52 protein-coding genes, 1 other RNA gene and 1 pseudogene (2 of these 54 running past the window's edge) are annotated in these 56,167 nt (G+C 62.8%); 28 read left to right on the forward strand and 26 right to left on the reverse strand.

From position 1 onward, the window contains the following. The 7 genes from BMX04_RS03975 to BMX04_RS04000 all read right to left on the reverse strand — a co-directional run. Positions 1 to 382: the start of a branched-chain amino acid ABC transporter permease gene (locus BMX04_RS03975; protein WP_074785105.1), read on the reverse strand. It extends 917 nt beyond the left edge of the window; the window shows 382 of its 1,299 coding nt (coding positions 1–382); its start codon is at positions 380 to 382; the stop codon falls past the left edge of the window. Further along, a complete protein-coding gene (locus BMX04_RS03980; RefSeq protein ID WP_074785106.1) occupies positions 379 to 1,389 on the reverse strand; it encodes a branched-chain amino acid ABC transporter permease in 1,011 nt (336 codons plus the stop codon). Before BMX04_RS03980 ends, BMX04_RS03975 begins: the two co-directional genes overlap by 4 nt. Further along, positions 1,390 to 2,097: an ABC transporter ATP-binding protein gene (locus tag BMX04_RS03985; RefSeq protein WP_074785107.1), complete on the reverse strand. Its 708-nt coding sequence runs from the start codon at positions 2,095 to 2,097 to the stop codon at positions 1,390 to 1,392. It abuts the gene before it with no gap. Beyond that, entirely contained in the window at positions 2,094 to 2,876 is a 783-nt protein-coding gene (locus BMX04_RS03990) for an ABC transporter ATP-binding protein (RefSeq protein ID WP_074785108.1), read from the reverse strand. Before BMX04_RS03990 ends, BMX04_RS03985 begins: the two co-directional genes overlap by 4 nt. A 94-nt stretch (positions 2,877 to 2,970) precedes the next feature. After that, on the reverse strand, positions 2,971 to 4,143 hold the full coding sequence (locus tag BMX04_RS03995) for an ABC transporter substrate-binding protein (protein WP_420876397.1): 1,173 nt from the start codon (positions 4,141 to 4,143) through the stop codon (positions 2,971 to 2,973). 734 nt (positions 4,144 to 4,877) lie between these two features. Further along, positions 4,878 to 5,018 carry a hypothetical protein gene (locus tag BMX04_RS19330; protein ID WP_175477321.1) on the reverse strand — a complete coding sequence of 47 codons (141 nt, stop codon included), beginning with the start codon at positions 5,016 to 5,018 and terminating at the stop codon, positions 4,878 to 4,880. Between the two features lie 5 nt (positions 5,019 to 5,023). After that, positions 5,024 to 5,425: a helix-turn-helix domain-containing protein gene (locus tag BMX04_RS04000; RefSeq protein ID WP_074785110.1), complete on the reverse strand. Its 402-nt coding sequence runs from the start codon at positions 5,423 to 5,425 to the stop codon at positions 5,024 to 5,026. Between the two features lie 172 nt (positions 5,426 to 5,597). On the opposite strand from BMX04_RS04000, the gene BMX04_RS04005 reads away from it, so the two are divergent. The 5 genes from BMX04_RS04005 (at position 5,598) to BMX04_RS04025 (ending at position 10,192) form a co-directional block, all read left to right on the forward strand. After that, complete coding sequence (locus tag BMX04_RS04005) at positions 5,598 to 6,146, forward strand: DUF6512 family protein (protein WP_074785111.1); 549 nt, start codon at positions 5,598 to 5,600, stop codon at positions 6,144 to 6,146. A gap of 314 nt (positions 6,147 to 6,460) precedes the next feature. Further along, complete coding sequence (locus BMX04_RS04010; protein ID WP_074785214.1) at positions 6,461 to 6,871, forward strand: thermonuclease family protein; 411 nt, start codon at positions 6,461 to 6,463, stop codon at positions 6,869 to 6,871. Positions 6,872 to 7,449: 578 nt separating this feature from the next. Then, positions 7,450 to 7,803 carry a CidA/LrgA family protein gene (locus BMX04_RS04015; RefSeq protein WP_074785112.1) on the forward strand — a complete coding sequence of 118 codons (354 nt, stop codon included), beginning with the start codon at positions 7,450 to 7,452 and terminating at the stop codon, positions 7,801 to 7,803. After that, positions 7,800 to 8,516 carry an LrgB family protein gene (locus BMX04_RS04020; RefSeq protein ID WP_074785113.1) on the forward strand — a complete coding sequence of 239 codons (717 nt, stop codon included), beginning with the start codon at positions 7,800 to 7,802 and terminating at the stop codon, positions 8,514 to 8,516. The genes BMX04_RS04015 and BMX04_RS04020 overlap by 4 nt, the downstream gene beginning before the upstream one ends. Positions 8,517 to 8,626: 110 nt before the next feature. Beyond that, positions 8,627 to 10,192, forward strand: coding sequence for a Na/Pi cotransporter family protein (locus tag BMX04_RS04025; protein ID WP_074785114.1), 1,566 nt, complete (start codon positions 8,627 to 8,629; stop codon positions 10,190 to 10,192). Between the two features lie 124 nt (positions 10,193 to 10,316). Here BMX04_RS04025 and BMX04_RS04030 read toward each other — a convergent pair whose 3' ends face one another. From BMX04_RS04030 to BMX04_RS04060, 7 genes are all read right to left on the reverse strand, one after another. Then, positions 10,317 to 11,975 carry a Na/Pi cotransporter family protein gene (locus tag BMX04_RS04030; RefSeq protein ID WP_074785115.1) on the reverse strand — a complete coding sequence of 553 codons (1,659 nt, stop codon included), beginning with the start codon at positions 11,973 to 11,975 and terminating at the stop codon, positions 10,317 to 10,319. A 45-nt stretch (positions 11,976 to 12,020) separates the two neighbouring features. After that, positions 12,021 to 12,818, reverse strand: coding sequence for a phosphodiesterase (locus BMX04_RS04035; RefSeq protein ID WP_074785215.1), 798 nt, complete (start codon positions 12,816 to 12,818; stop codon positions 12,021 to 12,023). A 2-nt stretch (positions 12,819 to 12,820) separates the two neighbouring features. Continuing rightward, positions 12,821 to 13,630 carry a carbohydrate ABC transporter permease gene (locus BMX04_RS04040; protein WP_074785116.1) on the reverse strand — a complete coding sequence of 270 codons (810 nt, stop codon included), beginning with the start codon at positions 13,628 to 13,630 and terminating at the stop codon, positions 12,821 to 12,823. Then, positions 13,627 to 14,520 carry a carbohydrate ABC transporter permease gene (locus tag BMX04_RS04045; RefSeq protein ID WP_074785117.1) on the reverse strand — a complete coding sequence of 298 codons (894 nt, stop codon included), beginning with the start codon at positions 14,518 to 14,520 and terminating at the stop codon, positions 13,627 to 13,629. The genes BMX04_RS04040 and BMX04_RS04045 overlap by 4 nt, the downstream gene beginning before the upstream one ends. A gap of 76 nt (positions 14,521 to 14,596) precedes the next feature. Further along, positions 14,597 to 15,853, reverse strand: coding sequence for an ABC transporter substrate-binding protein (locus BMX04_RS04050; protein ID WP_074785118.1), 1,257 nt, complete (start codon positions 15,851 to 15,853; stop codon positions 14,597 to 14,599). 42 nt (positions 15,854 to 15,895) lie between these two features. Further along, positions 15,896 to 16,930: an ABC transporter ATP-binding protein gene (locus BMX04_RS04055; RefSeq protein ID WP_074785119.1), complete on the reverse strand. Its 1,035-nt coding sequence runs from the start codon at positions 16,928 to 16,930 to the stop codon at positions 15,896 to 15,898. Beyond that, a complete protein-coding gene (locus BMX04_RS04060) occupies positions 16,930 to 17,706 on the reverse strand; it encodes a DeoR/GlpR family DNA-binding transcription regulator (protein WP_074785120.1) in 777 nt (258 codons plus the stop codon). Before BMX04_RS04060 ends, BMX04_RS04055 begins: the two co-directional genes overlap by 1 nt. A 305-nt stretch (positions 17,707 to 18,011) precedes the next feature. Between BMX04_RS04060 and BMX04_RS04065 the strand changes: the two genes are divergently transcribed. The 4 genes from BMX04_RS04065 (at position 18,012) to BMX04_RS04080 (ending at position 24,291) form a co-directional block, all read left to right on the forward strand. Then, complete coding sequence (locus tag BMX04_RS04065; RefSeq protein ID WP_074785121.1) at positions 18,012 to 18,896, forward strand: HAD-IIA family hydrolase; 885 nt, start codon at positions 18,012 to 18,014, stop codon at positions 18,894 to 18,896. 147 nt (positions 18,897 to 19,043) lie between these two features. After that, positions 19,044 to 19,463: a hypothetical protein gene (locus BMX04_RS04070; protein ID WP_074785122.1), complete on the forward strand. Its 420-nt coding sequence runs from the start codon at positions 19,044 to 19,046 to the stop codon at positions 19,461 to 19,463. Between the two features lie 136 nt (positions 19,464 to 19,599). Beyond that, the gene (locus BMX04_RS04075; RefSeq protein ID WP_074785123.1) at positions 19,600 to 20,844 is read left to right on the forward strand and encodes a metallophosphoesterase family protein; all 1,245 of its coding nucleotides are present in this window, start codon (positions 19,600 to 19,602) and stop codon (positions 20,842 to 20,844) included. Between the two features lie 3 nt (positions 20,845 to 20,847). Further along, on the forward strand, positions 20,848 to 24,291 hold the full coding sequence (locus tag BMX04_RS04080) for an AAA family ATPase (protein WP_074785124.1): 3,444 nt from the start codon (positions 20,848 to 20,850) through the stop codon (positions 24,289 to 24,291). 177 nt (positions 24,292 to 24,468) lie between these two features. Here the strand turns inward: BMX04_RS04080 and BMX04_RS19620 are convergent, their stop codons facing one another. From BMX04_RS19620 to BMX04_RS19835, 4 genes and pseudogenes are all read right to left on the reverse strand, one after another. Next, a complete protein-coding gene (locus BMX04_RS19620) occupies positions 24,469 to 25,359 on the reverse strand; it encodes a site-specific integrase (protein ID WP_074785125.1) in 891 nt (296 codons plus the stop codon). A 274-nt stretch (positions 25,360 to 25,633) separates the two neighbouring features. After that, positions 25,634 to 26,032 carry a DUF6538 domain-containing protein gene (locus BMX04_RS19625; protein ID WP_074785126.1) on the reverse strand — a complete coding sequence of 133 codons (399 nt, stop codon included), beginning with the start codon at positions 26,030 to 26,032 and terminating at the stop codon, positions 25,634 to 25,636. A 98-nt stretch (positions 26,033 to 26,130) separates the two neighbouring features. Next, positions 26,131 to 26,227, reverse strand: an RNA gene (ffs, locus tag BMX04_RS04095) — signal recognition particle sRNA small type. A gap of 247 nt (positions 26,228 to 26,474) precedes the next feature. Beyond that, positions 26,475 to 28,109, reverse strand: a pseudogene (locus BMX04_RS19835) (bifunctional 2',3'-cyclic-nucleotide 2'-phosphodiesterase/3'-nucleotidase); the annotation flags it as partial. A gap of 316 nt (positions 28,110 to 28,425) precedes the next feature. On the opposite strand from BMX04_RS19835, the gene nudC reads away from it, so the two are divergent. Then, on the forward strand, positions 28,426 to 29,397 hold the full coding sequence (gene nudC / locus BMX04_RS04105; RefSeq protein ID WP_074785127.1) for an NAD(+) diphosphatase: 972 nt from the start codon (positions 28,426 to 28,428) through the stop codon (positions 29,395 to 29,397). Between the two features lie 54 nt (positions 29,398 to 29,451). After that, positions 29,452 to 29,919, forward strand: a complete 468-nt coding sequence (locus BMX04_RS04110) for an SRPBCC family protein (RefSeq protein WP_074785128.1) — start codon at positions 29,452 to 29,454, stop codon at positions 29,917 to 29,919. 16 nt (positions 29,920 to 29,935) lie between these two features. On the opposite strand, the gene BMX04_RS04115 is transcribed toward BMX04_RS04110, so the two are convergent. Then, positions 29,936 to 30,631 carry a GntR family transcriptional regulator gene (locus BMX04_RS04115; protein ID WP_074785129.1) on the reverse strand — a complete coding sequence of 232 codons (696 nt, stop codon included), beginning with the start codon at positions 30,629 to 30,631 and terminating at the stop codon, positions 29,936 to 29,938. A 152-nt stretch (positions 30,632 to 30,783) separates the two neighbouring features. Here BMX04_RS04115 and BMX04_RS04120 point away from each other — a divergent pair, with 152 nt between their 5' ends. Further along, positions 30,784 to 32,214 carry an NCS1 family nucleobase:cation symporter-1 gene (locus tag BMX04_RS04120; RefSeq protein WP_074785130.1) on the forward strand — a complete coding sequence of 477 codons (1,431 nt, stop codon included), beginning with the start codon at positions 30,784 to 30,786 and terminating at the stop codon, positions 32,212 to 32,214. Positions 32,215 to 32,271: 57 nt separating this feature from the next. Here the strand turns inward: BMX04_RS04120 and BMX04_RS04125 are convergent, their stop codons facing one another. Next, on the reverse strand, positions 32,272 to 33,114 hold the full coding sequence (locus BMX04_RS04125; RefSeq protein WP_074785131.1) for a prephenate dehydratase: 843 nt from the start codon (positions 33,112 to 33,114) through the stop codon (positions 32,272 to 32,274). Between the two features lie 119 nt (positions 33,115 to 33,233). Between BMX04_RS04125 and BMX04_RS04130 the strand changes: the two genes are divergently transcribed. From BMX04_RS04130 to BMX04_RS04150, 5 genes are all read left to right on the forward strand, one after another. Continuing rightward, positions 33,234 to 34,331 carry a c-type cytochrome gene (locus BMX04_RS04130; RefSeq protein WP_074785132.1) on the forward strand — a complete coding sequence of 366 codons (1,098 nt, stop codon included), beginning with the start codon at positions 33,234 to 33,236 and terminating at the stop codon, positions 34,329 to 34,331. 259 nt (positions 34,332 to 34,590) lie between these two features. Further along, the gene (locus BMX04_RS04135; RefSeq protein WP_244888475.1) at positions 34,591 to 36,432 is read left to right on the forward strand and encodes an extracellular solute-binding protein; all 1,842 of its coding nucleotides are present in this window, start codon (positions 34,591 to 34,593) and stop codon (positions 36,430 to 36,432) included. 18 nt (positions 36,433 to 36,450) lie between these two features. Beyond that, positions 36,451 to 37,545 carry a microcin C ABC transporter permease YejB gene (locus BMX04_RS04140; RefSeq protein ID WP_074785134.1) on the forward strand — a complete coding sequence of 365 codons (1,095 nt, stop codon included), beginning with the start codon at positions 36,451 to 36,453 and terminating at the stop codon, positions 37,543 to 37,545. 7 nt (positions 37,546 to 37,552) lie between these two features. Next, the gene (locus tag BMX04_RS04145; RefSeq protein WP_175477325.1) at positions 37,553 to 38,659 is read left to right on the forward strand and encodes an ABC transporter permease; all 1,107 of its coding nucleotides are present in this window, start codon (positions 37,553 to 37,555) and stop codon (positions 38,657 to 38,659) included. After that, entirely contained in the window at positions 38,656 to 40,260 is a 1,605-nt protein-coding gene (locus BMX04_RS04150) for an ABC transporter ATP-binding protein (RefSeq protein ID WP_074785136.1), read from the forward strand. Before BMX04_RS04145 ends, BMX04_RS04150 begins: the two co-directional genes overlap by 4 nt. Here the strand turns inward: BMX04_RS04150 and hemN are convergent. After that, on the reverse strand, positions 40,257 to 41,612 hold the full coding sequence (gene hemN / locus BMX04_RS04155) for an oxygen-independent coproporphyrinogen III oxidase (RefSeq protein ID WP_074785137.1): 1,356 nt from the start codon (positions 41,610 to 41,612) through the stop codon (positions 40,257 to 40,259). The two genes, BMX04_RS04150 and hemN, sit on opposite strands and share 4 nt — an antisense overlap. 72 nt (positions 41,613 to 41,684) lie before the next feature. On the opposite strand from hemN, the gene fnrL reads away from it, so the two are divergent. Together fnrL and BMX04_RS04165 are read left to right on the forward strand one after the other, a co-directional pair. Further along, positions 41,685 to 42,431, forward strand: a complete 747-nt coding sequence (fnrL, locus tag BMX04_RS04160; RefSeq protein ID WP_074785138.1) for a transcriptional regulator FnrL — start codon at positions 41,685 to 41,687, stop codon at positions 42,429 to 42,431. Beyond that, positions 42,424 to 43,344, forward strand: a complete 921-nt coding sequence (locus tag BMX04_RS04165) for a PhzF family phenazine biosynthesis protein (RefSeq protein WP_244888470.1) — start codon at positions 42,424 to 42,426, stop codon at positions 43,342 to 43,344. Before fnrL ends, BMX04_RS04165 begins: the two co-directional genes overlap by 8 nt. A 13-nt stretch (positions 43,345 to 43,357) precedes the next feature. Here the strand turns inward: BMX04_RS04165 and BMX04_RS04170 are convergent, their stop codons facing one another. Then, entirely contained in the window at positions 43,358 to 44,197 is an 840-nt protein-coding gene (locus tag BMX04_RS04170) for a universal stress protein (RefSeq protein WP_074785140.1), read from the reverse strand. A 201-nt stretch (positions 44,198 to 44,398) separates the two neighbouring features. Here BMX04_RS04170 and ccoN point away from each other — a divergent pair, with 201 nt between their 5' ends. From ccoN to ccoP, 4 genes are read left to right on the forward strand one after another with little or no spacing between them, the layout of a single operon-like run. Further along, positions 44,399 to 46,003, forward strand: a complete 1,605-nt coding sequence (ccoN, locus tag BMX04_RS04175; protein ID WP_050661380.1) for a cytochrome-c oxidase, cbb3-type subunit I — start codon at positions 44,399 to 44,401, stop codon at positions 46,001 to 46,003. 14 nt (positions 46,004 to 46,017) lie between these two features. Beyond that, complete coding sequence (gene ccoO / locus BMX04_RS04180) at positions 46,018 to 46,743, forward strand: cytochrome-c oxidase, cbb3-type subunit II (RefSeq protein ID WP_074785141.1); 726 nt, start codon at positions 46,018 to 46,020, stop codon at positions 46,741 to 46,743. A 12-nt stretch (positions 46,744 to 46,755) separates the two neighbouring features. Next, complete coding sequence (locus BMX04_RS04185; protein ID WP_050661382.1) at positions 46,756 to 46,950, forward strand: CcoQ/FixQ family Cbb3-type cytochrome c oxidase assembly chaperone; 195 nt, start codon at positions 46,756 to 46,758, stop codon at positions 46,948 to 46,950. 3 nt (positions 46,951 to 46,953) lie between these two features. After that, the gene (gene ccoP, locus BMX04_RS04190) at positions 46,954 to 47,817 is read left to right on the forward strand and encodes a cytochrome-c oxidase, cbb3-type subunit III (protein ID WP_050661383.1); all 864 of its coding nucleotides are present in this window, start codon (positions 46,954 to 46,956) and stop codon (positions 47,815 to 47,817) included. Between the two features lie 154 nt (positions 47,818 to 47,971). Here ccoP and BMX04_RS19335 read toward each other — a convergent pair whose 3' ends face one another. Next, entirely contained in the window at positions 47,972 to 48,139 is a 168-nt protein-coding gene (locus BMX04_RS19335; RefSeq protein WP_160316345.1) for a hypothetical protein, read from the reverse strand. A gap of 102 nt (positions 48,140 to 48,241) precedes the next feature. On the opposite strand from BMX04_RS19335, the gene BMX04_RS04195 reads away from it, so the two are divergent. From BMX04_RS04195 to ccoS, 5 genes are all read left to right on the forward strand, one after another. After that, the gene (locus BMX04_RS04195; protein WP_074785142.1) at positions 48,242 to 49,129 is read left to right on the forward strand and encodes a LysR family transcriptional regulator; all 888 of its coding nucleotides are present in this window, start codon (positions 48,242 to 48,244) and stop codon (positions 49,127 to 49,129) included. 96 nt (positions 49,130 to 49,225) lie between these two features. Then, on the forward strand, positions 49,226 to 50,662 hold the full coding sequence (gene ccoG, locus BMX04_RS04200) for a cytochrome c oxidase accessory protein CcoG (protein WP_050661385.1): 1,437 nt from the start codon (positions 49,226 to 49,228) through the stop codon (positions 50,660 to 50,662). Then, positions 50,662 to 51,117, forward strand: coding sequence for a FixH family protein (locus BMX04_RS04205; RefSeq protein ID WP_175477322.1), 456 nt, complete (start codon positions 50,662 to 50,664; stop codon positions 51,115 to 51,117). Before ccoG ends, BMX04_RS04205 begins: the two co-directional genes overlap by 1 nt. Before the next feature lie 3 nt (positions 51,118 to 51,120). Continuing rightward, on the forward strand, positions 51,121 to 53,304 hold the full coding sequence (locus BMX04_RS04210) for a heavy metal translocating P-type ATPase (protein WP_074785143.1): 2,184 nt from the start codon (positions 51,121 to 51,123) through the stop codon (positions 53,302 to 53,304). 3 nt (positions 53,305 to 53,307) lie between these two features. Beyond that, positions 53,308 to 53,466 carry a cbb3-type cytochrome oxidase assembly protein CcoS gene (gene ccoS, locus BMX04_RS04215; protein WP_037241323.1) on the forward strand — a complete coding sequence of 53 codons (159 nt, stop codon included), beginning with the start codon at positions 53,308 to 53,310 and terminating at the stop codon, positions 53,464 to 53,466. A 63-nt stretch (positions 53,467 to 53,529) separates the two neighbouring features. Here the strand turns inward: ccoS and BMX04_RS04220 are convergent, their stop codons facing one another. The 3 genes from BMX04_RS04220 to cobO all read right to left on the reverse strand — a co-directional run. Next, a complete protein-coding gene (locus BMX04_RS04220) occupies positions 53,530 to 55,011 on the reverse strand; it encodes a D-alanyl-D-alanine carboxypeptidase family protein (RefSeq protein WP_074785144.1) in 1,482 nt (493 codons plus the stop codon). Between the two features lie 250 nt (positions 55,012 to 55,261). Next, positions 55,262 to 56,029, reverse strand: coding sequence for an FCD domain-containing protein (locus BMX04_RS04225; RefSeq protein WP_074785145.1), 768 nt, complete (start codon positions 56,027 to 56,029; stop codon positions 55,262 to 55,264). Positions 56,030 to 56,093: 64 nt separating this feature from the next. Beyond that, positions 56,094 to 56,167 carry the 3' portion of a cob(I)yrinic acid a,c-diamide adenosyltransferase gene (gene cobO / locus BMX04_RS04230; protein ID WP_074785146.1) on the reverse strand. Its footprint extends 538 nt past the window's final position, so 74 of the gene's 612 nt are visible here — the last part of the coding sequence; its start codon lies off the right edge, out of view; its stop codon occupies positions 56,094 to 56,096.

A 56,167-nucleotide genomic window follows, 5' to 3' on the forward strand; every position in this document is an offset into this window, starting at 1 on the left:
AATAGCCGGCCACCAGCAGCACCAGCGTCACCGGTAGCCTGAGCGCCCGAGGCACCGTGCGCCGCGCGAAGATGATCGCGGCCACCGTGGCAGCGAGGCTCAGGACCGATAGCGCGATGTCGCCGCCGGCCACGGCCCAGGCCTCGGTTACGGGTGGCATGGAGACCAGCACCGCCGTCAGCCCGCCCAGTGCCGTGAAGCCCATGACGCCGACATTGAAGAGGCCCGCATAGCCCCACTGCATGTTGACGCCCAGTGCCATCACTGCGGAGATGACGCAGAGATTGAAGATGCCGAAGGCGACGTTCCAGCTCTGATAGAGGCCGACCATGATCAGCACCAGGCCCATGAGGCCGTATAGGAGCGCAACCCTCTGCGTCATATCACTTTCCCGCGGATGATGCCTGTCGGTCTGATCAACAGGACCGCGACAAGGATGATGAAGGAGACCGCGAACTTGTAGTCCGTGGACAGCAGCTGGACGAGCCCGTCCGGTGCCCAGTCCGCCGGGCCGAGATAGGCCAGGAACTTCTTGTAGGCGTAGGTCACCATCACCTCGGAGAAGGCGACAATGAAGGCCCCAAGGATCGCGCCCACCGGCTGACCGATGCCGCCGAGAATGGTCGCGGCGAAGATCGGCAGCAGAATCTGCAGAAAGATGAACGGCTTGTAGGTCTTGTCGAGGCCGTAGAGCGTCCCGGCGATGGCGGCTAGCGAGGCGGCGATGATCCAGGCGATCATGACCACGCGCTCAGGGTTTATGCCGCACAGGAGCGCCAGATCCTCGTCGTCCGAATAGGCACGCATCGCCTTGCCGGAGCGTGTCTTCTGCAAGAACCAGAACAGCCAGACGACGACGACGAGGGCGACGACGACGGTGATCACCTGGCTCTGCTTGATGGCGATGCCCTCGTCGAGGCCGAGCAGGTCACGCGACGCAAACGCGCCGATGATGAAGCGCTGGCCGTCGGCGAAGCTCTGGTCGGCCGGGCCGATGATGATACGGATCAGCCCTGCCAGCACGAACATGACGCCGACCGAGACGATGGCGAAGACGATCGGGTTGGAGCGCTGCCGTCGGTAGAAACGAAAGACCATGCGGTCCGTGAGCAGCGCGACGCCGATCGCCGCCAGCACGCCCACCGGCAGGGCCAGGAGCGCGGTCGGGAAGGGCGCGATGCTGACCCCCATGTCCTGAAGGAACCATGTCACGAGGATCGTGATCATGGTGCCAAACGACATCAGCTCGCCGTGCGAGAAGTTGGCGAATTTCAGAATCCCGAAGATGATGGTGACGCCGAGCGCCCCCAGGGCAAGCTGCGCGCCATAGGCCGTCGCCGGAACGACGACGAAGTTGGCAAACAGTGCAAGTGCGTTAAGGATCTCCATTCAACCCCCCAGAAAGGACCGGCGCACTTCTTCGTTGGCAAGAAGCGCTTCGCCCGTGTCGGTAAATCGGTTGCGGCCCTGAACCATGACGAAGCCATGATCGGCGATCTCCAGCGCCTGACGCGCGTTCTGCTCGACCATCAGGATGGCGACGCCGGTCTTGGCGATCTCCAGGATCTTGTCGAACAGCTCATCCATCACGATTGGCGAAACCCCGGCCGTTGGCTCGTCCAGCATCAACAGATCCGGGCGCGTCATCAGCGCGCGTCCGACGGCCACCTGCTGGCGCTGCCCGCCGGACAGCTCGCCCGCTGGCTGGTTGCGTTTCTCGGCCAGGATCGGGAACAGGCCGAAGACCTGATCCTTGGTGTCCTCGATCTCGTTGTCCTCGCGGATGAAGGCCCCCATTTCGAGGTTCTCTTCCACGGTCAGCGAGACAAAGACGTTGCGGTTCTGCGGCACGAAGGCCATCCCCTGCGGCACCCGGTCCTGCGGGGCAAGTTTGCTAATGTCCTTGCCGTTCAGCGTGACCGCACCCTCGCGCAGGTCGAGCATGCCGAAGACAGCCTTCATCGCCGTCGATTTTCCAGCACCGTTCGGGCCGACGACAACAGCTATCTCGCCTTTCTCCACGGTGATGGTGCAGTCGTGGATGATATCGGCAGCGCCATATCCGCAGGTCATGCCGGTCGCGCTCAGGAAACTCATGCCGGTGCCTTCCGCTGCTGCTTGCGGCCGGTGCCGAGATAGGCCTCGATGACCTCTTCGTTGTTCTTGACCTCCTCGATGGTGCCTTGGGTGAGCAGCTTGCCATCGGCCATGACGATGACGGGGTCGCACAGGCGCGCAATGAAATCCATATCGTGCTCGATCAGGCAGAAGGTGTAGCCGCGCTCCTCGTTGAGGCGCTTGATCGACGTGGCGATGGTGTTCAAAAGCGTGCGGTTCACCCCGGCGCCGACCTCGTCGAGAAAGACGATCTTGGCGTCCACCATCATGGTGCGGCCCAGTTCCAGCAGCTTCTTCTGGCCACCTGAGAGATTGCCCGCAAGCTCGTCCTTCAGGTGGTCGATCTCGAGAAAATCGACCACCTCCAGCGCCCGCTCAAGGTTCTTCGCCTCGACCGCTTTCACTTGGCCAAAATTGAACCAGCTGTGGCGCAGTTGCTCGCCCGGCTGATCGCCGGGAACGACCAGCAAATTTTCCAACACAGTCAGCGTCGAGAACTCGTGCGCGATCTGGAAGGTGCGCAGCAGGCCCTTGTGGAAAAGCGCGTGCGGCTCGAGGCCGGTCACGTCCTCGCCATCCAGATAAATGGTGCCGGAGGACGGCGGAAAGACGCCCGCGACGATGTTGAACAGCGTCGTCTTCCCGGCACCGTTGGGGCCGATCAGTCCAGTGATCGAGCCCTTCTCGATCGACAGCGAGACGCCATCGACCGCGCGGATGCCGCCGAAATTCTTGGCGACGTTTTCGACCGTTATCATTCAATCAATCCTGGTTGCCGGTAAACAAGGAACGGCCAAGGATCGAGATCCCTGGACCGTTCCCGAGACGGTAGGCCGTCGTCCGGCGACGCCCTCAGTGGTACATCACCGTTTCGAACTTGCCGCCCTTGACTTCCGTCTCGCGGAAGCTGCCCGAGGACTCGCCCGGCTCGATCAGCTCCAGCGCGGTGCCGCCGACATAGTCGATCTCGCCGCCGTCAGCCAAGATCTTCAGGCCCTTTGCAAGCTCGCCGGGATAGATCTTCTCGCCCGGGGCGTTGGCGACGTCGAACACCTTGTCCTTGTAGACCGCGCTGTCGGTCGACTCGGCCGCCTGCATTGCGAGCAGCATGATCGCCGAGGCGTCGTAGGCCTCGGGCACATAGGGGTCGTCGCCCTTGAAATCCTTGCCTTCCGCAAGCTCGGCCAACATCGAGGCGCCCGGGCTGTCGGTGCCCGGATTGGTGCCGATGGAGCCGTCCAGCGCCTCGCCGAAGTGATTGGTCAGCGCCTCGCCGACCATGCCGTCCGGCAGCACGAACTTGCCGAAGGCGCCGGTATCGAGCGAGGCCTGGATCATGCCCTTGCCGCCCTGGTCGAGATACCCGGCCACGATCAGCACTTCGCCACCGGCCGACGCCAGCGTGCCGACCTCGGCCGAATAGTCGGCCTTGCCGTCCTCATGCGCCGCGACGACGGTGATCTCGCCGCCAGCGTCCTCGAAGGCCGCCTGAATCGCATCGGCAAGACCCTTGCCGTAGTCGTTGTTGGTGTAGGTCAGCGCGGCCGAAGAGATGCCGCGACGCTCAAGGATGTCGGCGATGATCTGGCCCTGACGCGCGTCCGAGGGGGCCGTGCGGAAGAAATAGCCACCGTCTTCGATCGTCGACAACGCCGGCGAGGTTGCCGACGGCGAGATCATGACGATGCCGTTCGCGCGCACGACGTTGTTGAGAACCGCCGTCGTGGCACCCGAGCAGGTTGCCCCGTTGATGCCTTGAACGCCCTCGGATGTTATCAGGCGCTCGGCCGCGGCCGTGGCAGCGGCCGCGTCGATGCAGGTGCTATCGCCTCGGACCGTGACCACCTCGCGGCCACCGAGGAAAATGCCGCTGTCCGACACCTCCTTGATCGCCATTTCGCCGCCAAGCGCCATCGGTTTGACAAGCGACTCGGTCGGGCCCGTAAAGCCCTGCATCATGCCGATCTTGACCGGTTCCTGCGCCGATGCGCCCGTCGCGACGGTCGCCCAGAGCGCGGCCGACATAAGTGTGGCAGATAGTTTTCTCATGGTTAGACCTCCCATTTGGTTTTGCGTCAGTTGGTCGTTGGAGGGGGAGTATACATATTGAAATCAATGTTTCCACCCATCGTTATGTCAGGGGCGACACGTGGATCGTCATGCATCGGCTCTGCGACCGGTGGGGTCGGACCAAGTTTCAAGGTCATTGACGGCTTGTCGAATGGCCGGACCAAATTCAGGGGTCAGGTGGGTGCTTGAACGGCCCGTTCGGCGAAGTTTGCCGCGATGTCGCAATCGCCATGCCTCCAGTGCAAGGGCTGGGTGGGACAAATAACCAAAAGATTTGCCGCGCCAGCATCAGACCAGTTTGGCCGCACATCGGTCATTCGTCACACGCACTGCGAAGATCCGCTCTTATCAGCCCCGCCGTCTCGCGCCATGACCGTTCCGGGGCTGGAAGTGGTCGCATGCAGATGTGGCATGTGACGCACTGACGTCGGTCAAAAGGGGCTCTCACCGGACCTTAGCCGCAAAGCGCCCCGATGACAGCTATGTCCCGCATAGCATACCTCCGCGAGATGACCGATGCTGCGCGCAGTCGCCCACGACCGCTTTTGAAATGCCGCGCCGCGGTGTTGGCATGTCGTGTGAAGCTCCGGAATGGGCCGGTCGCGACTATTACATCAGGAGGACTGGCCCGGTAATTGGTGTGTCCCGATTGTCGAGTTACTCGTCCGGGAGCTGTGCACTTCTCTTTCCTACGCCTTTCTGGCCTCACAGACACGCCGCAACAACTGCACGCGCCGTAAGGTCGGTGCCGGATCAAGATCCAGGCTGATCATCCGCAGGAAAACGAGCCAGTCGCGCTCATTCACGGTGAGCTCTTCCATATGTTTCATCTCGCTCACCTTCCGAAGATCGCGTTGATAGCGGCCTGCGCGCGGCTGGTCAGGCGCGGATCGCTGTTGCCGGAGGCGGCACGGATCGCTTCGATCCAGCCCAGCTCGTTCGCGGTGACCGGAGACCCGAATATCTCGATCACCGCCGCCGCCGCCGTCCGCCCAACCGATTGCTCCAGGGAGAGACGCATCAGATAGGCCGGATCACATTCCAAGGCGCGTGCGAGTGCCGGGATGCGATCAAGGGCTGCCTTGGACTTTCCCTGCTTGATCATCGTGATCATGTTCGGATTCACGAACCCTGCCTGTGCGGCGATTTCGGCGTGCGTCTTGCGCGACTTCAGTTCCAGAATGCGACGTTCGACGTATTTCGCGAGACGTGTGTCCTGATGCGGTTTCTTGGTCATCTCTGTTTCTCTCATTTGTGACGCAGCACGCGCTGCTTGCTTGCTTTATAGAAAGCAGTTGCTTGGGGAAGCGTGGCGGGATGAGAAAAACGAAAGCATCATACTGCGGAGTTTTCGGGTCGTTTCGATCTTTGGTTCCACAATTTGCTAGATTTGCACTAGAAGCCGGGACATGAGCAGCCGGACCCGCAGCATTCTCATTTTCGAGCTCGGTGGCGCGGCCTTCATGGTAGCGGTCGGTTCGGCGATGCATTTCCTGTTCGAGCTTGCGGGGGGATGGCCGCCTCTTGCACTGATCGCTGCGGTCAATGAGTCGATCTGGGAGCATCTGAAGCTCGCCTTCTGGCCGGGGCTGTTCTGGGTCGGCGCTGCACCACTCTCAGCCGGGCTGCGCCGACGTGAAGTGCTGGCGGCTAAGGCGCCTGGATTGCTTCTCACGGCGGTTCTGATCGTCGCGGTCTTTACAACCTATGTAACAATCCTGGGCCACAACCTCCTCGCGCTAGACATCGGCACATTCGTTTTTGCCATCGTGATTGGACAGGCCCTGTCTGGTTTTTTGCTGATCGGCGGCGCATTTCAGCGTCGCGCTTTCATACGCGCTGGTCTTGGACTCCTGGGCCTGCAGATAATAGCTTATGGCCTCTTTACCTACATTCCGCCGAATCACTGGCTCTTTATTGAGGCAAGCAGCGGATTGCGGGGTATTCCTGTGCCTTGAAGCCTATGCCGCGCCGAGTTGTGCCGCCTAACCCGCGCCAGTGACAGCCGTGGGCGGCTCAGGCGACAAGCCTTCGTGATAGAGATTGCAGATGCGCTCCACGCTCAGCACCACCGCAAATAGATTCATAAATCGAAACAGACTGTTGAATCCTTGATTTCGATAAAAGTCATAGTTGAGTTACCGCCCAACGGGCATTAGCAGTCTTAGGTAATGCTTCGCCAATTCCGAAAGGCTCGGTGAAAGCGAATTTGAGGCATACGTTGGCACAACAGGAACCCGGGCGAATGACCGCTTCGATAACTTTGCGATCCATGATCTTTCTTGTGGTTGCGCTGACCGTTTCAGGGCTTAGCGCCATGGCAGGTCAATGGGTCGAGGGGCGCGTCACTCACGTCCGCGATGTCGACACGATCGAAGTCAGTAACCTGCCGGTGCGGCTCAACGGCGTTGATGGCCCAGAACTCGATGAGCGCGGCGGACAGGCCGCAAAGCGTTGGATGCAGAAGCTGATCCTGCGTGAGCCGGTGAAGTGCTGGTTGACTGGAGACAAGACTTATGACCGCTGGGTCGGCACTTGCTACACGTCTTCAGATGCGGATATCGGCGCGCTTGCCATTCAAGCGGGGCAGGCGCTAGACTGTGCTCGTTATTCCGGTGGAAAGTATCGACAGTTTGAAACGCAGGAGAGCCGTCGCCTGCCGCAACACGGATACTGCCGATAAGCCACTCCCAATGGTCAGGCGTGCCCCAGCTCCGGCTTTCTGTCATACAGAGCCGCGCTTCGGGGGCTGGAAACCGGCCAGCCTTTGAAGACTTTGTCGCCTACAGATATGGCGACTTGGCCATCCGTATACGTCTCGACAATCAAACCTTGAACTTGTTGGTAAGCATTTAAAATCAAAGTCGCGAACATGCTGCCCCTCACATGTTATTGTTGATTACTGCTCTATCTATGATTGCGCGTCGTAACGACCATTGCAACAAAATTCACGCATCAAGCTTCACCTTTTCAGGATGCAAGCGGTCTGACCAACTGCCGTTCATTTCGTATTGGAATGTCATGCCCTCACGACGCAGTGCTTTACCCGGCCGAGCGGATCTCATACTACCACGGCGGCATGCAGGTCTGGCGTCTGCTTGGCCTGACCGTGGTCGGTGGAAGTTAACGCGAACGCAGGAGTTGCCTGCATCGCGTGACGCCCCGGGCTGGGCGGCCATCCTCGGCTGCGAGATAGGAGTGCAGGCTCAGGACCAAGATGTCATAAAGGGCAGGCGTTCTCTCCTGAAGAGGTAAATTGCCATGCTTCCAACACTCGGGCTGCTTCTGGCCTGCCAACTTATCGGAGAAGTCACCGTCCGGGGCATCGGTCTCTCGATCCCCGGCCCTGTCCTCGGGCTTGCCCTTCTCATCGTCATCCTGCGTCTCAGGCCCGCCCTGGCTGGGGACCTGCGCCCCACCATCTCAGTCATCCTCGCCAACCTGTCGCTGCTCTTCGTGCCAGCGGGCGTCGGCGTAATCGGCAATCTTGATGTGCTGTCCGAGGATTGGTTCGCGCTCCTCGTCGTTCTGGTGCTGTCGACGCTTCTGGCGATGCTGGCCTCCGTCGGCACGTTCATCGCCGTGCGCCGCCTGACCGAGGGACCAGCGAAATGACCGGCGTGGCCAATCTCTGGAGTTATCTTTCCACAACCCCTCTCTTGTGGCTGACCGCGACCATCCTCGCCTACCTCGCCGCGGATGCGATAGCCCGACGGCTGCACAACCATCCGCTCGCCAACCCGGTGATCCTCTCGGTCCTCATCATCGCACCGGTGCTCTGGGTCACGAAGACAGAGTATGCGACCTATTTCGAAGGCGCGCAGTTCATTCACTTCCTGCTCGGCCCCGCGACGATCGCTCTCGCGCTGCCGCTCTGGGACAACCGTGAGACCATCCGCACATCCGTCGCCCCGATCCTGCTGGCGCTCGTGGCCGGCTCGGTGACGGCCGCAGGCTCGGCCATCCTGCTGGCGCAGGCGTTTGGTCTTTCGACCGACGTGATCCTGTCGCTCGCGCCTAAATCGACGACCGCGCCGGTGGCACTCGGCATATCCGAAGCGGTTGGCGGCCTGCCGGCGCTGACGGCGGTGCTGGTGATCCTGACCGGGATCATCGGCGCGGTGATCGTGACACCGCTGATGACCGTGCTGCGTATCAAGGACTGGCGCGCGCGGGGGTTCTCCGTCGGCCTGGCCTCACACGGAATCGGAACGGCGCGCGCCTTTCAGGTCAACCCGACGGCCGGGGCCTATGCCGGCATCGCGATGGCGCTGAATGCCCTGCTCACGAGCCTGATCGTGCCGGTGCTCGTGCGCTGGCTGATATGACGAGCCGGGCGGCCGCCCCCGCGCGGTCTCCGGTTCTGCCCATGTTCCTGACCTGTGGTCGTATTCTGCCGGAGGCGGCCACATTCTATGTGGCAAGGGGTTAACGATACATGTCGGAAACACTGACAGCACTGGGCGGGATCGGCCTGTTTCTTCTTGGCATGAAGATCATGACCGAGGCGCTGCGCGAGGCGGCGGGCTCGAACCTGCGTCGCTTGCTCGCACGGTTCACCACTACGCCGCTGCGGGGCGTGGTGAGCGGCGCGCTCACCACGGCGGTGATCCAATCATCCTCGGCCACCACGGTGATGACCGTGGGGTTCGTGGGGGCCGGGCTTCTGAGTTTCCCGCAGGCGCTCGGGGTGATCTACGGGGCCAATATCGGCACCACCGTGACCGGCTGGATCGTCTCTCTGGTCGGCTTCAAGCTGAAGCTGGGCGCGCTGGCGATGGGGCTCTTGTTCCTTGCGAGCCTCGCCCTCCTCCTGTCGCACGGGCGACTGGCACGGATCGGACGGATCGTGGCGGGCTTCTGCCTGCTCTTCATCGGGCTCGACATGATGCAGGAGGGCATGTCCGGCGCCGCCGCCTGGATCACGCCCGAGCGCACACCAGGGCCGGGATTGGGCGGAATGCTGGCCATGGCCGCACTTGGCTTCGCGATCACGGTGGTGATGCAGTCGTCCTCGGCGGCCATCGCCGTGGTGCTGGTCTTGCTGAGCGGCGGCGCCTTGCCGCTGATCCAGGCCGCAGCGGCGGTCATCGGAATGAACCTGGGCACCACCGTGACCGCGCTGATTGCCACGATCGGCGGATCGCGCGCCATGCAACAGACCGCGATCGCGAACCTATTGTTCAACCTCGGGACCATGGTGCTGGCCTTTCCCATGCTGCTTTTGATCACCGGCCCGCTCGAAACGCTGGCCGCCCGCAGCGGAGCGGACACCGCGCTCGTGCTGTTTCACACCGCGTTCAACCTTCTGGGCACCCTCGTCTTTCTTCCCCTCACCGACCGTTTTGCCACGCTGGTGTCATCGCTGCGGCCGGACCTCGGCGCGCGCGCCCTCCCGGAACTGGACCGCCGCCTTCTGACGGACGAGGGTGCGGCGATTCAGGCTGCGCACGGTGCCATGACCTGGGCCGCGCGCGAAATTTTCGCGGCCTATGCGCTGGCCCTCGGACCACAAGGCGATGTGCGGCGGCTGTCATCACTCACCCCCCGTGTGACCCTCGCGCTCGAGGACCTGAAGGATTTCATGGCCCGGATCTCGGTGCCACACGACAAACCCGCCGAAGCCGCCGCCTACGCGGCGCTGATGCACCAGGTCGACCACCTCGTGCGCCTGGTCGAACAGGCTGAACATCGCGGGTTCGCCCGCGTTCTGAAACATGATCTGGTCACACGGCGACCCGCCCGTTGGTTCGCCGCCTGCCTCTCGCCGACCCGGACGCTGGAGCTTGCCGCCATCGGCACGCACATGGCGCGCATGACCGCTTCGGTCTCGCACCGCTTCACCCGGCACCGGCGCGGCCTTCTGCTGGGCGAGCACGCAGGCCTCTATTCGGTGCAGGAGACCTTTCAGGCCACCGACGCGATACGGTGGCTCAGCCGGATCATGCATAACGTCCAGCGCGTCGGAGAATACGAACACGAGGTTCAAGACAGGTTGGGCTAGGCACTGATCCGCTCCGGACCCCCTCATGGCCATGGCCGCGCAGATCCGACCAACCGCGTGATGCGGGGACGGAGGCAAAACCTCGACTTTCCGAACGCCATCCCGTCGAAGAAACCGGCAAAGCTCAGGACGATGCCAATCGGCTCTCGAGCAATTCTCCACGATCTTCCAGCACCGGATAGGCAATCATCGCGAAAGAGGTGTTCAACATCTTCAGTGCGCGCAGCAGATCGAGATGGATCGCACTGGTTTCGAACGTCTCGGCCAGACCTTTGCGAAGCCGCTTGAGATGCCTGCGCTGCAGGTTCTGCTCCAGATCGCGAACCTGCTCCTTCTGCTCGACCAATTCCCGCGCAAGGCCGATATCTTCCGACATCAACACCGAGATCCCGTGCTGCACATTGCGCAACACCACGTCGTGAAAATCCGATAGCTCGCGCCACCCCTCGGGCGAGAACTCCAGGTTCTCTACATCCTTGGCCCGTGCGAGATCGACCATCTTGCGCGCGATCACATCCGCACCCGCCTCGAGGTTGACCGCGATCCCCGACAACTCGAAGGCGCGATTGCTGGTGTCCTCGTCCGGATCGTGGCTGCGCACACGCGAAAGGTATGTGCGAATATCGAGCGACATCTGGCTCAGGGCCTTCACCTCGGCGCGCTGCGCTTTCGCCGTGGCATCATCATAGCGTTCGAACAAACCGATGCCGGTGCGCAGCATGATCTCGATGCGATGCGCCATTTCCACCAGTTCCCGCTGTGCGCAGCCAAACGCGCGCTTCGGCTGGTTCTGAACCGTCGGATCGAGCGCGCTGCGCGACGCGCCCTCCGCCTGCAACTGCGGCTCATCCGGCACGATCATCCTGGCCATCTTCATGAAGGGTCCGACCAGTGGCAGGCTGACCAGAAGCAGCACGACATTGAACGCCAGATGCACAAAGAGCGCCTGATGCCCTGCATTCATGTCCAGGCCGGCAAACGGCAGGTCATGGTTCGCCAGCCACACCAACAGGGCACCAGCCCCGCCGCCGCGCAATACCAGGTTGCACCAGACAACCCGACGAACCGCGCTTTCGGCATTGAGGGTCAGCACCACGGCGACGATCGAGCCGCCAAGATTGGCCCCGAGGACCATCGCGAACGCTACGTCCACGGGCATGACGCCCTCCGCCGCCAGCGTCGCGAATAGCAGCACGGCGGCCACGCTGGAATGAACCAGCCACGCAAAGAGCGCGGCGATCACGAAGGCCAGAAGCGCGTCCTCAGCCAGATAGAGCATGGCGACCTCAGCGCCCGACATGCCAGTCAGCGGAAGGCTCGCCTCGCGGATCAGGTCAAGCGACAGGAAAACCAGGGACAATCCGATCAGGATTCGCCCAACCTGCCGCATCCGCCGGGCCGAACTGCGCAAGAAGATCATGACACCCGCCAGCAGCAAAACCGGCGTAACCACGGCAAGCTGCGAACTCAGCACCAAGGCGACGATCGCCGAGCCGAGATCGGCACCAAGCATGATCGCAAGGCCCGCCACGCTACCAATCGCGCCGGTCGTGACAAACCCCGCCATCAGCACCGCCACGGCGGTCGAGCTTTGCATCAGCACTGCCGTCGCCGCCCCCGACCCCGCCGCCGCGAGGCGGTTCGAGGTCGAGCGGCGCAGCCAGAGCCGCAGCTTGGCGCCAAGCGCCCGTTCAAACCCCGTGCGCACCAGCCGGACAGCCCAGATCAGCAGGGCCGCGGCTGCGGCCATGTTGACGACAAAGAGAACGGGTGTGCTTTCCATAAGGCTCCAAGGGGTTTGCCGATGCCGGCGCGCATCAGCGCGATTTCAGAAGATGAACGGACCTTCATCATATTCGAAGGGCAGTTCGGTCCAGACCCCGCCGGGGGCCGTGTCGATCAGGCCGCATCCGGTGGGCCCGGTCATGAAACCTGCCGGTGCATCCGCCCGCCGGTCAAACGCGAAGGCACTGCAACAGGCCGGGGCCGTCACGACCGGATGCCGCCCCAGCAGACCATGATACACACCATGCACATGCCCCGCCAAGACACGAACCGGTGCGCCGTGCCGATCAAGAACGTCCCGCAGCGCGTCGGGATTTGCCAGGCCGATCGCATCCATGAAGCGGATGCCGGTCCGCAGCGGCGGGTGATGCAACGCCACGACGACCTGCAAGCCCCCGGCCCCGGTCAGCGCCTCGGACAATAGCGCGCGGCTCTCATCGCGCAAGGTGCCCCCACCCTGTCCCTCAATCAGCGTATCAAGCCCGACGATCCGGGTGTCGCCGATATCCGACACCCAGTCGATCAATCCGCGCGGCGCGATTTCAGGCAGGTCGGAAAACGCCAGCCTCAGCGTCTCGCGGCAGTCATGGTTGCCCGGGATCACAAGCAGCCTCTCTCCCAGCCGCTCCAGCTCTCGCTGCGCGATGGCGTAGCTCTCGGCGCTGCCATCATCGCTGATGTCGCCGGTCACCAACACCGCGTCGACGGGGCCGATCGCATCCATCCGCGCGCAGAGCGTCGTGATGGCCTCATGCAGCAGATGCCCGGTATCCAGCCGACCGGAGACAAGCTGCCCCCGCGCGACCGCGTGAAGATCCGAAATATGCAGCAACCGCGCCACGTTCACTTGATCCCAGTGCGCAGAAAGGCCTGCACGAACTGCCGCTGAAATACCAGAAAGGCGATCAGCAGGGGGGCCACCGACATGATCGTCGCCGCCGAGATCACGCTGATATCGACGCCGTTCTCGGGTGCTGCAAAGATCGACAGCCCCACCGTGAGCGGCCGTGTCTCGGGCGAATTGGTGACGATCAGCGGCCACAGGAAATTGTTCCAATGGGTCGAGACCGAGACCAGCGCATAGGCCAGATAGGTGGGCCGCGCGAGGGGCACATAGACCCGCCACAGGATCCCGAACCAGCCACAGCCCTCCACGCGCGCCGCCTCGTGCAGCTCGATCGGCACGCCTTTGAACGCCTGCCTCATCAGGAAGATGCCGAAGGCCGACGCCATGTAGGGCATCCCCACTCCGAGGATCGTATCGAACAGGCCCAGCCGCGAGACCATCACGTAAATCTCGACGATCAGCACCTCGGGCAGGATAAAAAGCTGCATCAGGACGAGCAGGAACACGACATCCCGCCCCGGGAACCGCACCTGCGCAAAGGCAAAGCCCGCCAACGTGGTGACGATGAATTGCCCGATCAGGATGACTGTGACCAAAAGAAAGGTGTTGAGGAAATACTTCAGCCACGGTGCCCCGGCCCAGGCGGTGCGGAAATTCTTCAGCGTCCAGGGCGCCGCAATGTTGAAATTCACCGCGTCCGAGGTCGTGTGAAACGCCGCCCAGAACGCGAAGACCAGTGGCGAGATCCAGATCACCGCCAGCAGCAGCGCGCCGAAGGTCTCGATATGTCTCGAAAGGCCGCTCATTGGTAATGCGTCCGCTTGTCGAGGATGGTGAACTTGACGCCCGCCACGATGCCCAGCACCAGCAGGATCAGGATCGTCATCGCCGCCGCCTGCGGCGCGTCGAAAAAGGCGAACGCCATCTCCCAGATGTAATACAGGATCAGCTTCGACGCGTCGTTCGGCCCGCCCTTGGTGAGGATGAAGAGATGATCGATCAGCTTGACCGAATTGATCAGCGCGTTGACCATGATGAAGAGCGTAGTCGGCATCAGGAGCGGCAGCACGATGCGCCGGGTATAGGTGAAACGGCTCGCCCCTTCGATATCGGCGGCTTCCTTGAGGTCTTCGGGAATGGTCTGAAGCGCCGCGAGGTAGAAGATCATGAAGAACCCGGCCTCTTTCCAGATCGTCACGATGATCACCGCCCAGAGCGCCGTCTCGGGCTGGCCCAGCCAGTTGACCGATGGCAAACCGAACAGCGCCCCGATCTGATCCAGAACACCCAGACCCGGCGTGTAGAAGAACAGCCACAGATTGGCGGCGGCGATCATCGGCAGCACGGTCGGGGTGAAATAGGCGGTGCGCACGAAACCGCGCGCCGGGATCTTGGAATTGGCCCAGAGCGCCATGCCCAGTGCGATCGCGATGGAAATCGGGATCGTCGTCCCGGCATAGATCAGATTGTTCGTCGCCACCTTCCAGAAGGTCGGATCGGCAAAGAGATCGGCGTAGTTCTCGGTGCCAACAAACTCGGTCGGACGCCGCCGCGTTCCACGGCTGAACAGGGACGTCCAGAGCGTTGCCATCGAGGGGTAAAAGGCAAAGGCCGTCAACAGGATCGCGGCGGGCGACAGCAGGAGCCAGCCGTAAATCGCCTTTCTGCGGCGCTCGATGTTCACTTGGGTCGGCATCTTGGCCCTTCTGCGAAGTCAAATACCGGCGCCAGGCATGTGCCCGACGCCGGAGAAGTGGAATACCGGTCTAGTGTTACCGGTAGTCCTTCAACAGCCGCTCGGCAGCGGCCTGTGCCTCGGCCAGCGCATCGGCGGGCGATTTGCTGCCTGTCAAAGCCGCCTGAATGGCGTTGTTGAGCCCGTCACGCACGCGCGCCGTCTCGAAGGTCGAGAACTCGGCGACGGCGTTCTCAAGCTGGTTGCGCGCCACCAATGCAGGCGGGAACTCTTCCGTGTAGGCCTTCAGCGCCTCGGTTTCATAGGCGGCGGGCGACACGCCCATGTAACCCGTGGAGATCGACCATTCAGCCGCCTGCTCGGGTGCTGTCATGAACTTGATCAGCTTGAGCGCGGCGGCACGTTCCTCGTCGGTGGTGTCCTCGAAGACATAGAAATTGCCGCCACCGGTGGGCGAGCCGGGCCGCTCCCGGGCGGGCAGTTCGGCCACGCCGAAGTCAAACTCGGCACCGTTCTTGACCGCCGTGAGGTTGCCGGTGGAATGCCACATCATCGCGGTCTGCCCTTCCAGAAACGCCTGCCGCAGCGTGCCCCATTCGACCGTGCCCTCGGGCATGATGCCATGCTCGGTCGAGAGCGACTTCCAGAATTCCAGCGTCTCGACAACCGCCGGGTCGTCGAAATAGGTCTCAAGCCCGTCGCCGGACATCAGTTCCTTACCGTTCTGGATCGCCAGCGCCTGGAACATCCAGTAGGGATACCCGGTCGAGGGGATCATCAGACCGTAGGTGTCGCCCTCGGTCAGCGTCTTGCCCATGCTCACCATCTCGTCCCATGTGGCGGGCGGCGCGTCAGGGTCGAGACCGGCGGCACGGAACATGTCCTTGTTGTAATACGCCACGATGGTCGAACGCTGGAACGGGACGCCCCATGTCTTGCCCTCGATCCGGCTGTTGGCCATCAGCGCGGGGTAAAAACTGTTCAGCCAAGCCGCATCCACGCCCTCGATATCCTCGAAGGCGACGATGCGTTCCTGCTCGATCAGGTCATAGGCGTCGATGGAGAACATCACCGCCAATTGCGCAGGCTCGCCTGAGGCGATGGCCGACAACGCGCGCACGCGGGTGTCGTCGTAGTTGCCCGAATAGATCGCGTTGACCTTGATCTCGGGGTTAGCCTCCTCGAATTTGGCGACGATACCATCGACCACCTCGGTCAGCGCACCGCCCACCGCAATCGGGTAATACATCGTCAGTTCGGTTTCCGCGGCCACCGGTGCGGCGGTCAGTGCCGTGAATGCGGTTGCCAGACTTATCTTCCTGATCGTGTTCATGGTTTTCTCCCTTGAATTAAACACGGTATTCCAGACGTAAGGTCACCCCGTCACGCCATTCGGATGCCGTAGCCTGTTTCCCTCCACGTCGAAGAAATGCAGGTCTTCATCGGCAAAATCGATTTCGAGATCCTCGCCCGCCGGGATGTTGCGCAATCCCGGCATCGAAATGGTCAGCCCGTTCGCCCTCGGATGTGTCAGCCCCACAAAGGTCTCGGAACCGAGGAATTCACATTCGGAAACCCGGCATTTCAGCCGCCCCTTGCCCGGCTCTGCGAGGCGCAGGCTTTCGGCGCGCAGGCCGATGGTGCTGGCCGCCTCGTAGCCCGGGACCGCCGCGCCCTCGATCAACGCCATCGGCGGGGCGCCGACGAATTCGGCCACGAACGTAGTGGCTGAGCGGTAATACAGATCCTCCGGCGCGCCGGTCTGCTGAATGCGCCCGTCCTTCATCAGCACCACCATGTCGGCCATGCTCATGGCTTCGGTCTGATCATGGGTCACGTAAATCACCGTGATCCCCAGATCGACTTGCAACTTCTTGATATCCTTGCGCACTGAGGCGCGCAGCTTGGCGTCGAGATTGCTGAGCGGCTCGTCCATCAGGCAGAGCGGCTGGTTCGCGACGATGGCGCGCGCCAGCGCTACGCGCTGCCGCTGTCCGCCCGACAATTCAGCCGGCTTGCGCGCCTCATAGCCCAGAAGCCCGGTGATCTCGAGCGCGCGGTGCAGCTTCTCGCGCCGCTCAGCGGCCCTCACCCTGCGCACCTTGAGCCCGAAAACCACGTTCTCGGCCACGCTCAGATGCGGAAAGAGCGCGTAGGACTGAAACACCATCGACAGATTGCGCTCCGAGGGGGCGGCAGTGGTCACGTCCCGGCCATCGATGAGAATCCGCCCCTCGTCCGGCAGCTCCAGCCCGGACAACAGCCGCAGCGTCGTCGACTTGCCGCATCCCGACGGCCCCAGCAGCGCCACGAACGACCCGCGCGGGATCGACAGCGAGACATGCTCGACGCCAAGCTGCCCGTTCCAGCGCTTGGCGACATCCTGCACCTCGACGAACGCGTCCGGCATCAGTCTGCCTCCTCTGCAAAGGTGATCCGGTCCCCCAGTTGCTCGACCAAATGGGAAAACGCCTCGGCAGGCGGGCGGTCGCAGATGACGTGGTCGATCTGGGTGATGGTGCCGCCCACGGCGGGGGCAAGGCGACCGAACTTGCTGCGATCTATGACCAGGATGGATGTCCGCGCGTTGCGCCACATCCGGTAAGTCGCGCGCACCTCGGCCTGATGGAATTCCAGCAACTCGCCCTCGGCCCCGATCCCGGCGGTCCCGAAAATCGCATAGTCCGCGCGGTAGCGGGCAAAGAACTCGACCACCTCCTCACCCACAAAATCACGGTCCGGCAGGCGGATCTCTCCGCCCGGCACGATGATCCGGTTCGAGATCTCCTCGCTCAGCGCCATCGCTACGCTCAGATTGTTGGTGACGACGGTCAGCTCCTTGCGCCGATGCAGCGCCCGTGCCACGCTCAGCGCGGTGGAGCCGATCGAGATGAATAGCGTCGCGCCATCGGGTATGAGCGCCGCCGCCCCACTCGCGATCGCGCGCTTGCCCAAGAGGTTGGTGCCCGCCCGCTGGTCGAAGGGCGTGTTGCGGCGCCCCTCGGCAAGCTCGATCCGACCATGCGAGCGGTGCAGGTTTTCGCCATCGCACAGAATATCGAGATCGCGCCGGATGGTCTGCATCGAGACGCCAAACATCTCGGCAAGCGCGCCGACGCTCACCCCGCCCTGTTCCTGAACGGCCTGCTGAATGAGATCGTGCCGCCTTGTTTTCTTCGACGCCATGTCCGCTTCCATCATTTTGGCCGAGTGTTGAGCATAATTTGCAACAAAGCAACATTTTTAGATGTGGCTTTGTTGCGGCAAGTGCTCCTGACCAGCCTCGATTCCTAGTGAGAATTCTTAAAAATCAGAGTAATTTTCAGCTTGGCATCAGCGTTATCCGACTATTATGACGTCGGTATGAAATGTCGTATTGTTGTTTTTACTTTTATTTTTCTGCCCGCACTGTAAGTTTTTCTCCAGCCCGGATGCAGCGTCCGGGTCTGCGGGCACCGCAATTCTGCAACATCAGGGGATTCGCCAGGCTGATGGATACCGTCGCAACCATTTTCGACCGATACGAGGCGGTGCGACATCGCCTGCCCTCGGCCAGCGTCGCGACCGCAACGGCGCAGATCGGGTCGCTGCACGACATCGCCGCGCAGGCGGACGCCTTTGTGTTCGATGCCTACGGGGTTCTCAATATCGGCGAGGCGGGCATTCCCGGCGCATCGCAACGTCTCAGGGAACTGCGCGATACCGGGTGCCGGATCCGCATTCTCTCCAACGCCGCGAGCTACAGTCATGCAGGTGCCGTGACCAAGTTCCGAAAACTCGGCATGGGCGTCAGGGACCACGAGATCATAACCAGCCGTGACGCGACCTTGGCGCAGCTGGACGGCAGGTTGTGGGGATGTATCGCGGCAGTCGAGGATGATCTGTCGGACATCCCCTGTCCTACGCGCCGCCTCGTCGATGATCCCGCAAGCTATGATCAGGTCGACGGCTTCGTGTTTCTGTCGACCGAGGTCTGGTCACTGGACCGACAGGCGCTTCTTGAAGACGCGCTTCTCAAGAGGCCCAGGCCCCTGATCATCGCCAATGCAGACCTCGTTGCGCCCCGCGAACACGGCTTCTCGCTGGAGCCCGGATATTTCGGCCATCTGCTGGCAGATCGCGGTATCCGCGATATCCGATTTGTCGGCAAACCGTTTCCTGCGGTTTACGAAATGATCGAAGCCTCGTTGCCCGAGACGCCACCGGGCCGGATCGTCATGTGCGGCGATACGCTCCACACGGATATCCTGGGGGCGGCAGCGCGCGGGTGGCAGACGGTCCTCGTCGAGCACGACGGGCTTTTCTCCGGCCAGGATACGGGTGCGTATGTCAACCGAGCCAGGCTATTTCCAAACTGGAGGCTATCGAGAATCTGACTCGGCGCGCGTGATGCCGACATTGTGGGCATGCTGTGTTTGCGCGTATGATCCCAGGTGTGATCACCCTGCGTCGGCCCCAGGATGCGTGCAGTGTCATCGCACCCGGACCACGTCTCTGCTTTCGACACAACAAGGAGACCACTCGTGAAATGGACACTGCCAATTGGATGTCTGGCCCTGATCGCTGGCCCTGCGTTTTCTGAAACCTGGACCTGCCAGGTTCCCTACGACGAGGCCAACGGCGGGGGAAGCGTCACCATAGAGGACAACCGTCTGGTCTTCGTATCCGACTGGCCACATCGCGAACCCGAGATCCTCAAATGCATCAGGAGCGGCCCCATAAGCGAATGCATGTCGGCGGACCTGGCCGTGACCGGGAGTGGCAGCGCGTCTGTGTTTGCCAAGCTTTTTTCCGTCGCCTGGCAACGTGACGGTGCTCCGGCGACGATCACGACACGCCAACCCTCCACCATCTTCAAGGAACGCGAAGACGGATATGCGATGACGCAGGTGTTTCCCTCCCTCGGTTACACATTTCCCGTCACCGATTGCAAAGTAGACTGACCGGCTCAGGCGAGCCGGGGCTGTCGCCGCACCGGGCAGCCGCCCTCAGCAGGCGAACGCTAGACTTCCTGCTTGACGGTCACCGCTCCGTAGTCACAAGTGCTCCTGCAGGTTCAATCAGCAACGCGGGGTCGAGGTGGCATTCAAGTTCGTTCACACAGCGGATATTCACCTCGACTCCCCCCTGAAATCCCTTGCCCTGCGTGACGAAGGACTGGCCGAGCTTGTCGGCAACGCCACCCGGGCCACCTTCTCCAGAATCGTCGATCTGTGCCTGTCCGAAGAGGTGCAGGCCCTGCTGATAGCGGGTGACCTTTACGATGGTGGCCAGACCTCGATGAAGACGGCGCGTTTTCTCGCGCAGGAGATGGAGCGACTGGCGGCGGAGGGCATCCCGGCCTTCGTGATCCGCGGCAACCACGACGCCGCCTCCAAGATCTCGCGCGAACTTACGCTGCCGGACAGTGTGACGGTGTTTCCCGGCAAGGCCAACGTCATCGAAACCACCTGGGCCGGGCATGCGGTCGCGGTGCACGGCATTTCCTTCCGCGACCCTCACGCCCCCGAGACCCTGCTCGACCGGTTTCGTCCCCCGGTGCGGGGCGCGTTCAATATCGGCCTGCTGCATACCTCGCTGGGGCGCGCGCATGGTCACGACCCATACGCCCCCTGCGCCCTGTCGGATCTTCAGGCCACCGGGTTCGACTACTGGGCACTTGGGCACCTCCACCAGCGCGCCGTCTATCCCGGCGCCACCACCGTGGTCATGCCGGGCATCCCGCAGGGGCGCGACATAGGCGAGGCCGGGGTCAAGTCGGTCACGCTGGTCTCCATTGCGGATGACGGGTCGCTCGACCTCGCCGAACGCCATCTTGCCGTGGTGCGTTTTGAACGGCTCCCGGTGGAGTGCAGCCACCTCTCCGACTGGCACGATCTCGTGGAGGCGCTGAAACACGCCACTCGCGCGGCGCAGCGCGACCACGCGGGCGAACACCTGATCGTGCGCCCAGTGCTGAACGGGGAGACACCGCTAGCCTGGAGGGTCGGTCGTGACGCCGACGTGCTGCACGCGGAGGCACAGGCCGTCGCGGAACAGATAGGCACGCTTTGGATCGACAAGATCGAGGTCGCGCTGGACACCGGCGCGACCACCTCTCCAGGTGGGGCGGTGGGCGAACTGGCGCGGATCATCGAGCAGGCAGGCATGCCCCCCGATGCCCCGGCGGTTCAGGCAGAGGTCGATCGCTTGTTGAAACACCTCCCACGCGAGTTGCGGGGGCTTCTGGGCGACAGCGAGGAACAGACCGCCGCCGCCATCACCGAGGCGATGCAACAGGGAGCGATGGAGGTGCTCGCGCGCCTCGAGGAAAACGGGGGCTGAGCGATGCGACTGAACCGGCTCGACCTCACCCGCTACGGCAAGTTCACCGACGTGAGTCTCACCTTTCCGGCCCCCGCCCCAGGCACCCCCGACCTGCACGTCATCTACGGGGCCAACGAGGCCGGGAAATCTACCCTGCTCGAAGGCTGGCTGGATTTTCTGTTCCAGATCCCCATGCAAAGCCGCATGGCGTTCATTCATTCCTACCAGACCATGCAACTGGGGGCCGCGCTCCAGATCGACGGGCGGACGCATGATCTGGTCCGGGTTAAGAAACGCGACAGCTCGCTGCTCGACGCAAGCGGCGCGCCGGTGGGCGAGGCGCTGCTGCATGGCGGGCTACGCGGGCTCGACCGGTCGTCCTACGCAGCGATGTTCTCGCTCAACCGGCAGACCCTTGATGAAGGTGGCGAGAGCATCCTGGCGAGCAAGGGCGACTTGGGCGAACTCCTCTTTCAGGCCAGCGCCGGCCTGACCGATCTGGCCGCGCAACTGGACGAGTTGCACGCGGAGTCCGAGGCGTTCCTGAATAGGACCGGACGCAAGGGCGCGCTGCGCGACCTTGGTGCCGCCTTCGACGACCTGGGCAGGCAGGTCAAGGATCTCGACACGGCCGCGGCCGAATATGCCCGCCTGTCGACGGAACGCGACAGGGCACGCGAAGAATGGCAGCACGCGCGAGAGGCGGTTGAAACCGCACAGGCCGAGGTGATCGAGACCGAACGCCTGAGCGCCGCCATCCCGCTCTTGCCAAGGCTGGACCGCCTCGACGCACAGACTTCCGGTTTTGGCGCGCTACCGGAGCCGCCCGAGGGATGGCTCGCCGAGCTACCCGAGCTGGACCGCGCAGAAGCCGCCATCGCCACCCGGTTGGAAACCGCAAGAACGGTCGTGGCAGGGCTGGACAACGAACTGCAAGATTGTGTTCCAGATCAGCCTGTTCTGGAATTGCGCGAGGCCATCGCCGAGGCCGAAGGCCTGAAATCGGCGCATGACGAGGCGGTCAAGGACCTTCCCAGGCGCCACGGCGATCTCGCCTCGAGAACCGAGGCAATGCAGCAAAGTCTTGCGCGTCTCAGGCAGACCGGTGCCGACCCGGTCACCCTCCTGCCCGACGCGCGCGCACTTGGCCGCATCCGGGACCTGATCGAGCGGAGTTCCGGCCTCGAAACAGCCCTTGAGGCCGCGCACACGGAGGTGGAGGACGCCCGCGCAGCCCTGCAACGTGCGACACGTCGCTTGCAAGAGGCCGGTGGAAATGTGTCCGACCTTGGCGGGCTCGACGGTCTGGTGCAGGGCATCCGGCGCGACGATCCGACCGGCGCATGCGATCGCGCGCAGGCACGGGCGGAGGAGACGGCGGCAGAGTTGAAAGCGGCGCTGGCGGCGCTTGCCCCCTGGTCAGGCGATTCTGCCGCTCTGGCAGATCTGGCGCGCCCCGACCACGCCACCCTCGAACGTCTCGAGGCGGACATTGCCACAGCAGGCAGAGACGCCGAACGCGCGCAAGATCGTCTGGATCAACTCGACCTCGCCCTGCAACAGGCGCGGGCAAAACGCGACGCAATCGGTTCCACACCCAGCGTGACCATCGAAGAGGCTGCGCAAATCAGGGCGCGGCGCGAATCCGTATGGTCACATCACCGTGCCACCCTGACCGACGAAACCGCCGACCGCTTCGAAAAGGTCCTGCGTCTCGACGATCAGGTGACGGCCACGCTCGCGCAACACCGCGCCCATGCCGAAAAGGCGGCCGGTGCCGACCGGGATCTGGCCGAGGCCGAACGGCAGGTCGATACGGCCCGTGAGCAGTTGGACAACGCGAAATCGCGGCGCGACGCCCTGGCGCGGAATCTTGCCGTGACCGTGGCGTCTGTCTCCGGCGCCCTTTCCGCCGACATGGACATGCCAGCCTTACGCGCCTGGCTGGGTCGGCTGGACTTGGCGCAAAAGGCAGTGGACACCCATGAGCACGCCCTGCGCGAACAGGCCCGCAACCACCAACGCGTCAAGCGGGCACGAGCCGATCTTCTGAGCGCGCTGACCCGCATGGGCTGCGAGATGCCAGAGGACACAGGGTTGGCCCCGGCGCTCGAAACCGCGCAATCCCTGCTGGATCGCGCCACCCAGATGGAGGCCTTGCAGGAGACCGTCGCCCAGTCGCAGCAAGATCTCACCCGACGGGAAGCTGCACTTCAAATCGCCATCGACGCAAAGGCCGACTGGCACGATGCTTGGCACGATGCCTGCGCCGAGACTTGGGTGGCAGACGCATCGCTCGGCGTTGCCGAGATGCGCGCGATCCTCGAAGAACTCGACCGCCTGCGCGAGCATCACCGCGAGGTCGCCGATCTGACACACCGCACGCACACCATGCAGGCCAACATCGAAAGCTTCGAACAATCGGTCAACGCGTTGGCAGATCGGCTTGGGCTGGCGGTCGATGGCCCGGTATCAGACCTCTGGCGCGCCCTCACCACACGCCTGCGCACCGCAGACCGCGAGGAGGCGCGGCGCGCCGACATCGAAAAACGCTTGATGGCGGCACGGCAGAGTCTCGGCGAGATCGAAGAGGCAGCCAAGATTCACCAGGGTCGCACCGCCGAATTTGCCCGCCATTTCGGGGCTGCCACCTGGTCAGAGGCACGCGATGCGCTGACTCGCGCCGGAGAGCTATCGAGATTGCGCGCGGCGCGGCGCGATCTGGCCGAAGACCTCTGCGCCCAAATGCGCAGCAGCACGATTGAAGAGGTGCGCGCACAGCTTGAGGGGGTTGACGCCGACGCGCTCGCCGCGCGCGCAGAAAACCTGCGCCGCGATCTGGACAGGCTGCGCGCCACGCAGGAAGACGCCCAGGACACGTTCCGCAAGGCCCACGAGGCCGTAGAGGCCGTGGGCGGTGACGGTGCCGTCGCGCGGCTGGACGAACAGCGCCAGACGCTACTGCTGGAAATCGAGGACGGCGCCCGGCGTCACCTGCGGCAACGCTTGGGCCTACTTGCCATCGAAGCTGCCCTCAGAAGCTATCGCGACACGCATCGCAGCGGCATGCTCGACCGGGCCTCAGAGGCGTTCCGCATCATGTCGCGAAACGGCTATTCGGGTCTGGTCGCACAGCCCGACGGCGCCCACGAAATCCTGGTGGCGCTAGCGATCGACGGCGGCTCCAAACACGCGGATCAGCTCTCAGACGGCGCAAGAGCACAACTCTACCTCGCCCTGCGCATTGCCGGATACCACGAGTTCGCCCGCAACAGCGGACCTGTGCCGTTCATTGCGGATGACATAATGGAGAGCTTCGACGATCACCGCGCAGCCGAGGCCTTCGGGCTCCTCGCCAAGATGAGCGAGACCGGCCAGGTGATCTACCTGACCCACCACGCCCATCTCCGCGATATGGCAAGAGACGTTTGTCCGACTGTTCAGATCCACGATTTACCTGAGTAGAATGCGAAGAGCCTTGTGGTGATAGTCCATTTTCATTTTGTCTGGTCGGACTAGTCGGACCAGCGCGCACATGCTGTGTATCTTGATCCAAGCTGTCCGACAGGTCCAACATGATGACCATGTCGCGGGACTTGCCCAGAATCCATGTTGTGATCCAGTGCATGTCGAAAAACCAACTCAACGCACCTGATATTCAGGCAGCCGGTTAATTGCGTTGATCTTTGTCGACAGCGTCACGTCGCCATAATCGTCACCAGCCGTTCTGGCGGCGTGGCCCTGGATCGCATCAAGGACTCGGTCCTGAATTCCTATCTCGCGACCCACTGTCTTAAACCTGTGCCGCCAGCCGTGCGAGGGCTGGACGCCGTCCGGCACAAGGTTTTGCTCTCTGAGCCAATCACCAAGGCGATTGGCGAGTTTCTTGGCGTGAGTCTGATATTTCCCGGAATCTTTGCCGTTGTGAAACACCGGTCCACTCTTGATCGTGTCCAGATAATCAAGAAAGCCTAGTTTGATAATCTGAGGATGCATTGGCACGTCGCGCCATTGCCCTGTCTTTGTGCCACCGGCTTCGGGCGTTATCCTGATCGTCACATTACCGCTAACCTCACGAAAGTCTTCACGGCGCAGTTGGGTAATCTCGGCAACGCGCGCCCCTGTGAAAGCGCACAGCCACGGCACCCACCTTTTGGCAGCAGTGACCTTTCCTCCTTCCATGATCTTTCCATTGTGCGACGTCTTCGGCTTATAGTTATAGACTGCGGTGAGCAGATTCATCGCTTCGGCGGTCGTGAAACTACGCTCTCGATTGTGGACAGGTCTCTGCGCAGCCAACCGGACAGAAACGGCGGGATTGTCTTTCATCCTGTCTTGCTCGGTGGCCCATCTGAACAAGCTGCGGATCGTCGGCAGGTAGACTTTGCTGATCGTCGATGGTTGTTTCTCTTGCAGTGTATTTTCCAGCCAATCCAACATGTTCTTCTTTGTGATCTTGGCCGCATCGTCGTGGCGCAGAAACTTGATCAGGCTTTTGATCGCGAGTTCCTGCCTGCGCCCTCCGTCCTTCATGTATCCGAGTCTTTGGCGCGCCTGAACATAGTCTGCCCAGAGCGCCTTGATGCTGACCGGGGCAGGGGTATTTTCCGGAGGCTGAGCGTTCACAATGATCGGGGCGCTAGGGGTGCGTTGAAATCTCCTTCGTCGCGCTCTACCACCCGCTCCAGTGCCTCTAGCTCGGCGCTGCAAAGGGCACGGGCGATCTTCCGCCATTCATCGCTACCAGGAGCTGCGTCGAGATTGCCAGCGGCCCGAAAGCGTTCGATCTGCGGCCCGGCCAGATCTGTCAGTTCATCGTCGTTTGCACGGCCTGCAATCGCGGCGCGCAGTCGTTGCACCAGAAGATCATCAATTCCAACAGACGGCCAGCGCGGATCATTGCGTAGTTCATCATCAAACTCCAGCCGCTGTGCGTAAAGGCTATAGCTAGCTGCTCAGTTGCGAGAGGATAGCGCGCCGGGCCGGGCTGCGCGCGCCCTGCGCTGGCCTTCTGTTCGGCAAGTGCGATCTGGTGTTGAAGCTGCGCCACCGCACCCGGTAGCAGCTTGAGGGCTTGGCGGTAGTCGCCGCCTAGGGGGCTGCGCAGCTCAGTTTTACCGACAATTCCCCGTAAGTCTTTTGGCACCACCAGCCGCGCATGGTAGCGGCCTTTGCGATTCACTAGGTGCCGGACTTTGCCTGCCATGAAGAAGACCCTTTGTAACCAAGTTTGTAACCTTCAAACGACCAACGCCCCCCATTTTCAAGGGCTTTGTTTGTTTTCAACGGGCTAGTGGGGAAAAGGGTGAGAGGTTGGACAACGACCCAAGCGTGGCTCGTTACGGCTGCTTCCTTCCGGATCTGACCGGGTTGGCGAGGTGCCTGCCCGCGCCAACCTCTCGAGGGGTGACATAGTCGTCCGGATCAGGATTCGCAAGGGAGGTCGATTTCTCCTGTGAAAAGAGCGGAACGCGCAAGCGCAACACGCCCGTGTTGGTCAGACCGAGATCAGTGGCCCCGAGCGCCGCGATCTCTTGCGGATGGGCGCGCAGGCCCGGCCCGGTTGCGATTTCGGCCCATGTCTCGGGCAGGTCGGCAAAGTGCCATGTGTCACGGGCCTGTGGGGTGAGGGTGCCGAGCCCGGCCACATGGTCGGCGATCAGATCACGGATCGGGCGGCAACCATGATGGACTGCGCCTTGTGCTGCGAGGGCCTGAAAAGGCCCCCCGCCCCACGCGCGATAGGTATTGGTCGCGACAATGAAGCGGTCCTGATCTCGCACTGGGCGGCCTGCGTGACTCAGCTCGCGGATGCGCTGCGCCTTTGAGTTGATCAGCGCGCCGGTCAGGTCGTATCGCGGCGGCTGTGCGAGGTCGATCCGGTAGCTGAGCCCGTCGATCACGTCGAAATGATGCCCCGGCACGCGCGGGTCGAACAGCGGCTGCGACACTCGGCCGGGCGTGATCTGGTCAAAGCAGATCGCGGCGCGTTCCAGCCAGTCGCGCAGGTCCGCGCCTGTGACGAGCAGCCCGCAAAGCATGTTTGGAAAGCCGTAGAGATCGGCGATGTTGCCGAGGCGCAGCGGTCCTGCAGCGATGTCGGAGTAATGACCGGACCCGCCGCGTCCGCCGGTCTTGAACGGGGCCGCGGCCGAGAGCAGGGGAAGCTCGCCATGCGGCGTGTCCCGAAGTGCCGCTTCGAGAGCTGTGCGCTGCGCGTCACTGATAAGCTGCGTGGCCGGGTCGTTGCGCGCAAGCGCGAGATAACTGTGCAGCGGGGCCGTCGTCACGCCGAGCACCTGATCCGTGAGACGCCGGGTATGGGCATGTGCGCGTGCCAGCGCGGCGATGAGGGTCGGGCTGGGCACGGCGTCTGCCGCCGATTTGAGCATTGCGCTGTGATCTGCGATGCGCCACGCGCCCGTAATGCGGGTCAGTTCGAGGTCGAACTGACCGAGATGCGATCCGGCAAATCCCGGCTTGAGGCACGGCGTTCCGTGCAGCGTCGATCGCTCGATATCGGCCCCCGGTGTATTCCGGTGATCGGGGCCGGGAAATATCCTGTGACTGTGGCCCGCGCAAATCACGTCGATGCCCGGGATGCGGGAAAGCGCGCGGGCGGCATTCTCCATCATCGGTCGTTCAGGGCCGTCCTCGATACCGCTATGGGCCAGGGCGATGATCAGGTCGGCCCCTGCGGCACGGATCACGGGAATCCATGCGCGCGCCGTTTCGAGCATGTCGCGCGCCTGCAGACGGCCTGAGAGATGGGCGTGGTCCCACTTGGTGATCTGGGGTGGGGTCAGGCCGAGCACACCGATACGGACCCGCCGCAGCGCGCCTGCCCTGTCGCGCAGATCGCGGGTCAGGATCACGTAGGGGGGCAGAAATGTCTCGTCTTCGTCCGGGCGTGCGCCGGGCTTGGTCACAGCATTGGCGCAGGTCAGCGGAAAGGTCGCCTGTTGCAGCGTTTCTTGCAGCCAGTCGACGCCAAAGTTGAATTCGTGATTGCCGAGCGTGCCGGCGTCATAGCCCATCAGGTTCATCGCGCGCAGCACCGGATGACGCCCGCGCCAGCCCTGTCCGGGCTGTGCGGTCAGATCGCTAAGCGCGGTGCCCTGAAGAAAATCGCCATTGTCGAGCAGGATGCAGTTTTCTGCGCCCGCCTCGTCACGCGCCTGACGGACAAGGGTCGCGATACGGGCGAGGCCACAGGGCTGATCCGGCAGTTGCGTGAAGTAATCGAAGGGGAGGATGTGGCCATGCACATCCGTCGTGACCATCACGCGCAAGCATACCGTCGCATCGGTGGTTTCGGAGTCGAGCGGGTCTGGAATATCCTGAGTCAAATTCAACGGCTACATGGTTGCACGGGTAAAGGCATTGATCGGAAAACCCCCGATCACGTCACACACACAACAGTCACACCTCTAAAGTCTATAGGTTTAATAGCCGCCACTGCAATATACCAAGGGTTGAATATATCGTGTGTTGCCGCGTGATCAGTCGCGAAGCGGGAGCGACATCGGCTTGTCTTCCGGGGCTGTGACGTGAAATTGGGGTCAGTCGAACCGACGGGGATAAGGGCAGGGGAACGGAATGCGACGGGCAGAACAGGTGACATTCGGAGGATCGGGACTGGACCGTGCGGACGATCTGCGGGGGGATGCCGGTGCGATCACGGCTGCGGTGGCCGAGGGGCGGGCGCGTTCGGTCGTTTTGTGGCGGGGCAAGCCGCTGATGGTCGCAGACGGGCTGGATCGGCTGGTCTACGTTGCGGCCGATCATCCGGTGCTGGCGCGTTATCACGTGCCGCCGATCCTGTTGGGCCGCGATGAGAGCGGCGACCTGATCCTTGCGCATGACATTTCCGCCTGGGTGCCGCCGGGTCTGGCCCCGGATCAGCTCGACACGTTTCTCGATGCGACCGAGCAAGTTCATCCCGACCTGCCCGAGGGCAGCGCCTTTGCCGAGCTGCGGCGCGTGATGTCGCATCTCGGCCCGCGCGAGGCAGAGCTTGCCGCGACCGCCAAGGCGGTCTTTGGCTGGCATGTCACGCATCGCTTTTGCGCGCGCTGCGGCAACGAAAGCCGGATGATCCGCGCCGGATGGCAGCGCGCCTGCGATCATTGCGGCGGGCAGCATTTCCCGCGCACCGATCCGGTGGTCATCATGTTGATCACGCGCGGGAATTCGGTGCTGATGGGCCGGTCGCCGGGCTGGCCCGAGGGCATGTATTCGTTACTGGCGGGCTTTATCGAGCCGGGTGAGACGATCGAGGCCGCCGTGCGCCGCGAGGTCTGGGAAGAGGCGGGCGTGCGGGTCGGTCATGTCGGCTATCTGGCCAGCCAGCCCTGGCCCTTTCCGGCGTCCTTGATGTTCGGCTGTCACGGTGCGGCGCTGAGCCACGAGATCACCATCGACCCGCATGAAATCGAAGATGCCCGCTGGATGAGCCGCGAGGAAATCCTGAGCGCCTTCGCGGGCGAGAACCCGGATGTCCTGCCTGCCCGAAAGGGGGCGATTGCGCATTTCCTGTTGCAAAACTGGCTTGCCGATACGCTGGATTGAGGCGACACTGCGGGCAAGGCTTTGGCGGGTAGAGTACAGGCAGGAAAGCAGGTCATGCAGTTCAGCAGCAAGGAAGACATCGAGGCCCCCATCGACGCGGTGTTTCGGGAAATCACCGATTTTCAATCCTTCGAGCGCTCTGCACTGCGGCGCGGGGCCGAAGTGCGGCGCACGGATACGCGCGACGAACCCGGCGTTGGCATGAGTTGGCACGCGCGGTTCATGCTGCGCGGGCGTCGGCGTGAAGTGGATATCGACCTTGTCGAGTATGATGTGCCGAACGGCCTTGCGATCGAGGCGCGGACGTCGGCTCTTTTGGGGCGCATGCGGGTTGACCTTGTGGCGCTGTCGCGTGGCCGGACGCGGCTTTCGGTCGATCTGGCCCTCGAGCCGCGCAGCATCTCGGGGCGGTTGATGGTGCAGTCGCTCAAGCTGGCGCGCAACAACCTGACCAAGCGATTCCGTCTGCGGGTCGCGGATTATGCTGTGGATCTGGAAGACCGCTACAAGCGGACGGCGTGATCCGGGTGGATGTGGATCAGTCGAGATAGACGCCCCACCAGCGTAGGGTGTGGCGCAAGTGCTCGCGGATTTCGGACATTGCGCGCGGTGTATCACGCGCCTCGATCGCGTCGAGGATCGCAAGATGTTCCCGCATCGCTGAGGCAATGCGGTCGGCCAGAAAAGGCCGGGTGTTCTGGATGACGGCGATGCGGTCGCGGTTTTCGGCATAGAGCCGTTGCGCAAGCCCAGAATCCAGCCCGCGAGCCAGCGCATCGTGCAGGGAAAGATCGGTTCGTATGGCCACGTCGGGCAAACCTGCGGTCATCGTGGTCGCTGCGGCGTCGTGCAGGCGCTCGTGCTCGGCCCGCAGCGTGGCAAGCGGAAAGTCGTTGCCGGACTCGATGATCCGTCGTGCGCCTTCACAGTCGAACATGGCACGCAACTCCAGGCATTCGCGGGTGGTCTCGGGCCCGGCATCCATCACCGTGATCCCACGCTTGGGCAGGATGCGGAGCAGGCCGCTTGCCTCGGCGCGTTTGACGGCCTCGCGGGTGGCGGCCATCGGCAGGCCAAGCTCCTCGACCAGCATCGGCATCGACAGAAAGCTGCCGCTGGCCAGGCCGCCGTTGCGCAGTCGCGCGAGCAGGGCCTGATGGGCCTGGTCGGTCAGGCCGTCGCCCTTGTCGGAACGAGAGGAAGTGGTCGTTGAGGCGGCGCGAGTATCTTGCAATCCTTGAAAGTCCTTTTTCAAATCACGCATTATCAAACCCTAACATAATATCTAACATTTTAGATGCAATGTAAGATGCGCGATCTCAGCCGCCAGTCAAACACGTGCGATGAGCAACATCGCCATGCGCGGCCATAGCAGGGAGTTTTGAGATGCAGACGGTGACACTCGACGGACAGGCCGCGCAAGGCGGCGACGACACACTCGACCCGGTAAGCCCGGATCAGAAAACATGGGGGTGGTTCGCCATCTTCAACGTCTGGGCCAATGATATCCAGTCGCTGTTCGGTTATTCATTGGTGGCCTCGCTGTTCATTTCCTACGGGGTGAGCGGCTGGACGGCCTTTGCTGCGCTCATTTGCGCGGGGCTGTTCGTGATGTTCCTCGTGAACCTCTCGGGGGCCGCGGGCGAGAAGTACGGCATTCCCTACCCGGTCTTTGCGCGGGCCAGCATGGGGACGGCGGGGGCGATGCTGCCGGCGGTATTGCGCTCCACGGTGGCGGTGTTCTGGTACGGGGTGCAGGTCTACTTTGCCTCGACCGCTCTAGCCCTGCTGATCCGCTCGGTCACGGGCATCACCGGCGGGGCCGAGGTCTTGGGTCTGACCGGCATTGACTGGCTCTCGTTCGTGCTGGTGTGGGCCTTTCACATCGTGATTTTCTGGCGCGGCATGGGTTGGGTCGAGACCTTTCTCAACATCGCGGGGCCCTTCGTCTACGCAGTGATGATCGGCCTTCTGGCCGTGCTTTGGGTGAAATCCGATGGCCAACTTTTGTCGCAGGCGCAGACGATCTTTGCCAACCCGGACGCGACCTGGGCCACGGAATTCAACGGTTTCATCGCGATCATTGGCACGATGGTGGCCTATTTCGCCGCCGTGATGATCAATTTCAGCGATTTCTCGCGCTATGCACGGGACAAGCGCGCGATGGTCGTGGGTAACCTCGTGGGGTTACCGTTCAACATGATCCTCTTTTCGGCGCTGGCCCTTCTGACGACGGCGGGGGCGGCGGTGGTCTATGGCGAGGCGATCATCAACCCGACCGAGATCGTGGGCCGCACCGACAGCGTGCTTCTGGGCTTGATCGCGGCGATCACCTTTTTCGCGGCGACCGTGGGCATCAATCTGGTGGCCAATTTCATCCCGGCGGTGAACGGCATCGCCAGCCTTGCGCCCTCGAAGATCAGTTTCCGCAAGGCCGGGCTGATCACCTCGGTCTTTGCCCTGGTGATCGGCGGGTTCTGGACCAGCTTTATCAGCGAATTTGGCATCAGCGGGTTCGTCAATACACTTGGCGCAACGCTGGCCCCGATCTACGGGATCATGATCGTGGATTACTATCTGCTGCGCAAGGAGGCGCTGAAGCGCGATGATCTTTATGACATGGAGGGCGGCACCTATCACTACAGCGGCGGCTGGAACCGCAATGCGTTGCTGGCATTCGGTATCGCGGCAGTGTTCTCGGTGGCGACGGTCTGGGTGCCTGCCTTGGGCCAGCTTTCGGGCTACGCCTGGGTGATCGGGGCTATTCTGGGCGGGATCATCTACTTTGTCCGCTGCCGGGTATCGCACCTGGTGTGATCTGCGCGCGAGAGACAGGCGAAGCCCGGCCCGGTGCCGGGCTTCGTCGTTTTGGCGTCAGTTTTCCTCGTGGCGGCGCGGATCGGCGGGGTAGACGCCGAGGATGGTGATATCCGAGGTGAAGTAATCCAGTTCATCCAGCGCGCGGGCGACGGCGGGCTCGTCCGGGTGGCCCTCGATATCGGCGTAGAATTGCACGACGTTGAAATTGCCGCCCACCATGTAGCTTTCCAGCTTGGTCATGTTGACGCCATTGGTGGCAAAGCCGCCAAGCGCCTTGTAGAGCCCCGCCGGAATCGAGCGCAGGCGAAAGACCAGCGTGGTCATTATCCCGTTCTCGCCGCGCTCCGCAAAATCGGGCTCGCGGGCCATCACCAGAAAGCGGGTGGTGTTGGTGCCCTCATCCTCGATATGTTGGGCGATCACGTCGAGGCCGTAGATATCGCCCGCCAGTTCACTGGCCAGCGCGGCAAGTTCCGGGCGGCCCTCTTCGGCCACGTGGCGGGCCGATCCTGCTGTGTCGGCGCCGGTCACGCGGTGGATGCCGTGACGTTCCAGGAAGGCGCGGCACTGACCCAGAAGCATGGTGTGGCTCATCGCGGTCTCGATCTCATCGAGCCGCACGCCGGGCAGGGCGAGCAGGTTGATATGCACCCGCACAAATGCCTCACCCACGATATGCAGCCCCGATTCGGGCAGCAGGTGGTGGATGTCGGCGACCCGCCCGAAGGTCGAGTTTTCGACCGGCAGCATGGCCAGATCTGCGCGCCCCTCGCGCACCGCCGCGATTGCGTCTTCGAAGGTGCGGCAGGGCAGCGGCTCCATCCGCGGGTATGTCTCGACGCAGGCCTGATGCGAGTAGGCGCCCGGCTCTCCCTGAAAGGCGATGCGGTTTGTCATGCGGTTTTTCCGTAATTTCGGCCCGGAAGGGCGTTTGGTCGCGGAAACTACACCTTGCGCGGCGGTAGGGGAAGCGGATAGATACGCGCCCAAGCGACAGAGCAAACGGAAGCGAGCCAATGTTCGACACAATGACACTGACCAAGACCGCCGGGGCGTTTTGCGGGGCCCTGCTGATTTTCATGTTGGGCAACTGGGCGGCCGAGTCGATCTATTCCATGGGCGGCGGGCACGGTGAGGACCACGCGCAGGGTTATGTGATCGACACCGGCGAGGATGAAGCCGCCGAAGAGGTGGCTGACGAAGCCCCGGACATGGCTGCGATCTTTGCCTCTGCGGATGCCTCCAAGGGCGAGCGCGTGTTCAACAAGTGCAAGGCCTGCCACGTGCTTGAGGATGGCGCGAACGGTGTCGGCCCGCATCTTTATGACGTGGTCGGTCGTGACGTTGGTGCCGTGGATGGCTTCGGCTATTCCGGCGCGCTGAGCGAGGCGGCGGATGTGTGGACCGCCGAAGAACTTTATGCCTTCCTCGAGAATCCTGCAGGCTATGCACCGGGCACCAGCATGGGCTTTGCCGGTCTGGGCAAGTCCGAGGATCGTGCCAACGTGATCGCTTACCTTGATCAAGCCGATGGCGAGACGGATATCGCAATCGAGGCCGCAGCCGAGGCGCCGACAGAAGAGGCCGCCAGCGAAGAGGCACCAGCCGAGGAAGCTGCGACCGAAGAGGAAGCGCCTGCGGAGGAAACTGCTACCGAAGAGGAAGCACCTGCGGAGCAAGCTGCTACCGAAGAGGAAGCACCTGCAGGGGAAGCAGCGGCCGAGGAAGCGCCTGCCGAAGAGGCCGCAACTGAGGCGACCGAGAGCGCGGATGCAGGCGGGTCTGAATTTGCCGCCATGGTTGCCTCCGCCGATGCGGGCAACGGCGAGCGTCTCTATCGTCGCTGCCAAGCCTGCCACAAGCTCGAGGATGGCGCGAATGGCGTCGGGCCGCATCTCTACGGCATCGTGGGCCGCGACATCGCCGGGGTCGACGGGTTCAACTATTCCGACGCGCTTTCGGGGGTCGGTGGGGCTTGGACGCTTGACCAACTCAGCGCCTGGATCGAGAACCCGCGCGACTTCGCACCGGGCAACCGGATGGGCTTTGCCGGGCTCAAGGACGAGCAGGACCGCGCCGACCTGATGGCCTATCTGCAGACCATCGGGAACTGAGCCGGACACAATACCGTGAGAATGGCCGCTACCCGATCAGGGGGCGGCCTTTTTCATGGGGGCGGATCATCGGCGCTTGAACAAGCTGCCCCCCCTCCTTAGCTTGCCTGCAAAGGATCAAGCGCCAGATAGAAAATAGGTGCGACAGCAGGAGGATGACATGACCGGACAGCAAGCCCCGGCCAAGGCCCCGAGTTTCGACATTTTCGCGATCTGGCGCGGGGTGGTCCTGTTCACGGGACTGTGTATCGCGGCGCTGATGGCGCAAGTGGCCATGGCGGATGAGCATGAAAAGGTCATCACCTCGCATGGCTATTCGTTCTTCGGCGATCTGAAATATCCCGCCGATTACGAGCATTTCGACTACGTGAACCCGGACGCGCCCAAGGGCGGTGAAATCTCGCTCTATGCCCCCGGCACGTTCGATTCGATGAACCCCTATTCGCGCAAGGGGCGCGCCGGGCGGCTGTCGTGGATGGTTTATGAGAGCCTCTTGGGCGGGTCCGAGGCCACTGGAGAGCCGCTGCCTGGGGACCGCTATAACGAAAGCTACGGGCTGTTGGCGGAACGCCTCGAATATGACGAGGGCAAGACCTGGGTGATCTTCCACATGCGCCCCGAGGCGCGCTTTGCCGACGGCACGCCGGTCACCGCGCAGGATGTCGTGTTCTCGCACAACCTCTTTCTGGAGCAGGGGCTGCGCTCTTATGCTGAAGCGGTCAAGCGCCGGGTGCTGAGCGCCGAGGCGCTGGATGATCACCGGGTGAAGTTCACCTTTGCCGAGGGCATCTCGCGCCGCTCATTGATTGATCAGGTCGGTGGAACGCCGGTCTTTCCGCGCAAATGGTATGAGGAAACCGGCGCGCGGCTCGATGAGCCCCGGCTTGAGGCGGCACCGGGCTCTGGCCCCTATCAGGTCAAAAGCTCCGAGGTGAACCGCAATATCGTCTATGAGCGCAACCCCGATTACTGGGGCTGGCATCTGCCGATCAACAAGGGGCGGCATAATTTCGACCGTATCCGGATCGAGTATTTCGCCGATGACAATGCCGCCTTTGAGGCGTTCAAGGCGGGGATCTACACGTTCCGCCCTGAGGGCAATTCCAAGACTTGGGCGACGGGATATGACTTTCCTGCGGCCAATCAGGGCCATGTGGTGAAAGAGGAACTGCCCGACGGCTTGCCGCCGACACCGTCGGGCTTTGTCTTCAACCTCGGGCGAGAGGTGTTGCAGGACAAGCGGGTGCGCCGCGCGATTGCGCTCGGCTTCAATTTCGAGTGGACCAACCAATCGCTGCAATATGGCCTGTTCAAACAGCGCCATTCCTTTGTACAGGACACGCCCTTGCAGGCCGAGGGCGTGCCGGACGGTGCGGAGCTTGAGCTGCTGAAATCACTTGGCGATCTGGCGCCGCCGGAGATGCTGACCGAGCCTGCCGTGATGGCGCACGAGTCCAATGGCGACCGGCTGAATGACCGGCGCAACCTGCGGCGTGCGATGAAACTGCTGGACGAGGCGGGCTGGGCCGTGGGTGACGATGGCAAGCGGCGCAATGCGGATGGCGAGTTGCTGAGCATCGAGATCCCGATTTCGGCGTCTGGTTCGGCCACCATGTCGGCGGTGGTCGAAAGTTTCGTGTCGAACCTGCAACTGATGGGCATCGACGCACGCTTCGACAAGATCGACGCCGCGCAATACACCGCCCGCGAGCGGGATCGCGATTACGATCTGATCTTTGACAGCTACGTGGCGTTTCTCGAGGCGGGCACCGGCCTGCATCAGCGCTATGGCAGTCAGGAAGCCGCGTTCAGCCTGTTCAACCCGGCGGGGCTGGCGAGCCCGATGGTCGATGCGATCATCGACCGTGCACTCGAGTCGGGCAGCAAGGAAGAGCAAGACGTCGCGCTGACAGCTTTGGACCGGGCGCTGCGGCATGAGTTCTTCATGATCCCGACCTGGTATCTCGACAAAAGCTGGGTCGCCTATTGGGACATGTATGACTATCCCGAACCGCTGCCTGCCTATGCCACCGGCGTGCTCGATTTCTGGTGGTATGACGCCGAAAAGGCGCAGGCGCTGAAAGACGCGGGCGCACTTTGATCCAGGAGATCCACTGAGATGGGGGCCTATATCCTGCGGCGGCTGTTGCTGATCGTGCCAACGCTCTTTGGCATCATGGTCATCAACTTTGCGCTGGTGCAATTCGTGCCGGGTGGCCCGGTCGAGCAGATGATCGCCAACATGCAGGGGCAGGGCAATGTGTTCGAGAGTTTCTCGGGCTCGGGTTCCGACACCGGGCAGGATATGGTGGGGGCTGCGGGCGGTAATGAGCAATATGTCGGCGCGCGCGGGCTGCCGCCGGAACTGATCGCGGAACTAGAGGAACAATTCGGCCTCGACAAGCCGCCGCTGGAGCGGTTCGTCAACATGATGTGGAACTATATGCGCTTCGATTTCGGCGAGAGCTATTTCCGCAAGATCGACGTGCTGGATCTGGTGCTGGAGAAAATGCCTGTCTCGATCACGCTTGGCCTGTGGTCCACGGTGATTGCCTATCTGGTCTCGATCCCGCTCGGCATTCGCAAGGCGGTGCAGGACGGATCGAAGTTCGATACTTGGACCAGCGGGCTGATCATCGTGGCCTATGCGATCCCGGCGTTTCTCTTTGCCATCATGCTGCTGGTTCTCTTCGCGGGGGGGAGTTACTTTCAGATCTTCCCGCTGCGCGGCCTCACCTCGGACAATTTCGAGCAGTTGAGCCTGTTTGGTAAAATCGGCGATTACCTCTGGCACATCGCCCTGCCGGTCATCGCCTCGACCATCTCGGCCTTTGCCACGCTGACGCTGCTGACCAAGAACAGCTTTCTAGACGAGATCAAGAAGCATTACGTGATGACCGCGCGGGCCAAGGGGCTGGGCGAGGGGCGGGTGCTCTACGGCCATGTCTTCCGCAACGCCATGCTGATCGTGATCGCGGGCTTTCCGGCGGTGTTCATCGGGGTGTTCTTCGGCGGCTCTGTCCTGATCGAGACGATTTTCAGCCTCGACGGTCTGGGGCGGCTCGGGTTCGAGGCTGCCGTTGGCCGAGATTACCCGGTGATGTTCGGCACGCTCTTCCTGTTCGGTCTCATTGGCCTCGTGGTCGGTATCCTGTCGGATCTGATGTATGTACTGGTCGATCCGCGAATTGATTTCGAGAAGCGGGAGGGCTGAGCGCGTGATCCGCCTGTCCCCTCTCAATCAACGCCGGTGGCGCAATTTCCGGCGCAACGGGCGGGCGTTCTGGTCGCTGATCCTGTTTTCGGTGATCTTCACCGTCACGCTCTTTGCCGAGTTCGTGGCAAATGACAAGCCGATCCTCGTGCAGTATCGCGGCGATTTCTACGCGCCGATTTTCCGGTTCTACCCGGAGACGGCCTTTGGTGGCGATTTCCAGACCGAGGCGATTTATCGTGACCCCGAGGTGCAATGCCTGATCGCCTCCGGTGGGCTCGATATCTGTTTCGACGACCCCGAAGGCGTGATCGCGGATGCCGAGGACGGGGTGGTCGAGGGCGAGGAGATCATGGCAGGCTGGGCGATCTGGCCGCCGATCCCATATAGCTATGACACCACCGTTGACCGGCCCGGTGCTGCCCCCCTGCCGCCCAATGAGCAGAACTGGCTGGGCACCGATGACACCAAGCGCGACGTGCTGGCGCGTGTGATCTACGGGTTTCGTCTGTCGGTGATGTTCACGTTGATCGTGACGCTGCTGTCGTCGGTGATCGGGGTTTTCGCAGGCGCGGTGCAGGGCTATTTCGGCGGGCGGACAGACCTGATCTTTCAGCGGATCATCGAGATCTGGGCCTCGACCCCGCAGCTATACGTGATCATCATTCTCTTCGCGATCCTGCCGCGAAGTTTCTGGCTGTTGGTGGTGATCACCGTGCTGTTTGGCTGGATGGCATTGGTGGGCGTGGTGCGGGCCGAGTTCCTGCGTGCGCGCAACCTCGAATACGTGCGGGCGGCCAAGGCGCTTGGCGTCAGCAACATTACCATCATGTTCCGCCACATGCTTCCCAATGCGATGGTGGCGACGCTCACCATGCTGCCGTTTGTGATCACCGGGACGATCTCGCTGTTGGCGGGGCTGGATTTCCTCGGCTTCGGATTGCCGTCCTCTTCGCCCTCGCTGGGGGAGTTGACGCTACAGGCCAAGCAGAACCTGCAGGCACCGTGGCTTGCCTTCACTGCGTTTTTTGCCTTTGCCATCATGCTGTCGCTGCTGGTGTTCATCTTCGAGGGCGTGCGCGATGCGTTCGATCCCAGAAAGACGTTTGAATGAGTGTGCTGACGGTCAGTGATCTGCGGGTGAGTTTCCGGCAGGACGGGCAATTGATCCCGGCGGTCAAGGGCGTGTCGTTCAGCGTCGACCGGGGCGAGACGGTGGCGCTGGTGGGCGAGTCTGGCTCGGGCAAATCGGTCACCGCGCTCTCGACCGTGTCGCTGTTGGGGGCCTCCGCGGAGGTGGCGGGCAGCGTCACCTATGCGGGGCAAGAGATGATCGGCGCCGATGACAAGCGCTTGCGGCAGGTGCGCGGCAACGATATCAGCTTTATCTTTCAGGAGCCGATGACCTCGCTCAACCCGCTCCACACGTTGGAAAAGCAGCTGCGCGAAAGCCTGGAGTTGCATCAGGCACTGACCGGCGATGCCGCGCAGGCACGGATCGTGGAGTTGCTGGAGCGGGTCGGCATCCGCGGCGCGGCAAGCCGTCTGGGGGCCTATCCGCATCAGCTTTCGGGCGGGCAGCGGCAGCGGGTGATGATCGCCATGGCACTGGCGAACAAGCCCGACATCCTGATCGCGGATGAGCCGACCACGGCGCTTGACGTGACCATTCAGGCGCAGATTCTGGAGTTGCTGGCCAATCTCAAGCGCGACGAGGGCATGGGGCTGCTCTTCATCACCCATGATCTGGGGATCGTGCGGCGCATCGCCGACAAGGTCTGCGTGATGAAGGATGGCGAGATCGTCGAGGCGGGGACGGTGGAGGAGGTCTTTGCCGCGCCGAAACATGACTATACGCGCAAACTGCTGGGGGCGCAGGCAGTGGGCAAGCCCGCGCCGGTGCCCGAAGGGGCCGAGGTGGTGGCGGAGACGCAGGATTTGCGCGTGTGGTTCCCCATTCAGAAGGGGTTTCTCAAACGCACCGTCGGCCATGTGAAGGCCGTGAACTCGGCGACGCTCAAGGTGCGGGCGGGCGAGACGCTTGGCGTCGTGGGCGAGAGCGGCTCGGGCAAGACGACGCTGGCGCTTGCCATCATGCGGCTGATTGCGTCGCAGGGGCAGATCAGCTTTGTTGGTGAGGATGTGCACGGCTGGTCCACGCGAGACCTGCGCAAGCGCCGGTCGCAGATGCAGATCGTTTTTCAGGATCCGTTCGGCAGCCTTAGCCCGCGCATGACCGCCGCGCAGATCATCGCCGAGGGGCTGGGTGTGCATGGCAATCCGGGCGGACGGCCGCAGCGCGACCTGGTCGCCGAGGTGATGGAGGAGGTGGGTCTCAACCCCGCCACGATGGACCGGTATCCGCATGAGTTTTCCGGCGGGCAGCGGCAGCGCATCGCGATCGCCCGCGCCATGATCCTGCGGCCCAAGCTGGTGGTGCTGGACGAGCCGACAAGTGCCTTGGACATGACGGTGCAGGTGCAGATCGTCGACCTGTTGCGCGATTTGCAGGTGAAATACGGACTGGCCTATCTCTTTATCTCTCATGACCTGCACGTGGTACGCGCCATGAGTCACCGGGTGCTGGTGATGAAGGATGGCGATGTGGTGGAGGCGGGTGAGGCCGAGTCGATCTTTACCGCGCCACGGACCGAGTACGCGCGCACGCTGCTGGCCGCGTCGATGGAGGGTAAGGCCGAGGCCGAGGCCGGCTAGATTGCCGAACTGTGACCTTGTTGGTTCATCTCATAGGTGTCGAATTGCCGGGCGATCATGCGGGTCAGGGGGCGGGCCTCTTGCGGGATGAAAAGACCGCTGTCATCAAGCTTCAAGTGTCCGGCATAGGCGCGCGCCACCTTCGAGAGCATGTCGTGCAGCGCCGCGTTTGAGATGTCGAATTCGTGGGTGATCTCGGCGGCGTCGATGCGGAATTCGCACATCAACTGTTCGATCAGCCGCGACCGCAGCCTGTCCTCGTCCGAGAACACGTGCCCCCGCGCGGTCGAGAAACGCCCTTCGCGGATGGCCCCGGTATGGGCCCCCGTGGCAGGGGCGTTCTGCGCGTAGCCTTGCGGAAAGCGCGAGATTGAAGAGGCCCCGAGCCCGATCAGAACCTCGGAGGTGTCGTCGGTATAGCCCTGGAAATTGCGGCGCAAGCGTCCGGCCTTTTGTGCCACGCTCAGACCGTCATCCTTGGTCGCGAAATGGTCGATGCCGATCTCGTCATAGCCATCCCAGAGAAACAGCCGACGGGCCGTTTCAAAGAGGGCGAGCCGTTCCTGCGGCGTGGGCAGGGCATCCGAGGGGATCATCTGCTGGCGCTTGGCCATCCAGGGCACATGGGCATAACCATAGAGCGCGACCCGATCCGGGTTGAGCGACAGGAGTTTCTGCACACTCTCGGTGATCCGCGCCTTGGTCTGGTGCGGCAGGCCATAGAGGATATCGGCATTCAGGCTGGCCACGCCACGCGCGCGGATTTCCTCGGCGGCCCAACGGGTGATGTCATAGCCTTGCAGGCGGCCGATGCTTTTCTGGATCTCCTCGTCGAAATCCTGCACACCGATCGAGGCACGGTTCATGCCCGCCGCGGCAAGCGCGTCGAGACGCGCACCGTCGATCTCATTGGGGTCGATCTCGACCGAGAACTCGGTGGTGTCGGTGAAGGGGGCGATATCGCGAATAGCTCCGGCCAACTCGCCCATCATGCCGGGTGACAGGAGCGTGGGCGTGCCGCCGCCCCAATGCAGCCGCGACAGGCGCACGTTCCTGGGTAGATGCGCGCCAAGCATGGCGATCTCGGTTTTTAGGGTTTCGAGATAGGCCTGCACCGGTTTGTCGCTCTGGGTGCCCTGGGTGCGGCAGGCGCAGAACCAGCACAGCCGTCGGCAGAACGGCACATGTACGTAGAGAGATATCTCTGCGCCCTCTGGTATGGCCTTGATCCAACTGCTAAAATGGCCGGATTCCACAACGCGGTTGAAGTGGGGCGCGGTTGGGTAGCTGGTGTAGCGTGGCACTTTGGCGTCAAAAAGACCCAGTTTGCCTAGTTGAGTTTGCGTATCCATGTGCCTAGAATTAAGCGTGACCCTGGGTTGAAGCCTTGACCCAGATCAAAATACGAAAAAAGTGACCCCTGAATGCTGAAAGAATCCGCCCCCACTGCGCCGCATGAATGTGCGGATTGTCCGATCCGCCACCGCGCGGTCTGCGCGCGGTGTGAATCGGACGAGTTGGAGCTGCTTGATCAGATCAAGTATTACCGCAGCTTCGAGGCCGGACAGACGTTGATCTGGTCCGGCGATCCGATGGATTTCGTGGGCTCGGTCGTCACCGGCATCGCGTCGCTGACCCAGACCATGGAGGATGGTCGCACGCAGATGGTTGGCCTGCTGTTGCCGAGTGATTTCGTGGGTCGCCCGGGTCGCGACAGCGCGGCCTATGACGTTGTGGCGACAACCAATATCGTGATGTGCTGTTTTCGCAAGAAGCCCTTTGAAGAGATGATGGTGCGCACGCCGCATATCGCGCAGCGCCTACTGGAAATGACGCTGGATGAACTGGATGCGGCGCGCGAGTGGATGCTGGTGCTGGGGCGCAAGACCGCACGGGAAAAGATCGCCTCGCTTATCGCGATCATCGCGCGGCGCGATGCGGCGCTGAACATGGCGGGTATGCGGGGGCCTTTGACGGTCGATCTGCCGCTGACGCGTGAGGCGATGGCCGACTACCTCGGGTTGACGCTGGAAACCGTCAGCCGTCAGGTCTCGGCGCTCAAGAAGGACGGGGTGATCGGGCTTGAAGGCAAGCGCCGCGTGACGATCGCTGATTTCAACCGGCTGCTGGACGAAGCGGGCGATGACAGCGATGGCGGGATGCTTGCTTGACACGCTGCCCTTCGCCACCTACGACGTTTTCAGCGCACGGCGCTTTTCCGGCAACCCGCTGGCAATTGTTGAACAGGCCGACCGTTTGAGCACGGCGCAGATGCAGACCATCGCACGCGAGTTCAACCTGTCGGAGACGATTTTTGTCCAACGACCCGACGATCCTGCGCATGACGCAAAAGTGCGCATCTTCTTTCCGACAGCTGAGATACCGTTTGCCGGGCACCCGACTATAGGCTGTGCCATTCACCTCGCGCTGAAATCGGCACCGGAGACGGATTTCGAGACTGCGATCATGCTTGAGGAAGTCGCCGGCCTCGTGCCTGTCCGGGTCTCGCGACATGGCGAAACGCTGCAGGCAGAGTTTCGTGCCCCGGTTCTGCCCCACCCGCCCGAGCACGGGGCCCTGCCCGACGTCGGGATTTTGGCCGCTGCGGTGGGGCTCGACCCGGAAACGATTGGAACCGGCGCGCACAGGCCGGGCCTGTGGCAGGGCGGTCCAAGCTACCTCTATGTGCCCGTGCGCGATCTTGAAGCCTTGGCCAAGGCGCGCCCCAGCGAACCTGCGTGGACCCGCGCAATGGATATTGCAGCAGCCGACAGCATCTATCTCTATGCGCCTCTGCCACCGGGCCAGGGTGCCGATTTCCGCGCTCGCATGTTTTCGCCCACCGCCGGAATCCCCGAGGATCCGGCGACCGGCTCCGCTGCTGCCATCATGGCCGCCCAACTGCGCGCTGCCGGTGTGTTGCAAGAGGGCGAAACCCGACTGACCCTGCATCAGGGGGTGGAGATGGGGCGCGCCTCGGCGATTGGCCTTCGAATCGTAGCGCTGGACGGTGCGCTGGTCGAAATTCATGTCACTGGGGGCGCCGTGCCGGTCAGCCGGGGCCGGATTTGCCGTCCCGACTGATGCTCGTGATCCTCTAGTGCGCCATGAATACCGGCAGGTTGGCCTGTTCCAGCATGTAGCGCGTCGCGCCGCCGAAGATCGCCTCGCGGAAGCGGGAGTGGCCGTAGGCCCCCATGACCACCATGTCGGCATCCATGTCGCCCGCGTGTCGCAGGAGCACATCCGAGACGCGCGGCAGGGTCTTGGAGAGCACGTCGATCTCGACCTTGACGCCGTGGCGCGCGAGGTATTGCGACAGAAGCCCGCCGGGATCGGAGCGATTGGGGCCGTGGCTGGGCGGGTCGATGACCACCACGTGCACCACATCTGCGCGCTTCAGCAGAGGCAGGGCGGCCCGGACGGCACCAAGCGCCTCGCTGCTTTCGTTCCAGCCCAGCATGATGCGCGCCGGGCGCGGCACGGGCGTGCCGTCCTTGGGGGCCACGAGCACCGGGGTGCGGCCTTCGAAAAGGGCCGATTCGGTCAACGGCTCAAGCTCGGCCCCGCGCCCCTCGGCGTAGGGTTGCGGCAAAATGACCATGTCGGAGAACCGCGCGCGGGCCGCGACATGGCGTCCCAGATCGGCGAGTTGGCTGACGCCGGCCTCGACGCTCCAGCGCAGGGCGGAGCCGCCGAGAACCTTGCGGGCCCTGGCCTCGATCGCCTCGGCCTCTTCCTGGGCGCGGGCGATGGTTTCCTGCAGGACGATGGCGCTGGCCCCGGCGTAGTAATAGCCGGACTGGCTGCGGTCCACGCCGAGGCAGAGCACGTCGAGATGGGCCTCATGCTCGGTGGCGGCGGCCATGGCATGGTCGAGGGTTTCGTCAACAAGCGACTCGTCGGTCAATACTGTGAACAGGCTGTTATAGGTCATGTCGCATTCCTTTGACCGTGTTGCGTTTGAATGCAGCATATGCACGGATATAAGTTGGTGCCTTGACGCGGATCAAGAGATGAGTGACCGGGTTTTGACACAGATCAAGGATAGTTGACTCTGATCCTATCATTACGGGCACAGTCTAAACGCGCCCGTGCGGGTCAGCGACTCGTGCGGAAAGAGACGAAGGGACGCAACATGACGAACTATATCAAGCTGATCGTGCTTGGTCTGATCACGCTATTCGCGTTGATCGCGGCCAATTACGCGCGCGATCTGGCCTATCTGGTCAATGCGCTGACTGTGGCGCTGGTGGCTGGTGGGCTGTTTTTGTGGACGCTGCGCCACACCGATGAACCGAAGGCCAATATCGACCTGTCGGGCGAATACATGGACGGTGTCGTGCGCGCCGGGGTCGTCGCCACGGCCCTATGGGGTGTCGTGGGCTTTCTCGCGGGCACGTTCATTGCCTTTCAGCTTGCCTTTCCGCAGCTCAATTTCGACTGGGCGCAGGGATATGCGAATTTCGGGCGGTTGCGGCCCTTGCATACAAGTGCGGTGATTTTTGCCTTTGGCGGCAACGCGCTGATCGCGACTTCGTTCTACGTGGTGCAGCGCACGAGCGCCGCGCGGCTGTGGGGCGGGAACCTCGCATGGTTCGTCTTCTGGGGCTATCAGCTGGTGATCGTGCTGGCCGCCACGGGCTATCTGCTGGGCGCCACGCAGTCCAAGGAATACGCGGAGCCCGAGTGGTATGTAGACCTGTGGCTGACGGTGGTCTGGCTGGCCTATCTTGCCGTGTTCCTTGGTACCATCGTCAAGCGCAAGGAGCCGCATATCTACGTGGCCAACTGGTTTTACCTGTCGTTCATCATCACCGTGGCGATGCTGCACGTGGTCAATAACCTCAGCATCCCGGTCTCGGTCTTCGGCTCCAAGTCGGTGCAGGTCTTCTCGGGCGTGCAGGACGCGATGACGCAGTGGTGGTACGGGCACAACGCCGTGGGCTTCTTCCTCACCGCCGGGTTTCTGGGCATGATGTACTACTTCGTGCCGAAACAGGCCGAACGTCCGGTTTACAGCTACAAGCTGTCGATCATCCACTTCTGGGCGCTGATCTTCATCTATATCTGGGCCGGTCCGCACCACCTGCATTACACCGCTCTGCCGGACTGGGCCTCGACCCTCGGCATGGTGTTCTCGATCGTACTTTGGATGCCGTCCTGGGGCGGGATGATCAACGGTCTGATGACGCTGAGCGGCGCATGGGACAAGCTGCGCACCGATCCGATCATCCGGATGATGGTGATCTCCATCGGGTTCTACGGCATGTCCACCTTCGAGGGACCGATGATGTCGATTCGCGCGGTGAACTCGCTGTCGCATTACACCGATTGGACCATCGGGCACGTGCACTCGGGTGCGCTTGGCTGGAATGGGATGATCACCTTCGGCGCGCTCTACTTCCTTGTGCCCAAGCTGTGGAACCGCGAGCGGCTCTATAGCCTGAGCTTGGTGAGCTGGCACTTCTGGCTGGCGACCATCGGGATCATTCTCTACGCCGCCGCCATGTGGGTGACGGGGATCATGGAGGGCCTGATGTGGCGCGAAGTGGATGCCAACGGCTTCCTCGTGAACTCCTTCGCCGATACCGTGGCCGCGAAACTGCCGATGTATATCGTGCGTGGCCTGGGCGGGGTGCTGTTCTTAAGCGGCGCGCTCATCATGTGCTACAACCTCTGGATGACTGTGAAGCGTTCGCCGGCTGTCGAAGCCACGAACAGCGCAGTCCCGGCTGAATAAGGAGGGCCGGAGAGATGGCAATTCTGGACAAACACGCAATCCTGGAAAAGAACGTCACGCTTCTGGCGATCTTTGCCTTCCTTGTGGTCACCATCGGGGGGATCGTGCAGATCGCCCCGCTGTTCTGGCTCGAAAACACCATCGAGGATGTAGAGGGCATGCGCCCCTACTCTCCGCTGGAACTGACCGGACGCGATATCTACGTGCGCGAGGGCTGTTACGTCTGCCATAGCCAGATGATCCGCCCAATGCGTGATGAGGTGGAGCGTTACGGGCATTACTCGCTGGCCGCGGAGTCGAAATACGACCATCCGTTCCAGTGGGGCTCCAAGCGCACAGGGCCGGATCTGGCCCGTGTAGGGGGTCGTTACTCGGATGAGTGGCATGTCGATCACCTGCGCGATCCGCAATCAGTGGTGCCGGAATCGGTGATGCCGAAATACGGTTTCCTCGAGAACCGCATGATCGAGCCTGAGCATATCGAGGATCTGCTGGGGACACATCGTCTGGTTGGCGTGCCCTATACCGAGGAGATGATCGAGAACGCCAAGGCCGATTTCAACGTGCAGGTCGATCCGTTCGGCGACACCGACGGTCTGCTCGCCCGCTATCCCAATGCGCAGGTGCGCAATTTCGACGGGCAGCCGGGGATCTCCGAGGCGGATGCGCTGATCGCCTATCTGCAGATGCTGGGCACGCTGGTTGATTTCTCGACCTTCACGCCCGTGGCAAACCGGTAAGGAGGACAGATCATGGAAACCTATTCCCTGCTGCGCCAATTCGCCGATAGCTGGATGTTGCTGGTGCTCTTCGCGTTCTTCATCGGGGTGGTGATCTGGGTCTTTCGGCCCGGCGCCAGCAAGACCTACGAGAACCCGTCGAACATCCCCTTCCGGCACGAAGACAAACCGGCACCCTCACGGGATGCCGACGCCAAGGAGGCGTAAGACATGGCCAAGAAACCAACCAAGAAACAGGAACCGGATACCACCGGCCACGAGTGGGACGGTATCCAGGAATACAACAACCCCTTGCCGCGCTGGTGGCTGTGGACCTTCTATGCCTGCATCGTCTGGGCGCTTTGGTATGTCGTCGCCTATCCCGCGTGGCCGCTGATCAATGAGGCGACGGCGGGCTACAAGGGCTGGTCGACCCGCGCCAACGTGGCCGAGGAGATTGCCGAGGCCGAGGCCGCCAACGCCGAGATCAACGCGCGGCTGGCCTCAGCCGAACTGACCGCGATCGCGGACGATGCCGAGTTGCAGGGCTATGCGACCTCTGCCGGGGCGGCGGTCTACAAGACCTGGTGCGCGCAGTGCCACGGATCGGGTGCGGCCGGGGCGAAGGGCTATCCCAACCTGCAGGACGACGCCTGGCTCTGGGGTGGGACGATCGAGGATATCCACTACACCGTGGCGCACGGTATCCGGAACGAGGAAGATGCCGATGCGCGCTATTCCGAGATGCCGGCGTTTGGCGACCTTCTGGAGCCCGCGCAGATCGAAGAGGTCGTCAATTACGTGATGTCGCTCTCGGGTGAGCCGCAGGATGCCAGCCTCGTGGCGGCAGGCGAGACGGTGTTTATGGATAACTGCGCCGCCTGTCACGGCGAGCAGGCGCAGGGCGATATCTATCAGGGGGCGCCTAACCTTTCGGATGCGATTTGGCTCTATGGTGGGGATTACGACACCGTCAAATACACCGTCGTCAATTCGCGCTATGGCGTGATGCCACCGATGGGCGGGGCCGATCTGAGCGAGGCCGAGATCCGCGCCGTCGCGCTCTATGTCCACCAATTGGGCGGGGGCGAGTAACCCCAAAAGAATACCCCGGGCCGCAAGGCCCGGGGGATGGTACCGGTCTTTCCGTCCTGTTCGCGCGTTTCCTGGAAGGACCGGTACCGATTACATCTGCGGATTGGACGATTTGTCAAGCTGGCCCCCTTCGCGGGGGCTTTGTCGTTTTGGTTCAGTCGCGGCGGCGCGCGGTAAGATGCGCCTCCAACTCAGCGCCGCTGCGGGCGTCGAAACGCTCTGCCGGGGGCCAGTGGGCGCGCCCCTGATGGCGGTGGCGGGTTTCGGGGCCGACGTTGAGGCGGGTGGCGGTCCTGAAAGTATTCGCGAAAATTCCTAGCATTATGTGATCCTTTCCTGTGCTGTTGTGCTACGCTCAATATGGGATAAGACGTCGTTTCACGCGACTCTGGAAAATTTCCAAATTGTAAGCTAGGCTAACATCATGGACTGGCAGACCCTTCCCCCTTTGACGGCGCTGCGCGCCTTTGCGGCGCTGGCTGAGACCGGCGGTACGGCGGCGGCGGGCGCGCGGCTGAACGTCAGCCACGCCGCCGTGAGCCAACAGGTCAAGCAGCTTGAGGCGCATCTGGGCGTGGCGCTGGTAGACCGGACGGGGCGGCAGTTGCGCCTGACCGCCGAGGGGCGCGATCTGGCGGGTGCGCTGTCGCTTGGCTTTGGTGCGATTGCTCGGGCGGTCGAGACGCTGATAGGGGCCGATGCCGACCGCCCGCTGCAAATCTCGACGACGCCCAGTTTCGCTGCGCATTGGCTGATGCCCTGCCTGAGCGAGTTCCGGCAGGCGCATCCGCAGATCGACCTGATGATCGACCCGACGCCCCGGATGGTCACGCTGGAGCCGGGCGGTATCGACATTGCCCTGCGCTATGGCACCGGGCACTGGCCGGGGCTGGAGGCGGACTTGTTGTTCCGCTCGCCCATCGTGGCGGTCGCCGCGCCCTCGCTGGTCGAGGGCAAGCGAATCGACTGCCCCGCCGATCTGGCCGATCTGCCCTGGTTGCAGGAATTCGGTACCAACGAGGCGAGCGATTGGCTGCGCCGTCGCGGCGTGGTCAAGGAGCGTGCGGCGGGGCTTGTGCAGGTGCCGGGGAACCTGCTGCTCGACGGGTTACGCAACGGACAGGGGGTGGCTGTCACTGTGCGCGAATGGGTGCGTCAGGATATCGCGGCAGGGCGATTGCGGCTGTTGTTCGAGGAGAGCGAAGACAGCGGATACCATATTGTCACCCGCCCCGGCGTGCTGCGTCCGCCCGCCAAGGCCTTTGTCACATGGCTGCGACGGCAGGCGCGTCAGACGGTCTCATGTGAATAGATCGATTCAGGAGTCAGAATTTGATGCAGGTCAAAGCTCTTGACCTCGCGCCCTGCCAAAAGACGATCAACAGATGCAAGATATCGGAGTACCTCCGTGGCCGATTCCCAGCCAGACGCCCCCCAATCCCTCTATGCCGCGCGCGAGCCGGTCTTTCCCAAGAAGGTCTACGGACCGTTTCGCAACCTGAAATGGGTGATCATGCTTGTCACCCTGGGCATTTACTATGTCACCCCGTGGATTCGTTGGGACCGGGGGCCGAGCCTGCCGGATCAGGCGGTGCTGCTCGATCTGGCGGAGCGGCGGTTCTTCTTCTTCTGGATCGAGATCTGGCCGCATGAATTCTATTTTGTGGCCGGTCTGCTGGTGATGGCCGGTCTGGGGCTTTTTCTGTTCACCTCGGCCCTGGGCCGGGTCTGGTGCGGCTATGCCTGTCCGCAGACCGTGTGGACCGATCTCTTCATCCTCGTGGAACGCTGGATCGAGGGCGACCGCAACGCGCGGCTGCGGCTGCACCGGCAAAAGAAGCTGGATGTCCGCAAGGTGCGGCTGCGGCTGACCAAGTGGGTCACTTGGGCTTTGATCGCGGTGGCCACCGGGGGCGCATGGGTGTTCTACTTTACCGATGCGCCTACATTGCTGGTCGACCTCTTCACGCTTGATGCGCATCCCATCGCCTATACGACGATTGCCGTTCTGACCGGCACCACGTTCTTCTTTGGCGGTTTCGCGCGCGAACAGATCTGCATCTATGCCTGCCCCTGGCCGCGTATTCAGGCCGCGATGATGGATGAGGACACGCTCACCGTCGGCTATCGCGAATGGCGGGGCGAGCCGCGCAAGAACTCCGAAGAGGTCAGGGACGGGGCGGAGCAGGGCGATTGCATCGACTGCATGGCCTGCGTCAATGTCTGCCCGGTGGGGATCGACATCCGCGACGGGCAACAGCTGGAATGCATCACCTGTGCGCTCTGTATCGACGCCTGCGACGACATCATGGAAAAGATCGGCAAGCCGCGCGGGTTGATCGACTACATGGCCTTTACCGATGAGCAATCCGAACGTGCGGGCGGCGCGCCCAAGCCGATCTGGAAACATGTGTTCCGGCCGCGCACGATGCTCTATACTGTGTTGTGGTCGCTGGTTGGGATTGGTCTCGTGGTCGCGCTTTTCATCCGCTCTGATATCGACATGACCGTGGCCCCGGTGCGCAATCCGACCTTCGTCACCCTCTCCGATGGCTCGATCCGCAACACCTATGAGGTGCGTCTGCGCAACAAGCACCATGAGGAGCGGCGCTTCAACCTCGCGGTGACGGGTGATCCGGCAGTGCGGCTGCAACTCGAAGGCACGCCCTACAGTTCCATCACCGTGCCCGCCGACGAGATGCGTCTGCAACGGGTCTACCTGATCGCGCCTCCGGGGGCTGAGGCGGCGCGGGAGGAGCGCACCGATGTGCGGCTCTGGATCGAGGATACGCTGAACGGTGAACGCGCCTACAAGGACACGGTATTCAACGGAAAGGACAACTGATGACCGAGCGTCAGATCACTGGCAAACATGTGTTCATCGGCTTTGCGTCGGCCTTCGCGATCATCATCGGGGTCAACCTGGTGCTGGCCTTTTCGGCGGTGCGCACCTTTCCGGGGCTTGAGGTCAAGAATTCCTATGTCGCGAGCCAGGAGTTCAACGACCGCAAGGCCGCACAGGAGGGTCTGGGCTGGACCATCGCGGCGGATCATCAGGGTGGCGTGCTGACTCTCGGGATCACCGATGAGGCGGGGCAACCCGTCGAGGTTTCAAGGCTGGAGGCAACGGTGGGCCGCGCCACGCATGTCTTTGATGACCAGACCCCCGAATTTCGCTTTGACGGCAGCGCCTATGTCGCCCCCGTGGCGCTTGGCGATGGCAACTGGAACATTCGCATGAAGGCGTGGGACGAGGCTGGCACGCTCTTTCAGCAGCGGGTCGTTCTGCACAAGGACTAAATTATGACCGCCACAATGCGCCCCACGCCGTCGGCCTGCCCGGCCTGCTCCGCCGCCCCGGCGGCAGAGGCATTGGCGGCGCGCGACCTGCCCAAAGCGCAGATCGCCCTGTCGCTGCCGACGATCCATTGCTCGGCCTGCATTTCCAAGATCGAGCGGGCGCTGAACGATCATCCGCAGGTCAATTCGGCGCGGGTCAACCTGACGCTCAAGCGCGCCAGCATCGACGCCGCCCCCGAGGTGACGGCGGAGGAGATGCGCACGCTTGTCGAGGGGCTGGGATACGAGGCACATGAGCTCGATGCGGGCACGCTGAATGCCACCGCGACCGATCGCGCGGGACGCGACCTGTTGATGCGGCTGGCCGTCGCCGGCTTTGCCAGCATGAACGTCATGCTGCTGTCGGTCTCAGTCTGGTCCGGGGCAGAGGACGCGACGCGCGACATGTTCCACTGGATCTCGGCGGCGATCACCCTGCCCGCGATTGCCTTTTCCGGCGTGCCGTTCTTTCGTAACGCCTGGGCCGCGCTGCGCAATGGGCGGCTCAACATGGATGTGCCAATCGTCCTGGCCATCGTGCTGGCCATCGTCACATCTCTTTGGGAGACGATGTTGTCGGGCGAGCATGCCTATTTCGACGCGGCACTTGCGCTGACCTTCTTTCTGCTGGCCGGGCGTTATCTCGATCACCGGACGCGGGCGATTGCCCGTTCGGCGGCGGAGGAACTGACTGCGCTGGAAGTGCCGCGTGCGACGCGGGTGACGGGCGGTGTTGAAGAGGTGGTGAATGTCGCGGAACTGGCTGTGGGTGATCTGATCCTCGTGCGGCCCGGTGGGCGGATGCCGGTTGATGGCGAGATCGTCAGCGGCACGTCAGAGATCGACCGCTCGCTGCTGACGGGTGAGACGCTGCCGGTCTTTGCGGGCGAGGGGCAGGCGGTCAGCGCGGGCGAGGTCAATCTGACCGGCCCGCTGACCATTCGCGCCTCTGCCGTGGGAGCCGAGACATCATTGCACCGGATGGCCGATCTGGTGGCCATCGCGGAATCGGGGCGCTCGCGCTACACTTCGCTCGCCGACAAGGCGGCGACGCTTTATGCGCCGGGGGTGCATATCCTGTCGGGGCTGAGTTTCATCGGTTGGTATCTCTATACATGGGACATGCGCACGGCGCTCAACATCGCCGCCGCTGTCCTCATCATCACCTGCCCCTGTGCGCTTGGCCTTGCAGTGCCTGCTGTGACCACGGCGGCCTCGGGGCGGCTCTTTCGGCGAGGGATGCTGATCAAGCATGAAACTGCGCTGGAGCGATTGGCGCAGGTCGACACGGTGGTGTTCGACAAGACTGGCACCCTGACCACCGGCACGCCGCATCTGACCAATCTCGATAAACTGCCGCGAGCGGCGGTGGAGACGGCGCTCGCATTGGCGCAGGGCTCGTCGCATCCGCTGGCGCAGGCGATCACCAAGGCGGCGCGTGATGCAGGCTTTGCGGCGGCGGAGGTGCGCGACGTGACCGAGGTGCCGGGCTATGGCACCAAGGGATTGATTGCAGGCGAGGAGGTGCGGCTTGGCCGTGCAAGCTGGACCGGGGCCGAGGGCCTGTCGCAAACCGCGACCTATCTGAAAATCGGCGCGGCGGCGCCGCTGGGGCTGACCTTCACAGACGCCTTGCGCCCCGGCGCAGAGGATGCGGTGCAGGCACTGGTCAAAGGGGGCAAGCGCGTGATCCTGATGTCAGGGGACACGACCCCGTCGGTGGAGGCCCTGGCGCAGCGTCTGGGCATCCCGCATTGGATGGCGGAGGCGCTTCCGGCGGACAAGGCGGCGCGCGTCGAGGCGCTGCGCGCCGAGGGCGCGCATGTGCTGATGGTGGGCGACGGGCTCAACGATACCGCAGCATTGGCCGCTGCGCATGTCTCGATCTCGCCCGCGACGGCGCTCGATGCCGCGAGGGTGGCGTCGGATATCGTGCTTCTGGGCAATGACCTCTCGCCCATCGGCGCGGCGTGCGAAACAGCCAAATCCGCCACCCGCCGCATTCGCGAGAATTTCCGGATCGCCACGGTCTACAACATCATTGCGGTGCCGCTGGCGGTGGCGGGGCTTGCGACGCCGCTGATCGCGGCCTTGGCCATGTCGCTCAGTTCGATTACGGTATCCTTGAATGCCCTGCGACTGAGGTAAGCGATGAATATCCTCACCTATCTGATCCCGATATCTCTGATCTTGGGGGGCGTTGGTCTCGTGGCCTTTGTCTACACGGTGCGCAGCAACCAGTATGACGACCCCGAGGGCGACGCGCGGCGTATCCTGTCGGATGACTGGGACGACCACCCCAAACCCTGACCGCTCTTCATCTTTCCGAAAATACTCCGGGGGTTTGGGGGCTGGCCCCCGATCCGGCTGCGGTCAGCTTGGCCCGATCATAAAGCAGGTGACCTGCTTGGCCTGCAACCGGCGGCAGGCAAGATCGGCGCTGTCGCGGGTCATGCCCATGAAATTCGCGTCAAACCCTGTAGGCCGTTTCACGACCTTGCGCAGGCTGCCGTCGAGTGTGGCCATTTCGCTGAGCGCGGTCTGCAAGAGCACCTGACGGGCCTTGTACTCGCTGGGGAAGCGGCCCACATTCACGCCCCAATGCCGCCCTCCGGAGGTGGAGACGCGGGTCACGACCTCTGCCACCGGGTCCGTGGCCTCGGCGCTGGCAAGCGTGATGTCCTTGGGGCGGGGTTCCGGCCGGATGGCGGCATTGATCGCCTCGGCGATGGCGGTGCTGCCCTGTGCGGTCTGCGTGGCTGTCTCGTCAGGGGTGCCTGTCTCGACGGTGCTGTCCTGTGCCGCAAGCAGCGCGCGTTCGATGTCGCCGCTGTCGGCGATGAGCACCGGGGTGGTCTCTGCGCCGGGCCGGGGTCGGGGGCGCAGGCTTTTGCGGACGGCGGCGGCAGCGGCGAGGCGCACGGTCTTGCCGGCAAGCTCGGGGCGTGCGCCACCGGCGGCGATCATCACCGGCTGGCTGCCCATCTTGCCCAGATAGGACGGGCGGGCCGGACGGGCGAGGGCAACCCGACTTGGGGCCTTGCTGAAGCCCAGGTCGAGCAGTTCCGCGACCTTGGCGTTACGCGAGGTGGTCGAATTGCCGCCGAAGACGGTGGCGATGATCCGTTCGCCGCCGCGTTCGGCACTGGCGGTCAGGTTGAAGCCCGCCGCGCGGGTATAGCCGGTCTTGATCCCGTCAGCGCCGCTGTAACTCTGGAGCAGGCGGCGATTGGTATGGCTGACAGAGCGCACTCCTGCATGGGTCGTGATGCGTGAGAAGAGATTGTAATAATCGGGATAGTCGTAGAACAGGTGCCGCCCGAGGATCGTCATGTCGCGCGCGGTGGACAAGTGACCGCTCTCGGTCAGGCCATGGGCGTTCTTGAACGTGGTACGGGTCATGCCGAGCGCCTTGGCGGTGCGGTTCATGCGCCGGGCGAACTGTGCCTCGGAGCCCTCGATCGCCTCGGCGAGAGCGGTGGCGGCGTCATTGGCGGATTTGACCGCCGCCGCGCGGATCAGGTAGCGCAGGGCGATGGTCTGGCCCGCGCGCAGACCGAGTTTGCTGGGCGGTTCACTGGCCGCGAACTTGGAAATCCGCACCTTGTCATCAAGGCTGATCTCGCCGTTCTCGACCGCCTCGAACACGACATAGAGCGTCATCATCTTGGTGAGAGAGGCCGGATGCAGTCGCGTATCGGCATTTCGTGCATAAAGCACCTTGCCGTTTCGCGCATCCATTACAAGACCTGCGTAGGGTGCCGCTGCCGCGCTCAACGGCACGATCACCAACATCCAGAAGGTCGCGAACGCCACCAATCCCCAACGGATCGGCTGCCTGCCCCGTGTTTTCATAGAACCGCTCTTTTACTGCCTCGTGTCGCCGATTTTTCGGCTGACGTGTTTTATAATTTAACCATAGCACAAGAGGTTTTTCTTTTAAAGTATTCGTTTACAACGAGTTTTTGAACGTGCCGCCCGGTACTGAGGCAACATGTAGTAGGTGTTGTCGGTTGGCCCTCAAGATGAACCTCGGAACCGGGAACAGCGGGGCTTGCATTTGTCAAAAGACATCTGTCCCGGGTCAGGGCGCCTGCCTGATTTTTCAGCGAGATTGTTCGTGCTCGTAGCGTTGCCGCGCGATGGCCTCGTTGCGGTCGGCCTTTTGCTGATCGGCGAGGGCCTTTTCCACGTAGTTTAGATGGGCGTTGATCGCGGCGCGGGCGGCGTCGGGGTCGCGGGCCTGGATCGCGACATTGATCGCCCGGTGCTGATCGAGCAGGGCCCCGCGCGTGGTGCGTTGCTTGAACATCACCTGCCGATTGTAGAACACGCCCTCGCGCAGCAGCTGGAACATCGAGCGCATCATGTGCAGCATGATCACGTTATGGCTGGCCTCGATGATCGCCATGTGGAACTCGGCATCGAGCCGCGCCTCATCCGCCGGGTTGGTCTTTTTGTGTGCGGCTTCCATCTTGTCCATGATGGTCTGGATCACCTGCAGATCGGTATCCGAGGCAAGGCGCGCGGCGCGGCAGGCGGCCAGCCCCTCGAGATCGCGGCGAAAGCCGATATAATCGAACACCGCCTCGTCGTGGTCGGCGAAGAGCCGGATCAGCGCGTCGGAAAAGGCACTGCCGAGGACATCGGCCACGTAGATACCCGCCCCGGCGCGGGTGGTCAGCAGGCCCTTGTCCTGCAACTCGGCGATCGCCTCGCGCAGGGACGGGCGCGACACGCCCAGTTTGTCGGCCAATTCCCGCTCGGCGGGCAGGCGTTCGGCGGGGCGCAGGATGCCGCGCAGGATCAGTTTCTCGATCTGCCGTGTCACCGCGGTAGAGAGTTTCTCGGGTGTGACCTTTTGAAATGGCATGCGCGCGCCCCTTGAAAATTGGTTATACGATATGACCAATTTTTCTTTGCGGCAAGCGGCGTGATCAGAACTCGACCCCCGGCTGCGCCTTGACGCCCTGGCTGCGGAACGGGTGCTTGATCTCTTTCATCTCGCTGA

The organism is Roseovarius tolerans (genome assembly GCF_900109855.1).
Lineage (GTDB): Bacteria > Pseudomonadota > Alphaproteobacteria > Rhodobacterales > Rhodobacteraceae > Roseovarius > Roseovarius tolerans.

Coding starts and splice junctions, on each gene's coding strand:
- BMX04_RS19330 (WP_175477321.1), bottom strand. CDS start 5,018: ATGAAACATATGGAAGAGCTCACCGTGAATGAGCGCGACTGGCTCGTT.
- BMX04_RS04015 (WP_074785112.1), top strand. CDS start 7,450: ATGCTTCCAACACTCGGGCTGCTTCTGGCCTGCCAACTTATCGGAGAA.
- nudC (WP_074785127.1), top strand. CDS start 28,426: ATGCGACGGGCAGAACAGGTGACATTCGGAGGATCGGGACTGGACCGT.
- BMX04_RS04195 (WP_074785142.1), top strand. CDS start 48,242: ATGGACTGGCAGACCCTTCCCCCTTTGACGGCGCTGCGCGCCTTTGCG.
- BMX04_RS04040 (WP_074785116.1), bottom strand. CDS start 13,630: ATGAGCGGCCTTTCGAGACATATCGAGACCTTCGGCGCGCTGCTGCTG.
- BMX04_RS04210 (WP_074785143.1), top strand. CDS start 51,121: ATGACCGCCACAATGCGCCCCACGCCGTCGGCCTGCCCGGCCTGCTCC.
- BMX04_RS04130 (WP_074785132.1), top strand. CDS start 33,234: ATGTTCGACACAATGACACTGACCAAGACCGCCGGGGCGTTTTGCGGG.
- BMX04_RS04140 (WP_074785134.1), top strand. CDS start 36,451: ATGGGGGCCTATATCCTGCGGCGGCTGTTGCTGATCGTGCCAACGCTC.
- BMX04_RS04055 (WP_074785119.1), bottom strand. CDS start 16,930: ATGCCGGACGCGTTCGTCGAGGTGCAGGATGTCGCCAAGCGCTGGAAC.
- BMX04_RS03990 (WP_074785108.1), bottom strand. CDS start 2,876: ATGATAACGGTCGAAAACGTCGCCAAGAATTTCGGCGGCATCCGCGCG.
- BMX04_RS03980 (WP_074785106.1), bottom strand. CDS start 1,389: ATGGAGATCCTTAACGCACTTGCACTGTTTGCCAACTTCGTCGTCGTT.
- ccoS (WP_037241323.1), top strand. CDS start 53,308: ATGAATATCCTCACCTATCTGATCCCGATATCTCTGATCTTGGGGGGC.
- BMX04_RS04225 (WP_074785145.1), bottom strand. CDS start 56,029: ATGCCATTTCAAAAGGTCACACCCGAGAAACTCTCTACCGCGGTGACA.
- BMX04_RS04120 (WP_074785130.1), top strand. CDS start 30,784: ATGCAGACGGTGACACTCGACGGACAGGCCGCGCAAGGCGGCGACGAC.
- BMX04_RS03985 (WP_074785107.1), bottom strand. CDS start 2,097: ATGAGTTTCCTGAGCGCGACCGGCATGACCTGCGGATATGGCGCTGCC.
- BMX04_RS04020 (WP_074785113.1), top strand. CDS start 7,800: ATGACCGGCGTGGCCAATCTCTGGAGTTATCTTTCCACAACCCCTCTC.
- BMX04_RS04000 (WP_074785110.1), bottom strand. CDS start 5,425: ATGACCAAGAAACCGCATCAGGACACACGTCTCGCGAAATACGTCGAA.
- BMX04_RS04045 (WP_074785117.1), bottom strand. CDS start 14,520: ATGCCGACCCAAGTGAACATCGAGCGCCGCAGAAAGGCGATTTACGGC.
- BMX04_RS04025 (WP_074785114.1), top strand. CDS start 8,627: ATGTCGGAAACACTGACAGCACTGGGCGGGATCGGCCTGTTTCTTCTT.
- ccoP (WP_050661383.1), top strand. CDS start 46,954: ATGGCCAAGAAACCAACCAAGAAACAGGAACCGGATACCACCGGCCAC.
- BMX04_RS04005 (WP_074785111.1), top strand. CDS start 5,598: ATGAGCAGCCGGACCCGCAGCATTCTCATTTTCGAGCTCGGTGGCGCG.
- BMX04_RS04060 (WP_074785120.1), bottom strand. CDS start 17,706: ATGGCGTCGAAGAAAACAAGGCGGCACGATCTCATTCAGCAGGCCGTT.
- BMX04_RS04125 (WP_074785131.1), bottom strand. CDS start 33,114: ATGACAAACCGCATCGCCTTTCAGGGAGAGCCGGGCGCCTACTCGCAT.
- BMX04_RS04065 (WP_074785121.1), top strand. CDS start 18,012: ATGGATACCGTCGCAACCATTTTCGACCGATACGAGGCGGTGCGACAT.
- BMX04_RS04080 (WP_074785124.1), top strand. CDS start 20,848: ATGCGACTGAACCGGCTCGACCTCACCCGCTACGGCAAGTTCACCGAC.
- BMX04_RS03995 (WP_420876397.1), bottom strand. CDS start 4,143: ATGTCGGCCGCGCTCTGGGCGACCGTCGCGACGGGCGCATCGGCGCAG.
- BMX04_RS04030 (WP_074785115.1), bottom strand. CDS start 11,975: ATGGAAAGCACACCCGTTCTCTTTGTCGTCAACATGGCCGCAGCCGCG.
- hemN (WP_074785137.1), bottom strand. CDS start 41,612: ATGGATACGCAAACTCAACTAGGCAAACTGGGTCTTTTTGACGCCAAA.
- BMX04_RS19335 (WP_160316345.1), bottom strand. CDS start 48,139: ATGCTAGGAATTTTCGCGAATACTTTCAGGACCGCCACCCGCCTCAAC.
- ccoN (WP_050661380.1), top strand. CDS start 44,399: ATGACGAACTATATCAAGCTGATCGTGCTTGGTCTGATCACGCTATTC.
- BMX04_RS04050 (WP_074785118.1), bottom strand. CDS start 15,853: ATGAACACGATCAGGAAGATAAGTCTGGCAACCGCATTCACGGCACTG.
- BMX04_RS19620 (WP_074785125.1), bottom strand. CDS start 25,359: ATGAAGGACGGAGGGCGCAGGCAGGAACTCGCGATCAAAAGCCTGATC.
- fnrL (WP_074785138.1), top strand. CDS start 41,685: ATGCTGAAAGAATCCGCCCCCACTGCGCCGCATGAATGTGCGGATTGT.
- BMX04_RS04205 (WP_175477322.1), top strand. CDS start 50,662: ATGACCGAGCGTCAGATCACTGGCAAACATGTGTTCATCGGCTTTGCG.
- BMX04_RS04135 (WP_244888475.1), top strand. CDS start 34,591: ATGGCGCAAGTGGCCATGGCGGATGAGCATGAAAAGGTCATCACCTCG.
- BMX04_RS04170 (WP_074785140.1), bottom strand. CDS start 44,197: ATGACCTATAACAGCCTGTTCACAGTATTGACCGACGAGTCGCTTGTT.
- BMX04_RS04010 (WP_074785214.1), top strand. CDS start 6,461: ATGATCTTTCTTGTGGTTGCGCTGACCGTTTCAGGGCTTAGCGCCATG.
- BMX04_RS04220 (WP_074785144.1), bottom strand. CDS start 55,011: ATGAAAACACGGGGCAGGCAGCCGATCCGTTGGGGATTGGTGGCGTTC.
- ccoO (WP_074785141.1), top strand. CDS start 46,018: ATGGCAATTCTGGACAAACACGCAATCCTGGAAAAGAACGTCACGCTT.
- BMX04_RS04150 (WP_074785136.1), top strand. CDS start 38,656: ATGAGTGTGCTGACGGTCAGTGATCTGCGGGTGAGTTTCCGGCAGGAC.
- BMX04_RS04110 (WP_074785128.1), top strand. CDS start 29,452: ATGCAGTTCAGCAGCAAGGAAGACATCGAGGCCCCCATCGACGCGGTG.
- BMX04_RS04185 (WP_050661382.1), top strand. CDS start 46,756: ATGGAAACCTATTCCCTGCTGCGCCAATTCGCCGATAGCTGGATGTTG.
- BMX04_RS19625 (WP_074785126.1), bottom strand. CDS start 26,032: ATGGCAGGCAAAGTCCGGCACCTAGTGAATCGCAAAGGCCGCTACCAT.